This is a genomic window from Huintestinicola butyrica (genome assembly GCF_025567215.1).
Lineage (GTDB): Bacteria > Bacillota > Clostridia > Oscillospirales > Ruminococcaceae > Huintestinicola > Huintestinicola butyrica.
This window is the reverse complement of record NZ_JAOQKB010000008.1, coordinates 82476-128693: the sequence shown is the minus strand read 5'-3', so window position 1 is coordinate 128693 and position 46218 is coordinate 82476. Positions and strand designations below refer to the sequence as shown.

Genomic DNA, 46218 nt, shown 5'->3' with positions numbered 1-46218 from the left:
CTGTTTATGGTTGTGTGGTTACTCCCATTATAACACGAGTTGCTTTATGTGTCATTATTTTTTCCATGTGTTGCACTTATATTGTAAATCTATCATGATGATAATTCTCATATTAAGGAGGATTTTACTATGAGAAAAGATTTTGGTGCAAAGGCTATGCTTTATCCCATGCCCGTGCTTATTATCGGCACATATGACGAGAACGGCGTACCCGATGCAATGAATGCCGCTTGGGGCGGTATCAGCGACAGTACACAGATATCTATCTGCGTCAGCGCAGGCCATAAGACCACAAAGAATATCCTTGCAAGGGGCGCATTCACCGTAAGCCCTGCTGATGCGGCAAATGTTGTGGCTGCGGATTTTGTAGGTATAGTTTCCGCAAACAATGATCCCGACAAGATGAAAAAGTCAGGCTGGACTGCCGTAAAGAGCGAAAAGGTAGATGCTCCCGTTTTTGAGCAGCTGCCAATGACTCTCGAGTGCAAGCTTGTAAGCTACGACGAGGAAAGCTGCCGCCTGGTGGGCGAGATAGTAAACGTCAGCGCAGATGAGAACATTCTCACTGGCGGAAAGATCGATCTTTCCAAGTTCAGACCCATTACCTTTGACCCTGCAAATAATGACTATATTGCTCTGGGCGAAAAGGTGGGCAATGCGTTCAGCGACGGAGCAAAGCTCAAGTAATTTCGCAACATAAAAGCTCACCGCATTTTGGATAAGCTTCAAAATGCGGTGATTTTTTTATGTCTTGGTATGCAAGTTATACAATATATGGTGGGCACATCTGTCTTTTACTGTCATATCCTACAAATATATATTTGCCTTATTGACATATCATATTGCAAGTGATATAGTTAGTTACACAAGTAATTAACCGACACACTAACGGAGGTGAAGCGTATTGATAAGCTTTGACGGCGAAAAGCCCATTTATATCCAGATGGCGGAATGGGTGGAGGAAAATATTCTGACAGGCGTTTTCCCCGAGGAAACGCAGATCCCATCTACTACGGAAATATCCGCCATGTACAAAATAAACCCTGCCACCGCCCTTAAAGGGGTGAACATTCTGGTGGAAAAGGGCATCATCTACAAGAAAAGGGGACTTGGTATGTTCGTCAGCACAGGTGCGGAAAGCAAGATCCGCAGTGAACGAAAGCAGGAATTTTTCGACAAATACATCAGGGCGCTGGTCAGCGAGGCTGAAAAGCTGAAAATTTCCAGAGACGAGATAATCACCATGATAGAGAAAGGCTGTGACAATAATGAGCACCATTGAGATAAAAAACGTTTCAAAATCCTACGGAAAGAACAAGGCTCTTGACGATGTGAGCCTTACCCTTAAAGAAAACTGCATTTACGGTCTGCTGGGCAGGAACGGTGCAGGAAAATCCACGCTGCTGAACATTGTAAGCAACCGTATTTTTGCGGATTCGGGGGAGGTAACAGTTGACGGCGAGCCTCAGGCGGATAACGACAGCGCTGTGGGCAAGATACATATGATGAGCGAGCAGCTTTTGTATAATCCTGCCATTAAAGTAAAAGAGATGTTTAAGACCGCTTCATTTTTCTATCCCGATTATGATATGGACTATGCTATGAAGCTCTGCAACGAATATGGGCTTGACATAAAAAAGAGGCTCGGCAGGCTTTCCACAGGCTACCGCACCATTGCAAAGATAGTTAATGCCCTTGCCTGCAATGCGCCTGTAGTGTTCTTTGACGAGCCTGTGCTGGGACTGGACGCAAATCACCGTGATATGTTCTACAGGCAGGTGGTGAACCACTATAACGATCACCCTGCCACATATGTTATCTCCACTCATCTTATTGAGGAGGCTGCGGGGATAATCGAAAGGGCAGTGGTCATCAAGGACGGAAAGCTGCTGCTTGATGAGGATACGGACAATGTTCGTTCCATGGGCTACAGCGTATCGGGCAAGGCCTCCGATGTGGAAAGCTTCATTGCAGGAAAAGACGTTATGAGCGTTGACTCGATCGGCGGGCTAAAGACCGCATACGTAAAGGGAAACAGGGCAAAGGACAATGTTCCGCCTGAGCTTGAAGCAGAGCCGCTGAGCTTGCAGGCACTGTTTATCCAACTGACGAATTCTTGATAGGGGGAGATAATATGACAATAAGAAGCTTAACAGGCTGCGTAAAATATCAGCTTATGAGAATGAAAGGGACACTTGCATTCCTCCCTACTATGAGCATTGGCGGAATGTTTTTTGGGGCAACTCTGACATCTCTTATTGAGCGTACACCATTTACCTTTAAGGGCGCAGAGATGACAGCCCTTGACGCTTTTTCAATGATAATGATGTTTGTGTTTATGTGCTGCTATTCACAGGATTTTGTCAATACAGCCGCAGCAAACGGCGCATCACGAAAGACTGCTATCCTTTCACAGCTCATATCCGTTGCCATAATTTCACTGCTTGTTACCGCAGAATGTGCCGTGCTTTCACCGCTGACGGCTGCTATGGGCGGCGGACAGCCGTTCTGGGGTGCTGAGGTTTACGGCGGAGTGTCAGCGCTTTTGGAGAGCGGTATGAACATAGTTCTTGTTTATCTCAGATTATATCTGCTTTGCTTTATGTTCTGCCTTGCATCGGGTGCGGCGGGCATTATGTTCACTTCCATAGTTTATCGCCTGCCCGGCTGGATAGCTGCAGTTGTGATATGCCTTATTGCGTTCGGCCCCAACCTCGGCGTGCTGGCTGTTTTCGGCATAGAAAAGGTTCAGTGGCTGTACACAGGTCTGTTTAAGCTTGCGGGACTTTTTGCCAACGGCCCTACTGGCAATGCTGCACAGGGCGTGGCTTTCTTTGCGGTACTGACCGCTGTTGAAATAATAATATCCTTCCTGCTGGTGATGAGAGCGTCTGCCAAGCCTTTGCCTGTTAAGGGAGAATAAACCGCTTATTGACAGAAAACGGTCATATGTGTATAATTATATCAGACATAGTTATATATTGGATATTGTCAAATATCAGATATATTATCTGCCGAAAGGATTGATATGATTGAAGCTGTCAAAGCTTTTTGCCGTTCTCTGCGCTGCCGCACTTACAGGGTGCTCTTCCGTCAGCGAATCGGTGAACAATATAATTGAAAATGACGCAAACATCGGCAAGAACGCCCCTGCCGTGGGCATAACCCTTACCGAGATAACCGAGGCTGAGGTGACTGAGACGGAGACCTCCGTTTCTCAGAAGTCCAAGTCGGAGAAATATGCCGAAAGGGCAGATGAGCTGCTTTCGGAAATGTCCGCCGATGAAAAGATAGGTCAGCTGCTGCTGGCAAGAATGCCTGCCAATGCGGCGCAGGTCATATCGGAATACAATTTCGGCGGATATACCATGTACGCCGATGATTTCAAGAATGCAAGCCCCGAATCTGTGACCGCCCTTACGGCGGAAATAAGCTCGTCCGTGACTATTGCCCCGTTTATTGCAGTTGACGAGGAGGGCGGCACGGTGGTGAGAGTGAGCAAATACGCCGCTTTCCGTGATGAGCCGTTTTCTTCCCCGCAGGTGCTTTACGGCCGAGGGGGGGCGGAGCTGCTGGAGATAGATGCCAAGGAAAAGGCAGAGCTGCTCACATCGCTGGGCATAAACCTGAACCTTGCACCCGTGGCGGATATTTCCGAGGACGAAAACTCATACATCTATCCCCGAACCATGGGTCAGGATCCCGAGCATACTGCCGAGGCTGTGGCTGCCATTGTCAGTGCATCTGCCGACAGAAAGCTGGCTTCCTGCCTGAAGCATTTCCTCGGCTACGGCGAGAACACCGACACTCACAAGGGCATGGCTCATGACAGCAGGGAGCTTTACGAGTTCTATAACCGTGATTTTGTGCCGTTCTCCGCAGGCATCAACGCCGTGCAGGACAAAACCCCCGCAGTTATGGTGGGTCACACGATATATGACAATATTGACCCCGACTATCCCGCTTCCCTTTCGCCTGCAATACATGAGGTGCTGAGAGACAAGCTGGAGTTCGACGGCGTTGCTATCACCGACGACATGGGAATGGACGCAATAAAAGAATACGCAGGCGACGGCTCGGTCTATGTAAAAGCAATACTTGCGGATAATGACATGATATGCGTGACAGATTATGAGACGGCATATAATGACCTTAAAGCCGCATACGAAAGCGGCGAGCTTAGCGATGATATCATTGAAAGCCATGTGAGACGCATTTTGATGATGAAGCTGGGATATGGGATAATAAAATAACAGAAGAAAGGGCTGCTGCAATCATCTGCAACAGCCCTGCTTTTATATTTACTTACAGCACCTGAGCACCGCTCCCAGCGCTCCCGCATATGTGCCGCCTGCGGGCACATCAAAGGTCATTCCGTGAAGATTTCCCACGGCACGGAGCATCTCCCTGCCCTCGGGTATTTCGGTCATTGCGCCTACAAACACAACGTGTTCGTAGTCTGTGTTCTTGCAGGCAAGTGCTGCCATGACCCCTGCGGTCTGGAATACCATGTTTGCCAGACCTGCGGCAATGTCGTTTTTATCGGTGGACATCACCTTTTTGCCGAAGTTTGCGGCTGTGACATCGGGGGAAAGTCCGCCGACATCGCCTTTGCATATGTCGCCTATGGTGAGATCGACCCTTGCGGCGCTGCCTGCGGAGATCATCTTGTTTATCTCGCTGCTGCGGCGTACTCCCGTGATAAGCTCGGAAAGCCCCGAAAGAGCGCCTCCGCCTACTCCGCTGCCGCCCAGATGGATATATGTATCGCCGTCTGCTCTGACAAAGGCGGTGCCTGTGCCCATGCTTACCACCAGCGCCTTGTTATGCCCGCTGAGGTACTGTCCGCCTCTTCCGAAGCACTCAAACTCGCTGAAGCGTATGACGGGTGCGCCAAGGAAATTGTCTGCCACGTCAGATGCGCCAACGCCTGTAAGCGCCGCTCCAACAATATCCTTTTCGGAAAGTCCCAGCTCGCTTATAAGCTTTCTTGCTTCATTTTCAAGCCTTTCGGCAGACTCCCCCGAGGGGTATGATGTTCTGCCAAGAACATCAAGTGTGCCGTTATTTACCGAGGCGGCAATAAGCTTTACAGCCGAGCCGCCCATGTCTATACCAAGATAAAACTGCATGAGAATAGTGTTACTCCATTTCTTCCAGCAGCCTTTCAGCTGCTTCCTTGATGATGCGCTTTCCTGCCTTTGCGCCGCCGTTGCCGTCGTGTTCCATTTCAATTTCCATGAGAACGTCCTCCAGCAGGCAGGCAAGGTCGTCATCGGTGCGGGTGTCGTCAGCCACAGCTCTCAGAGTGTCATAAAATGATTCGGGAGATATTTTCCCCTGAACTGCCTTTTCGCATATGCCCTTAACTTTCTCAACCATTTTGATTCTCCTTATCGGCGGCAGTTTTGATTATCCTGCCGTCACATATTTTATATATAACAAGTCCGAAAATTATGCCCATCAGCGTGCCTGCCAGCACATCGGTGGGGAAATGCACGTAAAAATACAGCCTTGAAAATGCTATCAGTACAGCTGCGGGAATTGCTGCTGCGGCAAGCTTGCGGCTGTATTTTGCCATTATCACTGCCGATATGAATGACGAATATGAATGGCCCGAGGGGAATGAATATCCAGACGGCGGCGATATGGCAAGGATTATATCGGGGTTTACTATGAAAGGTCTGTCCCTTGCTATCAATAGCTTTAAAAACAGATTGCCCGTAAGCAGGCAGAAGGCAAGACCTATTGCCATAACGCAGCCCAGTCGGCGGTATTTTTTTGAGATGAGCAGCCCTACGGTAAGGGCTATCCACACTATGCCGCCGTTGCCGAGGGTGGTGAAAATGCCGAGAAAAATATCAAGAAATCGGCAGTTGAGATGTTCCCTTATAAAATCGAGAACGGAAAAATCTATTGACTGGATAAGCTCCATTTCGTCTCCTTAAAGTATAGTCTTTATAAATGCTGAAAGCTCCTGAGCCATTTCGGTGTGCTCGGGATATCTGGGGTGGCCGGGGGTGGCTGCGCCGTTTCGCCTGAACATGAAATGATGTGCGTCAAGACCATCTGCTTTAAGCTCGCTTACGACTTCATCTATTGCCTTGTCCCACTCGGGGTCGTGCATGAGCAGAGTGGTGAGGAAGATGTACTTTGTTTTTGCAGGGTAATGGGAATGAACAGCCTTTACTATCTTCTTGTAGCCCTCTTTCCACTTTGTGCGGGTGGCGTTATCGTAGATGTCGATATCATCGACATCGGTCAGACCGTTGTGCTTGTCGTTCTGACCAAGGGCAAATACTACTGCGTCGGGGGTGTAGCGTGAGAAATCCCATTCGGTTATCTCGCCGCCCTCGGGGAAGTAGCACATCTTGTCATATACCGACTCCATGCCTATCATCTTGGGAGCGTGGAAATAGCCTGTGTCATCAAACACTGCAATGCCGCCCTGGGAAACGTTCTGGATATCCGCACCCAACATACGGGCCGTCTGCCATGTGTAGCTGAGGTAGGAGTTATCGTATGAGCTGTCGTGGGAAGCAGGGTCGCATCTGCCCACAAAATCCACCGCCTCGGAAACTTCTCCTGCGGAAACGCTGTCGCCGTAAAATTCCAGCCTGAGGGCGGGCTTTTCGGGAGCGGAGAGAAATTCGCCGCTGCATGAAAGGCTCTTTACCGCAAAGCTGTGGTTTGCTGCATGACGCTTGTAGATGAGCAGGGTGTGCTCCTTATTTTCTTCAAGGCTGTTTGCTATCTGATAGGTGATATCCTTGCCGTTGTTTGCGGGGGAAAGGGGGATCTTGCCCATTCTGCCGTCGATAATGTATCCTATGCAGAGGGTTCCCCACACGCTGCTGTTATTTATCACCGCAGATATTTCAGTGCCCGTAAAGCGCACCTGCAAATATGAGGAAGCAAAGTAAAAATATGCTCCGTCATCTTTTATATCGACTCTTCCGCCGTAATTTATACAGCTGTCATTAAATTTTATCTCCATATAACCACTCCTGTAAAACTCTGAATTAACACCTGTCGGCAAGCTTGTGCATATCTCCGTTTATTATAACACGATGTGCCGATTTCCGCAAGTCCGTTCAAGCAAAATTAAAAAAATACAACAAATAATATTCCATATTTGTCATAGGTAACGATATAAATTTTCTTGGATTGTAGGGTATAATTATAGTAAATTAAAGTGCGGAGGTGACGGCTGTGAAAAAGAAAATACATATCAATCGACTGGGGTATATGACAGGTATGCCCAAATCGGCTGTGTGCAGCGTTACCGCAGGCATCTTTTACCTTGTAGATGCTGTCAGGGGCGTAAGCGTTTATGCAGGCCGCCTTTCCCACCCTTTTTATGACAGGGAGTCGGGGGATACCGTCCGTCTGGCGGATTTTTCCGATTATAACGTTAAGGGAAGATATTTTATCAGGGCAGGCTACAGGCGTTCGGACGAGTTTGAGATATCCGAAAACCCATACAAGAATATCCGCAGCACCATTCTTCACGGAATATATCTGAACCGCTGCGGCTTCAATTTTGAAAACGACAGCTTTTCCGAGCGTAAAGACGAAGACTTCATGCGCAGGGAATGCCATATGGATCCCATTGCTTTCAGGAGTGATTCCGATGCAACAAGGAATGTTTCGGGCGGCTGGCACAGCGCAGGCTGCTACTGCCGAAATACCGTATCTGCCTGCCTTACTGCGGCGGATATGCTCTATGCCCTGAAGCTTTTCAGAGGAAGCTTCCCCAAGCCTGAAAGAGTTCTTATCGAGGACGAATGCAGGTGGGGTCTTGACTGGCTCATGAAAATGCAGGACAGCGACGGCGGCGTGTATTCGGGCATTGACGCACGCCATTCAGACACATTTGTTGCCCCCGATGAGGATAACGACGAATATTTTATCGAGGATAAGACCTGCCGTGCGGCTCTCAGATTTACGGCAGTGACCGCACTTGCGGCGGACTGCTTCAGGGGCGTTGACATGAGCTATGCGAAAAAGCTCAGGAACGCAGCGGAAAAAAGCTGGCTGTGGATAGTCCAGTCAGATGAATATAACTATTACACGGGAAAAGACGGCAGCTGTTCCGAAAGCGGAGAGGGCGCATTCCGCCTTGAAAGTGACTTTATGTGGGCAATGTGCGAGATGTATTCCCTTACGGGGGACGACAGCTTTGCCGATATGATCTCCCGCAAATATGTGACCTCTGTTTTCACAGGCTTCGGCGGAACACAGTGCGGCGGCTTTGCGGCGCTGTCCTATCTGCTGAGCGAGCATAACCGTGACCGTGCAGTGGAAGCTTTCATCAGAAAGCGCCTTACCGACAGGGCGGAGAGAATGCTCATCGCCATAAAGGAAAGCGGCTACAGGACTGCAAGGAGCGCAGGCGGCGGATATTGCTACGGAAGCAACGCCGATGTGCTTTCCGACTGCATGGACTTTATCACCGCATATCTTATCAGCGGCGACCAGAGGTATCTTTCGGGAGCCACCGACCAGTTCTCGTACATTTTCGGACAGAACCCTATGGATATCATGTATATGACAGGAGCAGGCGAGGAATACTGTCGATTCCCGTCACATAAGCTGTCCATATCCTCAAATTCCGATTCACCTCTCCCGGGAATGATAGTCAGCGGAGCAAACGGCGAGCGTGGGGACGAATATTCCAAGTGGCACATTGAAAAGGGAATGCCCCCCGCAAAGTGCTATATCGATAACGAGTACAGCTTTTCAACTAATGAACCTGCGGTGCATTTCTCGGCACCGGTTATATTTGTTTCCGCCTTTTATGATAAGGTCGGAAGAAGCGCCCTTTCGGGGCTTAGGGAGCAGGGCTGATAAAAACATACGGACTTTCGGTTATTTTATCCGGAAGTCCGTTTTTGTTTGAGAGAATGGACAAATGAGAAAGACAGCACTTTTTATAATGAGTGCTGCATATGAAACTGTTTATTTTGTCCGTACCTGCGCCTTACGGCGGAAACTGAAACGCAATTTCTGCGAAATTGCTCTCAGTTTCAAGCCGCCTGCATTTTAATAGCCTTTTGTATATAATGATAGAAAATATTCATTTGCAGGACTTTGAACTCACTGTGCAGGCGGCTTTGAAAATTTTTTAGTCAGTCGGCTAATATTTTAATCATTTTAGCCGCAAGCAAACGGATTTCGCTGTCTGCGGACAGCGACCAGATGGCTCTGCCCTCTGGACACCCGCAAGCCTTTCGGGAAAAAGGCTTGACCTAAACCCTTTACCTTGATCTCATTTGTGCTGATGTTTTTATTTGTGCGCTTATCTCTTTCAGCAAAAAACGGACTTTTGTTTTTTCAAAAGTCCGTCAGTCCGCTTATTTTTATGCAATAACAAAATCAATCTTTCCGCCCGAAACATCTGTCTTGACACATTTTACACGCACATTCTGTCCCACGGAATATACTGCCTTGCCGTCTCTGGTAAGCGAGAAATGTCCGTCATACTCGTATGTGCCGTCGGGAAGCGTTTCTATCTTAACAAGTCCCTCAACGGTATTGGGCAGCTCCACGTACATTCCGTAATCGGTTATTCCGCTGATGTTGCCCTCAAACTCCTCGCCCAGATGCGATGACATATATTCCGCAATGTAGCAGTCCTCGCAGTCACGCTCAACTCTCATTGCCGTCAGCTCACATTCGGAGGACTGGAGTGATGCGTTTGCCGCAAATTTGCCGTATCTCTTTGCAATGACCGCAGGTGGCATTTTGTTGTAGCACAGGTCGGTGAGGATACGGTGTATCGCAAGGTCGGGATATCTTCTGATAGGCGATGTGAAGTGTGCATAGTCTTTCAGCACCAGTCCGAAGTGACCGAGAGGTTCATCGGAATACTTCGCCTTTGCCATTGACCTGAGCACCATGTTGTTTATCACAGGCGAAAGCTCCGTATCCCTGACGGAATCCAGTATCTGTGCCAGATGTGCAGGCTTTACGCTGGAGAAGTTGGGGTGGGGGATATTCAGCCTGTCTATTACTTCAAGCAGCTCGGTTATCTTTTCGGGTGCGGGATTTTCATGCACACGGTAAACAAAGGGGATATTGTTTTCCCTTGCGGTCTTTGCGGCAGCCTCGTTGGCGCTGAGCATAAATTCCTCGATGATAAGCTCCGCTCTGCCACGCTCACGCTTCTGAACGTCTGTGCAGACCTCGTTTTCGTCGATGGTCAGCTTGCATTCGGGAGTGTCGATCTGGGGAGCGCCTCTTTTCAGCTTGTTGGCTGTAAGTATCTCCGCCAGCTGCTGCATGAGGAAGATCGTGTCCGTAAGTCCCGCATACTTTTCCGCAATATCAGCGGGGATCTTTGAAACATCGTCACGGCAGTCCAGTATCTTGTTAACCTCGCTGTAAACGCCTTTTACACGGGAACGGATAACGGTCTTGCTGAACTTGTACTTTGTGAGCTTTCCGTCCTCGTCAAGCTCCATGAGACATGAGAATGCGAGCCTGTCCTCGTTGGGGTTAAGGGAGCATATGCCGTTGGAAAGCTCCTTGGGGAGCATTGGTATTACCTTGTTTGCGTAATATATGGAGGTTCCACGGAGAAAAGCGTCCTTATCCAGCTCTGAATTTGGCTTTACGTAGTGGGAAACGTCCGCAATGTGAACGCCCAGCTTCCAGCCATTCTCGGCCTTTTCAACGGAAACTGCGTCATCTATATCCTTTGTATCCGCACCGTCAATGGTGAAGATTATCTTGTCTCTCAGGTCAAGGCGGCCGTAGATGTCCTTGTCGGTTATCTTCATGCCTGAAATGTGGCGTGCCTCGTCCTGCACGGCAATGGGGAACTCGGTCTCCACATCGTTCATGTACAGCACAGCCAGAGCGCTGCTGTAAGCCTTGTCAGAGCTTCCGAAAACTGCGCTTATCTTGCATCTGTGGTCGGCATGGCGCTCACCTCTCTTGGTGATAGTTGCCAGCACCTTGTCGCCCTCTTTTATATCGGGGTACTTTTCGCTCACAGCGATAAGATCCTTGCAGAAGCTGTCGGGGCGGACATACCACTGACCCTCCGACTTTTCGGCAGTTCCCGTAAATTCGGAGAAGCCCTCCTTTGCAATGGCTGTTACCTCTGCCTCGGGTGAATCACCACGGGGAGGAATAAGTCGGCATACCACCGTATCTCCGGGCATTGCGCCTTTAAGGAATTTGCCGGGGACGAATATTTCCGTGCCGTCCTCGCACTTTATAAAGCCGAATGTTTTGTTGATACGTGCTACCTCGGCGGTGAACATTCCGTTTGCCTTGGTGAGAATGTAGCCCTGCTTTATCTCAACGATATCTCCACGCTCTTTGAGCCATGAAACGGCTTTTTTATAGTCGGGGAGAGTTACTTTTTTGCCTTTTACTTTGCCGTAAAGAGCCTTGTCGGATATAGCTTTCTTTCCGCACTGCTCCATTACATTAAGTATTCTTGCTATGCAAATCTGTGAAATATCTGCCATATTTATGACCTTTCCTTTTCAGTTAAAAATCTATAGACCACACGGTCAAACACCTTGGGCTTTTTTGCCGCTGTAAAGTGATCGCCCCAAATTATCGCCAGCTGCGAATTTGGCAGCGAAGAGGCGATAAGGCGTGTGTGGCTTCCTTTTATCATATCCTTGTTTCCTGCGATGACAAGGGCTTTTGACCGTATCGCCGAAAGCTCTTTCGGGCGGATATGGGGCTCGTTTGCCATAAGCCCCAGCAGCTCCGCCTGTTTTTTTGCCCGCTTGCTTATTTTTGAAAGCGCTTTGTTAAGCGCATATCCTGCTTCGATTGGCAGGCGCACCGACAATTTCATTCCCGAGGGAAATATGTTGCCGCTGTTGAGTATGAGCCTGTCCGTCATCTGCGGATATTTCAGCGCAAAAAGCATGGCGATGTTTGCGCCGTCGGAAAAGCCCAGAATGTGGGCTTTTTTTATCCCCATTTCAAGCATAAAGCACCTGAGATCCTCCGCAAACTGCGTCAGAGTAAACGGGGCATTCCCTCTTGGCGACCTGCCGTGACCCCTGGTGTCAACGGCTATGACCCGAAAATGCTTTGAGAAAAAGCGTATCTGCTCTTTGAAGTATCCACTGTCCTCGCCGTTTCCGTGGAGAAGTATCAGCGGCTCACCGCTGCCATGCTCCGAATAGTAAAGCTTTATATCCATATACCCTTACCTAATAAAAAAGCCCCCGCACGGCATTCGGTGCGGGAGCCAAAGCTTTTATCAGCCCTTAGTCGCTATAACAGCGATTATGTTTGCTGCAATGGTTACAACGAAGAAAACTACAGCAACAATCTTTGTCAGTCTTTCAAGAGCTTTTTCTCTTGTGTTCTGACCGTTCTTTCCGTAAAAGCTGTCATTGTTTGAGCCCTGAATTGCACTTGTCATGCCCTGCTGCTTCTGGGACTGCATAAGTGTGATGACCACAATGAAAATACTGCACAGAATCAGCACGATACCGCTGACAATTTCAATAACTCCCATTATATTTTTTCCTCCGAAATATATGTTTAAACGTTAGTCACAACTGTAACAAGTGTATTATATCATATTTTTTTCGGCTTGGCAAGGGCTTTTTATAAAAAAATCAGACAAATTTTACTATGCGTCTTTATTTATTCTTGAAGTATCAGTCAAAAATCGTCTCGATCACCCTGTCCGAAAGCTCTGAGGTATAGCGCCAGCGCTCGATCCGGCTCACGTTCTCGGGAATGAAATATCTGGGCGGCTCGGGGCGGTCATCGCTGTCAAACACATCTACGATGATGAGCTTCACTTTCATTTTCTCGGGAATCATCGCCTTGATATACACCCCTGCATGCTGACCTGCCCGCACTCCCGCCTTAGGCTCGGCAAGTCCCGCAAGGTTTGGGGCAAGCTCCACGAATATGCCGTAATCCTCCACGGAGCGGATAATGCCCGAAACGGTCTCGCCGCAGGAAAAGCAGGCGGCGTTCTCCTCCCATGTGCCCAGCAGCTCCTTGTGGGTGAGCCATATCCTGCTGCCGTTCACGCCCTTGACCGCCGCACGTATCATCTGCCCTGCGTAAAATCTGTCCGATGGGTGGGATATCCTTGACACGGATATTGCGTCGATCGGTATCAGCGAGGGCAGACCGCAGCCGATATCCACAAATGCGCCGAACTGTTCCAGATGAGTGACCCGAGCGGGAATGATATCGCCGGGAATCAGGCGGCTTATGTATCTGTCTATGCACTCCTGCTGGGCTGCACGGCGGGAGAGAAAAATGCCCCGTTCCGATATTTCCGTGACCTTAAAGCAGACTGGCTTGTTGACTTTGGTTATCAGTGCGATATCCCGTGTGGAGCCATCCTCGATGCCCACAGCGCCCTCATTTCGGGGAATGACCGCTCTTCCGCAGGGCAGCTCGGCGATAAGGTTATGTCCGCTGTCGCAGACCGAGGCTTTGGCTTCAAGTATCTTTCCGCTTATGCGTGCTTCCTCAAGGGCTTCCAGTGAACTGACTGAGGCTTTATTTTCGGGAGTATTTATCAGGCAGCCCTCAGGATAAAATTTCATCATTTTGTTACCATCCTTTCCGATTTGCATTTTGCTATGATTATATGTATGCGGAAGTGTGAGGTTTAAGTACATATGAAATGGCGATAAAAGTTATAATGGTATTATTTGCCGCTGCGCATGGTCAGAACGGTTATCACAGGCAGATTTATTATCATCAGCAGGCAGTTGAAAAGGTCGCTTATGCCGAAAACGCTTTCCGTGGCGATAAATCCCCCTGCGGCGCATGCAAGGCAGAACACCAGCCTGCACCATTTTCCGCAGTGCTTTCCCGTGATGTAGCACAGGCATTTTTCCCCGTAGCAGCTCCACCCCAGCACCGAGGCGAGGGCAAACATACATATGCACAGGCACACGAACCCGCCGCCCCACCTGCCGAAGCCGTATGAGAATGCTGCGGTGATGTCGTTGGTTTTGCAGCATATTATCACCAGTGCGGTAAGGGTACAGCAGACTATCGTGTCAAGAAATACCTCAAAGGCAGCCCATGCTCCCGCAGACTGCGGTTCGCCGAAATCTGCCTCGGAGTGAACGAGGACGGAGCTTCCCATGCCAGCCTCGTTGGAGAATATCCCCCTGCGCAGCCCGACGGAAACGGCTTTTTTCACCGTAATGCCAGCTGCTCCGCCTGCTGCCGCTTTCAGTGAAAATGCTTGGGAGAATATATCCGCAAATGCGCCTGAAACATCACACTTTGATATAATGAGCAGCCCAATGCAGCCGCCCACGTACAGCAGCCCCATAACAGGCACTATCCTTGCGGAAAATTTCATTACCCCTTCCGCCGCACGGTCGGAGGAAAAAAGCACCGCAGCCGTGACTACAGCCGCAGCCAATGAGCATATGTACCGTGGCAGGGGAGTTTGTGCCGAAAGTGCGTCGGACAGCGCCCCCGACTGGCTCATGCTGCCCATAAATATTGCCGCCCCAAGGCAGCATACAGCATAAGCCGACGCCAGCCACTTTGCCCCCATGCCCTTTTCAATGTACAGCATAGGCCCTCTGGCGGACTTGGGATATTTCTCCCCAAACTCAGCGCCTATGCGGTTTTCCGAGTATGCAAGCGCCATTCCCCCAAGGGCGGAGAGCCACATCCAGAACACCGCCCCTGCGCCTCCTGCGGCAATGGCGGCGGCGCAGCCCGTGATATTTCCCGTTCCCAGAGATGCGGCAAGAGCGCTCGTAACAGCTCCCAGCCTGTTCTTGCCGTCCGATGAGAAAAGGTGCTTCGGGAGCTTCAGCTGGATAAATCCGCTTTTTACCGTGTGATATATGCCGCAGCAGAGGATAAGCGCCACGGTGAACCTGCCCCACAGCAGGGAATTTGCGGTTTCGATGAGCGTATTCATAGGCATGACCGACTTTCTGTAAATATGGAAAATCATATGCCGTGAAAAGTAAAAATATGCGTCTTATTTTTAACCTGAAAACAGGTTAAATTAAGTTAAATCAAGGTTAGATAAAAAATATGTGTAAAAATTTGATGCTGAAAATAGTGCGATATCAACAAAAATGTTGGGCAAGTTCGGGAAAATTAACATCATCAGCCTCTTAAAATGCTCTGCACGGCTGAATTTGACCCGTGAAAAGCCGTTCTTAAACGGTTGAAATGGACTTTGTTGTGCAGTTTTAACAAAATTAAATGTGTCTAAATGTAAAATCAAACACTATTGACAATGAAATGAAATTTTGGTATAGTTAAATTACAGTAAAAAACGCAGTAATGCGAAACGAAAATAAATTTAAATATGAAAGGCGGATTTCGTAATGAAAACACAGGTTGTAAACGGCGTATCCATGCCCAATATCCCCTGGATGGAAAAGCCCGAGGGATGCAGAGACGTTGTATGGAGATACAGTGCTAACCCTATCATCAAGAGAGATCAGATCATGGTTAAGAAGGCTAACGGCTACAGAGAGCCTTCCAACTCCATCTTCAACAGCTCCGTTGTACCTTTCGAGAACGGCGACTACAAGTTCGCAGGCGTTTTCAGAGTTGACGACAGAGAGAGAAACATGGAGCTTCACGTTGGCTTCTCCAAGGACGGTATCAATTGGGACATCAACGAGGAGAGAATCCACTTTGAGTGCGATATCCCCGAGGTTGCTCAGTGGCAGTACGGCTACGATCCCAGAGTTTGCAAGCTCGAAGACAAGTACGTTGTAACATGGTGCAACGCTTACGGCTGGAAGCCTACCATCGGTATCGCTTACACCTACGATTTCAAGACCTTCACACAGCTTGAGAACGCATACCTCCCCTTCAACAGAAACGGCGTTATGTTCCCCAGAAAGATCAACGGCAAGTACATGATGATGAGCCGTCCTTCCGACAGCGGACACACTCCTTTCGGCGATATGTTCATCAGCCAGTCTCCCGACCTCACATTCTGGGGCCAGCACAGACACGTAATGGGTCCCTCCAAGGGCTGGGAATCCACTAAGATGGGCGCAGGTCCTATTCCTATAGAGACCGATCGCGGCTGGCTCATTTTCTACCACGGTGTACTTACTTCCTGCAACGGCTATGTATATAGCTTCTCCGCAGCTCTCCTCGATAAGGACGAGCCTTGGAAGGTTCTCAAGAGAGGTGCTTCCTACCTCCTCAGCCCTCAGGAGTACTATGAGCTCGTTGGTGATACCGACGCAGTTACATTCCCCTGCGCTAACCTCGTTGACGCTGACACCGGAAGAATCTGCATCTACTACGGCTGCGCAGATACCTGCACCGCACTTGCATTCACAACCGTTGATGATGTTATGGACTTCCTCGATAACAACAGCCAGGTTTGATCTGAGCGCATAAAATAGCATTATAAAAGGTCTGCTGCAGCATTTAGCTGTGACAGACCTTTTTCGTTTGCTAATGTGCGATAAAGAAGTAATAGAAGTGTAAAAAATTTTGCCGTTCCTATCCGGCACTTAGGGCTGTGTCGGATAGGTCAGGCGTTAGGCTTCCGGCAAGTCTATCTTGCCGACAAAGCTGTAATAAATCTCAATGTCCTGCCTGCGGGTGCCGTTCTCGTCATAGCTGCACTCATGCACGACGATTTTCTCAATCATTTCCCGCAAGAGGGTGGGGGTCAATTCTTCAAAAGCAAGGTGCTTTCTCACAATCCCCATGAATTTCTCGGCGTTGACGGTGGCGGCCTGCGACTTGGAAAGTTCCTCCTGCAAAGCGGCAGCCCGGTCTTTCAGTTCCCGCTGCTCCTGCTCATAGTCCGCCGACAGCTCCATGAAACGCTCGTCGCTGATTTTGCCGCTTACATTGTCCTCATACAGCCGCTTGATAATGCGGTTCACTTCGGCAATGCGTGTCTGGGCCTGTTCAAGCTGCTTCGTGGCTGCGGCGGTCTTTCTCTTGCCGCCGATTTCGTTCTGCTGGATGAGCAGCTTTACAAAGCGGCTCTCATGCCTGGCGGCGTATTCCGTCACTTGCCGGAGATTGGAAAGCACGCCCGCCGTCAAAAGGTCGGTGCGGATAAAGTGTGCCGTACAGTCACGGGTACGCTTCTTGTAGCTGCCGCAGATATAACAGTCCTGCTTGCGGTTCTTGTTCTGATACCGCTGCTGATACAGCACATGGCCGCAGTCGGCGCAGAACAGCATACCAGAGAACAGCCCCACTTCATCATAGCGGTTCGGGCGTTTTCGCTGCTTGCGTAACTCCTGCACACGCTCCCATGTTTCCGTGTCGATAATCGGCTCATGGTGATTTGGGAAGATAGCCTGCTTCTCGATGGGGTTCTCAACGCTGTGCTTGACCTTGTAAGAGGGCTTCTCCGTCTTGAAGTTTACCAGACAGCCAGTGTACTCCCGGTTTTCCAGCAGATGGACGACGGTGTTTGTCGCCCACTTGCACTCATAGCCGGGGTGGTAGCGTCGGGTGCTGCCCGTCCTGCGGTATTCCAGCGTCCCCGGCGTGGGGATTTGCTGCTCCGTCAGCATACGGGCAATCTTGGTCGGGCCATTTCCCGCAAGGCAAAGCTGGTAAATCTGCCGGACAACCGGGGCGGCTTCCTCGTCAACGATATAGTTCTCGTCCTTGTCCATGAGATAGCCATAGACTGGCTTGCTGGTTACAGGCTTGCCGCTCATGCCTTTTGCTTTCTTTACTGCCTTGATTTTCTTGCTCGTATCTCTCACCAGCCATTCGTTAAATAAGTTCCGCAGAGGGGTAAAATCATTGTCCATGCCGCCGTTTGCGCTGTCCACGTTGTCATTGACAGCGATAAAACGCACGCCCTTTTGAGGGAACAGCATTTCCGTGTAAAATCCCACCTGCAAGTAATTACGCCCCAGCCTGCTCATGTCCTTGACTATGACGGTGCCGACTTTCCCGGCTTCAATGTCTGCAAGCATGGCTTGAAATCCGGGCCGCTGGAAGTTCGCACCTGAGTAGCCGTCGTCGGTGTACCAGCGCAGATTGGTAAAGCCGTTCTGCTTGGCGTAGGCTTCCAAAATCCGTTTCTGGTTGGAAATGGAATTGCTCTCGCCTTGCAATTCGTCCTCATGGGACAATCTCGGATAAAGGGCGGTAATGAGGTTTTGGGTGGCTTGTCTTAACATAAAATCCTCCGTTTCCGACAGCCAGCCCCACTATTCCGTGGTTTCATTGTACCACGGAACAGGGGCGGCTGTACAGCGGTAAAAGTGATAAATCTGCTTCTTTACAGCTTGTCAAATCGCCTTTTTTTGTGTAGCAGCGGCTTCCGCTTCCAGTACCCTCGCCATCTTGTCGGCGGCGGTGCTGGTGGTGTCTTTCTTGAAAAAGCCGGACACGACAAGAACGGTATTCCCCATGCGGATTTCCGTCACGCAGTCGGGGCGGCGGGTGGTACGGTGGTCGTGCTGCTTGATATTCTCCATAGGCAATACTCCTTTCATTCAGCCAGCAGTTTCTTCATGGTTTCCATTTTCCGCTTTGCGGTTTCCTGCCGGAAGTTGACGCCAGTAAAGCGTATCGGGACGCACATGGACAGCAGTCGGTCATAAATCCGGGAATGGGCCGTGTCTGTCGGCTTTTTCAACTCGTCCAGCGGGCGGTTGGTGGTGGCGATCAGCGGCTTGTTGCTGCGGTATCGGGTATCAATCACATGGAATACCTGTTCCAGTCCATAGTCGGTGCCACGCTCCATGCCGAAGTCGTCAATGATAAGCAGCGGATAGCGGCAAAGGCGGGAAATATACTCATTCCGGCCTGTAAAGCCGGGAGAGAGGTCGCCCAGGATAACGGCGAAGTTCGTCATATATACGGGGACTTCTTTCTCCATGAGGGCGTTTGCGATACAGCCCGCAAGGTAGCTTTTCCCGTTGCCGACGTTCCCCCAGAACAGGCAGCCGATGTTTTCGGCCTGCATTTCTTCCCAATGCTCCGCATACCGCCGGGCAATCCCGGTCTGCGGGTTTCTGCCGTTGTCGTTCTCGAATGTCCATTGCTGCATGGCTGAGTCGGCAAAAGCCCTCTGTTTCAGATTTTCCACGGCTTCCACATGGCGGCGGTGTTCCTCGGCGGCCTGCCGCTGCTCACGGGCGGCTCTCTGGCAGTCGCACTCTGCCGGGTGGCGGTCACGGCCAAACAGCTCCTTACCCTCCGGGAAGTAGGCTTCTTTCGGCGTATGGCACTTTCCGCAGTAAAGCAGTCCGTCCTCGCCGATATAGTCCTCCATCTCCGGGGCGGCGGTTGTCATGTTCTCCAAAATATCTTTGATTTCACTTGTCATAAGCTTTCTCCCTCCATACAGGTATAGTCGGGGATGCCCTGTTTTACGGCTCCCTTTTTGTCATTGGCCGCCCATCTGTGCAAGGCGGCGGCATAATTCTGGTAGGCTTTCCCGCTGGCGGCAAGGTAATGGCTCATTTCCTCAATCAGCCGTTCCAGCCTGTCCGGGTATTCTGCCTGTAACTCGTCATATTCGTCCTTTGACAGAAAAATATTCTCATATCGGCCATAAGCTGTGGGCGGCTCCCCACTCGCTCTCATTGTTTGGTTCTCTATTAAGTTGTTTATATTAGTTTTGTTAGGGGTCGGTTTTCCGACCATCATAGGGTCGGTTTTCCGACCGTCATAAGGTCGCTTTTCCGACTGTATGAGGGTCGCTTTTCCGGCCATCAGTTGGTCGGAAAACCGTACCACTGGGACAGGCGGCACTTTCACATAAAGCCGATTGGGTGCGGAGAAGCCCCGCCGTTCCCGTTCTAAAAGCCCGGCTGCGTCCAGTTCTTTCAAGGCTCCCTTGATGGCGGTACAACCCTTGTCCAGCATTTCCGCTATCTCCGCAACGGGGTAGACAATGAATATCCTGCCCTCGCCGTCCTGCCAGCCGTTCTTCTGTGACAGGGTGGAGCGGTCTAATAAAAGCGCATACAGCAGCTTGGCGGTCTGTGAAATCTCCATTTTCAGCAGGAAACGGGGGTATGGAAGATAGGCGGGCAGCGTGGTGTCTGCCCTGATATAATCAGCGATAGTATCACCTCCCTCTGTGTTGTGTCGTTTTTGGGCTTTGTCACGCATTAGGACGGCATTTCCGGGGGGAAAGGATAAATGTATCGCATACCCTTTGACACCCACGAAAAAAGCCTTGATTTATGCGGGTTTGAAAGGCTCTAAAGCGTGACATTTCTGCCTTTGTTTCCGCTTTCTCTCGGCGGCTTTGCGTTTCTTCATGCACCCGGCGCAGCCGGGGCAGTATTTCCCCCGGTTGGATTTGGGGACAAAGGCCGCCCCGCAGACCGCGCAGCGTTTCCGGCTCCCCCGGTACAAGAGGGCTGCGGCCAGCTCCCCGTCAAGGGGCAGGACAGCCACACGGAACCAGCGGCACATGAGGGAATAGGAAATGCTCTGGACGCACACGCAAGGCTCCCCGTCGTCTAACAGCAGGCAGTTCCCCTCGTCGTAGTTACAGCACTCATGCACAAGGCGGCGGGCTGCCTGGTGCTGGCGGTAGTCCATGCGGGACGGCTTATCGTTCATGGCTCTGCTCCTTTCTGCGGTGCGGCTCTTCCCGGCGCAAAATCTGGTCGATGTTCCGCTTGACGGTCTGCAACTCCCTGAACCGCTGCTTCTGTTCGTGATAGGTGTTGTACAGGCCGTCTTTCTCGGAGATAAGCTGCTCGATCTCGGCCTGCAACGCTTTTCGGCCGGGCAGCTTGGTAAGCCCCTGTGCCTTGAAATACCGGGCGGCGGCTTCGGCTATGATAAAATCGCTCTCGTTTGCCTGGCGGTATGCGGCGCGGGCTTTCTCGGATTTCTGCGCTTTCAGCCCCTCGCGGATGGGCTTGGTCTTGGCATAGGCAAGTACCTGTTGCCGCAACTCCCTTTTCCCTTGCAGCTTCGTTTCCAGTGCTTTCAGTTCGCCGCTGGTCTGGCGCATTTCCTGATAGGCGGTAGCAACGGCGGCTTCAAGCTGTTCCGGGGAAGAAAAGCCGTACTGTTGGTAGATGGTCAGGGTCTTGGCGGCCTGTTTCAGATTGTGTATCTTCGCCCATCGTTCATAGCCTTTGCCCTTGCCCTCGGCCATCTTCTGCTCAATGTCCACAAGCCGCTGCACACTGTCCTGTCTGGGGTCGATTTTCCCTGTCTTTTCGCCCTGTAAGCGGCCTTTCCCGGCGTGTAGGTATTCGGGTATGGCTGCGGTCTGTTCGGCGGCTCTGGCGGCTTGGTGCTGCGGGGTGTAGCGAACCGTTACGCCCCTCTGGGCGTTCTGCTCCAAAACGGCAAGGACGGCGGTGCGGTCAAAGTCGCCGCCCAGCTTCCGGGCGGTGATAGGCTTCGTCCTGTCTGGCGTGAGGTAGGACAGCCGCCCCCGGCTCTCCTTGACGGTCACACCCTCCCGCAACAGCAGAGAGGAAAACTCGTCAAAGCTGGCAGCGGTGGCAAGGGCTTTCCGTAGGGTCTGCCGCAGCTTCTCCTTGTTCGTTTCAAACTTGGTCTGCCGGGGCGTGATACCGCCTGCAATCATGGGGGCGTTCTGCTTGTCCAGTGCGGCCTGTCCCTTTTTCTGCGCCCAATATTCCCGGTCTGTGACACGGTTCTTGCTGCCGTTCAAGAGGTCGATTTGGTAAAGTCCTTCCCGGTGGCACATCTCCATGACCTCGGACTTGAAGTAGCGTAGGGCTGCGTCGGTGCAGCGGTGCTTGCACCCGGCTTTCGTGTCCGCTGGCCTGTCCATGTAGGGCAGGAACGGCACTTCCTCTATCCGCAGGCTGTTAATGACGATATGCACATGGATGTTGCCGCTGTGGTTATGCCCGTCCGGGTGGGTGCAGACAAGGGCCTGATGGCCGGGGAAATGCTCTTTACAGAATTGCTCCCCCAACGCCTGCGCCCGGTCTACGGTCAGGCCGTTGTCCGGCCCGTCCCGTGGGTCAAAGCTGATGATATAGTGGTGGCTTTTCACATCCTCCCGCCGCTGATTTTTCTCATAGCGGAGATTGGAGCGCATACACGCAACGGCAAAATCCTCGCCGCCGCAGTTCAGCGTGGACAAGCGATAATCCTCACGGGGGATAAGCCTGCCGTTTTCATCAAGGACGGGCTTCATAGTAAATTCGTCATGCTCAAAGAGCAGGTATTGTTCGGCGGCTCCGTAGTCGGCGTTCTTAGAGCCTAAATGCTTGAGTGTTGCCAACGGCGTCACCTACTTTCTTTAGGACTTCATACTTGAGGGCGGCAAGGTCGGCGGCCGCTTCCCGCAATTCCTTTGCCATAGCCGGGTAGGGGCTATGCCACTCGTTGAGGGTGCGGGCAATCTGGTTGAGATTGCCGCCAATCCTGCCGTACTCGGCTGTGAGCTTCCCGACAGCGGAGAGCAGCTCGTCATTGACTGACGACACATGGAGTACGGGGCGTATGGTAGTGCGCCGGATGGCCTGCCGGAGAAATTCGGACTGACTGATACCATAGGGCGCAAGCCGTTCTGTGAAGTCGGCGTATTCTTCATCGGTCAGCCGGGTTTTCACAACATGGCTGCGGTGGGGGGTGTTGTATCGCTTCGGCATGGGCTGTAAACCTCCTTTCACTTATCACAAAAAATGGGCTGGTCTGTTAGCTATTTTCGGGGCATTTCCTGTCTGCCGGACAGAAATATTTTTGCGGCGTAAGCCGCATAGCAGGGTTTGGGGAAGGCACTCCCCAACAAGTTTCCCGCGAGGGGCAAAACCGCAGAATTGCGGATTTTGGCACCGTGGTAGAAACTTGCTCTAAGTAAGCCGTAGATTTCCCCTTGCACTTACTACTCGTATAGCTGCCGCCTGTTTTGGCCGGATTTCTGCAAAAATCTTACGGCGTGGGGCGATTTTTACCCGCAGTTCTTTCTTTCCGCTAAAGATACATTTCAAAGGCCGCCAGCTACCCGCTTGCCGGGAATTTTCTCAAATTTTCCTTTGCCTTAGAAATACAGAAAATGCAGATTTGGCTACCGCCGCAGAAAATTTTTTGTTTCCGGCTTCACCTACCTACTACGGATGACTTTGCGATTTTGCCAAACGGATAAAGAAAAAAGCAGCAAATCTTTTTCAGACTTACTGCTTTCGCTGGCCGCCGATGGGCGGTGGATATTCAGTTTTGAAAGTTCAGGTCAGGTTGGCCCGATGATGGATAGCACAATAAATTCCTGTTTTCCCTTTAAGGCATTGTGCATTTTTTCTATTTCTCTTGATGATTATTTTTTTCATAATCAATCAATGTACCTATAACAATTCCAATCAACATTCCGATACCTGCACAAATAGAAATAGCAAAAAGATTTTGCAAAAACGCCCATGCCAACACACCTATGCAACCACCGACAATAAATCCTGTTAATAAGCCAATAGTTAAGTATTTATTACTTTTCATATTGCTATATCTCCCCTAAAAGTATATTTGTCGTTGGTTCTATTATACTATGACCTGCTTCCTTTAGGAATAGATGAATTGTAAACTGGCTGGAGTGAAACCGCTAATGACAGCCAGTGTTTGTTCTTTGTTTATCGGTCAAAGCGAAATTTGAACAGGGCGGCAATGAGCTGTTGCTTTATATGTTCCTCAACTTCGGCGTTGACTTTCCCGTGTACTTTGGAACAGTAGCGGATATATCCGGCATAGTGGGAAAGAATGGTGTCGATTGCGTCCGGGTCGCCCTCATGGGCTTTGACGATTGTTTCATAGGGGAGAAGTTTACTCATAGTCATTTCCCTCCATGAGCCGCCTTAACCGCTGCAAGGCAAGCCGGATATGCCGCCCCGCTGTGCTGCGTGTCCGGCCAATATGTACGCCGATCACTCGCTGCGGCTGGCGCAGGAAATAGTAACGAAAAATTTCTTCCTGCGTCTGCTCCGGCAAAAGGGCAAGGGCGGCGGCAAGCTCCGCATGATACAGAACGGCGGTCTGGCCGCAGGCGGTAAAAAGATATTCTTCAAGCTACTCCGGCTCGGCAAGCTGGACAAACTTTTCACTCATCAGATAATCAAGGGAAACTTCCCGTTCCCACCTCCGGCGCAGCTTCAAGATTTTATCTATGGCTGCGTGACGAATGACTACCTTGCAAAAGGCATTGAATGTGTACTGGATATGCACCTTGTAGGCTTCATCTTCGGTCATGGAAATTCCCCCTCTCTGAATAATAGTGCGGGGCGGCAGTACTCCTTGCTGTCGCCCCTTGATTGCCTACCAGCAAAGACGGGCGGGGCTGTCAACGACGGCGCGAAGCGGCGTTCATTTTATCGTTGACTGGCTCGGCTGGGTTTGCTATTTACCCGACAAACTTGAATTTATTTTAAGCTATCACGTTTTACCTTCTTAAGCCTTACTATCATTACCATAGGAATTTCTTTGTTGGTTTTGAAACATTCTTCATAAAATCCATCAATGACAAATCCAGCTCTAAAACAAAGGTTAAAAATATCTTGTATGGAACGATGATAATAAATCTGCTCTTTCGGTTGCCCTTCAATCGCTATATCATAGTAACTGTGCGGTGTCATATATTTTTCAGTCAACGTGACAAAACAAGGGTGTTGCGTTGCAAAGACAAAAATTCCGCTTTCCTGCAACAGTTCATAAACAGCCATAAGAAGTGGTTCAATGTCCGTAATATCCATAATTGCCATATTAGAAACTGCTTTCGTAAAGGCTCGATTTCTTTTTAATTCTAATATACTTTTTCTATCGGTCGCATCCGCCACACAAAATTCAATTTGTTTTGCATATTGTGATTGCCGTCTTTTAGCCAATTCTATCATTTTTTTGCTGTAATCAAAAGCGACAACCGAAGCACCTCTTTGTGCAAGATACGAAGAATAATTTCCATTGCCACACGCAATATCCAAAATGTAATCCGCAGGATTAGGAGATAGAAGTTCCGTTACTTTGGGGCGCACTACCTCTCTGTGAAATTCATTAGATTCGTCACCCATTGCATTATCCCAAAATTGTGCGTTCTCCTCCCAGATTTTTTTACTTTCCTCTGTTCCCATGTTCTCTCCCACTCCCAAAATTTGCTTTTTTGCTTCCATTAAATCTTCCTTACTATATTCCATTGTTACCCTCCATAACTTCTGATTGTTGTCGTCTTGACTATTATGTATCTTTTCTTTCCAAAATGGTATAGGCTTTTATTTTTGTAATGCTGCAAAACTTTTCTTCTGTAAGGTATTCAAAGGATATTTCCCTTTGCCGCCGCTTGCATTAAGCCGCCGCTATTGGAAAGCCAAAAGCAGCGGCTTTTTTTACTCGGTATTACCGAAAAGTATAGAAAGCAGGATATGTCATCATTTGTCATTTCTTCTCAATGTAATAACTGCATGGCATATCAAGCCAAATACAAGAGAAAAACAGCCACCGCCAAATAGTGATGCTCCCCACCCTGCACCTGACATTGTCATAAAACCGCCAACAAAGAAAATACCAATGCCAAGAAATATACCAACACCATAAAAAAGTCCAATTGCCATATCGTACTTATTAAATTGTCGTTTCTCCTTTTTTTCATATGTTTCCATCTTTGTTATTACCTCCTTCGCAAAATCGTCCATGTTGACTCCAAAAAGAAAGCAAATTTTTTTCAACATATTTAAATCGGGTTCATTAACATCTCTCTCCCAATTCGATAGTGCCTGCCGGGTAACATTCAATTCCCCGGCTAGTTCTTCCTGTGTCATTCCCAATTGTGTTCGCAGATGACGTATTTGCTTTCCTGTTGTAATATTCGTCTGTTCCTGGTTCAAAATAGTTTCTCCTCTCTGATACTGATTTTATCAATGATATTTCGCAATAGCCAGCAATGAACGCTTGCATTGCGCAAGACGTTACATTATCTTCTGAAACATATAGCGCACCTTGTCCAGGCGGCTGTTTGGACGGCGGGGCTGGATGACTGGCTTGCCGACAGCGGCCTGATACCCTTTCAGTTCTGTAAGGCATACGCTCTGCCCGTTGGTGTAAAAGGCCAGATCAGTACGGTATGCCTGTATACAGCGGGCGGGAATCTCGCCAGTAAAGACAACTTCATCCTTTTTTTCCTGGACCGTTTCGATGGTGGCACAGTATTTCGGTGCATCATGATAAGCCCTGGAAAGATATTCCCGGGGCGCATAGAGGGTGAAGGAGAGATAAGGTTCCAGCAGTTGCGTCCCTGATTCCTTCAATGCCTGTTCCAATACAATCGGGGCCAATGAGCGGAAGTCCGCCGGCGTGCTGACCGGACTGTAATAAAGCCCGTATTCAAAGCAAATCTTACAGTCCGTTACGTTCCAGCCGAACAAGCCCTGCTCCAGCCCGTAACGGATACCATCCCTGACAGCGTTTTGAAAACTCTGGTTCAAGTATCCCAGCGAAACCCGGCTCTCGTATTGTACACCGGAGCCAAGCGGGAGTGGTGTAACAGACAGTCCGATGGATGCCCAAAACGGGTTGGGCGGCACCTCGATATGGATGGTGTGGCTGGCTGCTTTGAGCGGCCGCTCCATATAAATGACGGTGGGTTCCTTTACCACTGTTTCAAGCTTGTATTTTTCCGACAGCAAAGCGGAAACAACCTCCAACTGCACCCGGCCCAAAAAAGAAAGAATGATCTCATGGGTGATGGAATCCACCTCGCAGCGCAAAAGCGGGTCAGTATCCGCAAGTTGCGTAAGAGCGTCCAGCAGCCGTTCTCTTTGCGCTGCCGTTTTCGGCGCAATCGACGTCCGCAGCATGGGGAGGGGGTCCTCACGCCACCTTTTACGAGGGAGCCGGGTTGGGTCCCCTAATACATCGTTTAACCTCACGCTGTCGCTGGGAAGGATAACAATTTCACCCGGATAAGCGGTGTCTGTCCGAACAATTTCCCCTTTGGATGGAATACGCATCTCTGTGATTTTCAGCTTTTCTCTCCCGGCCAGGGCCACCGTATCCCGCAGGCGCAGCGTTCCGCTGTATAGCCGTAGATAGACACGCCGCTGGCCGCAATCTGTATACTCCACCTTGAAAACGCTGCCGCATAGGGCGGCGCTCCCCTGTTCCCCAATCGGTTGGAACAGCCCTGTCACCGCATCCATCAACGGTTGAATGCCAAGGCCCTTTTTGGCGCTGCCATAATAGACCGGGAACAGGGAGGCGTCTTGAACCCGCCGCTGTTCCTCCCGCACAAGTTTTTCCCGGCTGATTGGTTCTCCTGCGATATACTTTTCCAATAATTTATCGTTATTTTCGATGACCGCATCCCATGCTTCTATGTCGGTATTTTCCTCCAGGACTATTTCCGGGGACAGCGACACCGTCTGCTTGATGATAATATCGGCGGAGAGCTTATCCCGAACAGACTGAACCACGCTCTGCAAATCAACGCCAGCCTGGTCGATCTTGTTGATAAAGATAACGGTGGGAATGTTCATTTTCCGCAGGGCATGGAACAGAATACGGGTCTGGGCCTGCACGCCATCTTTAGCGGAGATCACCAAGATGGCCCCATCTAAAACAGCCAAAGAGCGGTACACCTCCGCCAAAAAATCCATGTGGCCGGGCGTATCCACAATGTTGACTTTACATCTGTGCCACTGGAAGGAAGTGACTGCCGCTTGAATGGTAATCCCACGCTGCCGCTCCAAAAACATGGTGTCCGTCCTCGTTGTCCCTTTTTCGACGCTCCCCGGTTCTGAAATGGCTCCGCTGGCATATAGCAGGCTCTCCGTCAAGGTCGTCTTTCCAGCGTCTACATGGGCAAGAATTCCAATATTGATTATTTTCATGTGATTGTCCTCCCTTTACTGCCCCGAAGGGCATAAAAATCCCCAGCAGTAAAATACTTTTACCACTGGGGATGATAATTTGCGGACATACACATATACAGCATACACCTGTTTGTGAGTGCTGTTTTTGGGGATATGTCAAAATTGATAAGGCAAAAGTATTCTTAAATTGGGTACAAAAAACTAAGCCCCTACAAAAGGGACTATCATAATCCTTTGTTCCCACTATTTGATTATAGTTTTATTTAAGAATACCTTGCCGCATATTTTTTACTCCTTTTCTGGAATTGAATTATTATATCACATCAGTTTTAATTATTATATCACATCAGTTTTAGGAAAACAAGTATCTAAAAGAAATTTTTCTTCCCCTTATATGTAACAATCATACCGGCTTCCTAACGTTCAGAATGGTTTCTACTGTCTGCTGCGGTGTTTGGTTGGAATTGTCCAGCCAAAAGCCGATCCGTGGTGTTGTCTGCATTTTACTAAATACAAATTCAATGTATACAGAAAGAAATATATAAGGAGTGGGAGGGATTCCGCCGTAGTCGGCATTGTAGGAAAATCCAAAAGTTTAGATTTTCTCAAAATGCTTATCTTTTGGTCTTTGGTTCGGAATAGTGTAGTGCTGGCGGTCTATCTATTGTTTTCGGTTGCTTGCTTCTTTACCGTACATGAGCATTATGAGCGGATTTATAGTGCTGTTTTTTTCGTTTGCCACACAACCAAAAAGGCTGCTGCATCTTGTGCAACAGCCTTTTCTCTGTATTCGTGATTAGTATTATATGCAGCAGCTTTTACGCTGTCACATTCATCTCTTCACTTGCGTCAAAAAGGGGAACATTATAAATACCCTTTCGGGTCATGTCCGCAAAGGCTTCCTTTATCTCTGGCATATCCTCAGTATGGGTCATGCCGTACCATTTGTCATAAGTGGGAATTACCTTTACGGATATTTCGCCGCTCTTGATGAGCTTGTCAAATGCAGTAGGCAGAGCCAGCTCGGCTTTAAGCTCATTTCTGCCAATGCCGCCCAGAAATTCGCCGAAGCAGCGCTCCAGCTGAGGGACTATCTCCTGTCCGCAGCCCCACATATTCATAGAGGCAATGCTGTCGGGTGACACAGTTACGATCTCGCCGTCCCGTGTGCCCTGGATTATGCCGTTTTCCTGCCTTGAAATGGTGTATGTCTCAGTGACGGAAACAAGCATACCATTTTCATCGGCATTGCATATGCCCCTTGTTACCGTGCCTGTGGTGCTGAGGGTGTTGCCGAGGATAAAGCCGCTCATGCAGTGCTGCCCCTGCTTCCTTTCGGGATTTGTAAGGAAGTTATATACATTTTTATATGCAGCCTGACCGTAATAATCGTCCGCATTGATGATAAGAAAAGGCTCGTTGATAAGTTCCCTTGCCGCAAGAACCGCATGAACAGTGCCCCATGGCTTTGTCCTGCCCTCGGGTACGGAAAATCCGTCGGGAAGGTCGTCCATATCCTGATAACAGCAGCATACCTTGACATATTTTCTCAGCCTGCTGCCAATAAGCTCCTCAAACTGTTCCTTTATATCACGGCGGATAATGAATATCACCTTGTCAAATCCTGCCCTTACAGCGTCTGCCACGGAATATTCCATCAGCAGTTCGCCGTCCGTTCCCACAGGGGTAAGCTGCTTAATGCCGCCTTTGAAACGGGTCCCCAGACCTGCGGCAAGTATCAATAGTGACGCTGACATAATAATGCACCTTCCTGTTTACATTCATATTTTTTCTCATTATAGCACGATTTAACATATATGTCAATAAATTTTCAAAATATGAAAACGATTTAAGAAATATTTTTTGACAGTGCATTGCTATTATCTTCCGTTCCCTTATTGACAAGTTTTAACAAATGATATATACTATATTAAGCATTGTTGTAAATAAAATTAAGGGGGATATATTTTGAGCAATACTTTAAAACTCAGATTATTCATCTGCGGGGTAATACTTATCATTGCGGGAATAGCCTGCGCAGGGGATTCCTTGGCACAAAAAAGAGAAATGGCCAAGGGAATGATGGACTTCAACGAGATGCAGTCGAGCGACTTCTACAAGGGTCAGTACGTTCAGGGCGAGCTGCTGGAGCTGTGGGACGAATTTGCATATATGGAGGAGTACACCGAAACAGCGCTGGGCAGAAAAACAAATTCAAGAGTGTCGGCACATTATTATATTATGCCGCTCCAGACCTCATATGAGAACGGCACTCCCGTTTTTGCGGCAGTGTGCCTTAAAAATGTGACCCAGATAAGCGCTGCTGAGCAGATGATAAACGAAATGAACGACTACTGGGACGAGGAAAGCGACGGGCTTTATACCTCTATCCCCATTACAGGCAAGGTAAGCGTCATGGACGACGAGCTGAAGCAGTATTTTTATGAGTGGCTCATGTACGGCGACGAGGAGTCAAGCACATCTGATTACGATCAGTTCGTTTGTCCCTATATTATCACAGCAGTTCAGCCCAACAGCAGCAGCTCTACCCTCAGCATGGGCGTTGTTATGACACTTATCGGCGCAGTCCTTGTAGGAGCAGTGGTGTTTGTTACCATTAAGAGCAAAAGAGTGGCAGGCACGGATATGTCTCCGCAAGCGGTGCAGTACGGAGATGTGCCCTATCCCGAGCAGGATTCCACACTTATGAACGATATGGCAAAGCTCCACCAGCCCGAGGACAATGCGGACGAGTTCTTTAACCGACCAATCAAGCCACATGAGAAATCAGACAGCGATAATGGTCTGGGCATAGGTATTGATGATAAGTAAATATAAAATGAGCGGCAGTCATTTGGCTGCCGCTTTATGTATTAAAAAGTACGATAATAAAGTGTTTTAAAACCCATGCAAGATTTAGAGTTAAGCTGACAGTATAACCGACCTCACCGCAGAGGTAAGCAAAACAAACAGCAGATACTTGATATCTAAACGCCAGACCGCAAATGGTAGGGCGGCGGTGAAAGCGGGCTTGGTGGAGGTGAGAGGGTAGGGAAGAGATGATTGCTTGCCTTTTGCAAGGCATGGAGAAACCGTAGGGGAGAATATATGCCGACGGGCGACACAAGGGAATGCCCGCTTTTGTAGGGCTTTGGTTTCCGATGTGTCGGAACGACACATATTCTCCCATTAGGTGTTTCCTTTGCTTACCCTCTGACAAATTATAATAATACTAATCCTCTCTCGGATAATAACCGTACATCATCCACAAGATGTAAAAATTGTCAAGTATATATAATATTCATATAAAAAATAAAGTATAATAAGCCAACGAGAATCAATGAAGAAACAAAAAGCAATATCTTTGCTATAACCCTAAGTTTTTTTATTCTTCTGTTATTTCTTTTCATAGTTTTGCCACCCAATTACTATGCCTGAGTATTCATGGACATCCGGTAAGCTGCATTTGAAGTAAATATTCAAGTTCTAAAAAATCCTTTTCAAAAATGATTTGGTCATTATAAATAAGTTCATTATTTATATTATACCACTTTTGGCTCGGCTTGGGAAGATTTAATCAGCGTGTCCTTAGAAATACAGCGCCTTGAAAAACTTTTTTACTGTTTAATTTTGGACAAAATAAAAAAGACGCCATAGGCGTCTTCCTTATTGTACGTACAATTCGGTTATTAAAGCTGTTTAAAATCAAACAGCACGTGTTACCTTACCGGAACGGAGGCATCTTGAGCACACGTAGATGTGCTTGGGAGTACCGTCAACGATAGCTTTTACACGCTTTACATTAGGCTTCCAAGTTCTGTTGGAACGATGATGAGAATGGGAAACCTTAATACCGAAAGTAACGCCCTTTCCGCAAATATCGCACTTTGCCATGGGGCCGCACCTCCTTAACAGTGAAAAATAGACCGGAATCCGAAGCAAAGTTCAGCCGGCGTAAAGCTTGTTTGATGCACGGAAAATACCGCACATTTTCAGAACATATTCTATTGTATCACAAAGAAAATAAAAAAGCAAGCCCTTTTTTGAATTTTATAGAATATTAACAATTTTCTCCGAATTTTCATCTGCTATTGTATTTTTTTGAGAAAAATCCCTTGTAATCAAGCCGAAAATATTGTATAATAAAAGTTGAATTTTTGATAAATAACGAAATTTAAAGGATAACCGATATGAATAACGATAAAATATTTGAGCTTTTCATAAATGCTCTGGTGCTGTTCACAGCCCTGCCCGTCCACGAGTGCGCCCACGCATGGGTGGCGCATAAAATGGGCGACGATACCGCAAAAAATCAGGGACGTATAACCCTCAACCCCTTCAAGCACCTGTCCCTCTGGGGTTCTATTATGATGGTGCTCATCGGCTTCGGCTGGGGCAAGCCCGTAAATGTAAATCCCAATAACTTCAAAAATCCCCGCAAGGGCATGGTGCTCACCTCGCTGGCAGGCCCTGCCTCCAACTTTATTATGGCGTTCCTTGCAATGATAGTGTGCAGGATAATGTACGGCTTGGGATATGTCCGCTTCGGCGAAACATTTATCATAATCGGCGATATTTTCCTGTACATCACTATGATAAACATATCTCTGGGCGTGTTCAACTTCCTGCCCATACCCCCTCTGGACGGCTCCAAGATATTCAACGCCGTTCTGCCCGAAAAGATCTACTTTAAGATAATGAAGTACGAGCAGTTCATCTTCATCGCCCTTATCGCCCTTGTTTATTCGGGACTGCTGGACAAACCTCTGGGCTTTTTGCAGGGAAAAGTCACCGATGTGATGATTTTCCTTACAAACTGGGTGGATATCATTTTCTCGGCGGTGCTTAATAAAGTATGAAGATGTCATTCAAGCTGGAGGTCTTTGAGGGGCCTCTTGACCTGCTTCTGCATCTGATAGCAAAGCATAAGCTGAATATTAACGATATCCCCATAATGATACTTGTGGAGCAGTATCTGAACTATATTTCGGATATGGCGGAGCAGGATATGGAGGTCGCAGGCGATTTCCTGGAAATGGCTGCAAGGCTCATTTATATCAAGACCGTTTCACTGCTGCCCCGCAAGGAAGAGGCGGAAGCACTTAAAAAGGAGCTGGAGGGCAGGCTCATAGAATACTCCCTCTGCAAGGCGGCTGCGGAGAAGATGCGTGCCGCTTATTCGGGGGATACCTATGCCGTCCGTGCGCCTATGAAGATAGAGACGGACAGCACCTACAGCCGCACCCATGACCCTATGGAGCTTGTCAAAGCGTACAAGGGCATGGAGATAAAAAAGAGTGCCAAGCCTGAAGAGCTGGTGCCAAACGTATTTTCAAAGCTTGTTTCACGGAAATTCGTTTCCGTATCATCAAAGATAGTATATGTGCTCAAAAAGCTGTATAAAGAGGGCAAATGCTCCGTTGAGGGGCTGTTTTCCGAGATGACCGACCGCTCCGAGCGTGTGGCGGCATTCCTTGCCGTGCTGGAGCTTACCAAGTCGGGCAGAATTATCCTTAACGAGGACAACACGGAAATGACCTTCAACAGCGCAGGCGCCGATACCGATTATGATGCGTCATCTGAATGGGAGGAGAGAGAAAATGAAGCTGACCGATAAGGCCGCCGTGCTTGAAGCGGTGCTGTTTGCCTGCGGCGACCCTGTGGACGTTGAGCGTATCTCTGCGGCTACGGGCATCGAAAAGGGGGCAATATCCCAGCTTGCGGACTCTCTCAACGAGGCGTATGCGGAAAACGGCAGTTCCCTTGTTGTGCTGCGGCTTTCGGGGCTGTATCAGCTGGCTGTGCGGCGGGAATATTACGAGTATGTAAAGCTTGCGGCGGAGACCAAGAAAAACGCCCCCCTTACACCTGCGGCTATGGAGGTGCTTACCATAATCGCCTATAACCAGCCTGTGACCAAAAGCTTTGTGGAGCATATCCGTGGTACTGACAGCTCCAGCGTGGTCAACTCCCTTGTGGAAAAGGGACTGCTGGAGGAAGCGGGACGGCTCGATGTCCCGGGACGGCCCATCGCCTACAGAACAACGCCCGTATTTCTGCGGTGCTTCGGCTTTGAAAGTCTGGACGACCTCCCCCCACTCCCCGGGCGTGTTCCCGATGAGGCAGAAGTCTCGGAGGACGAGCCTGAGATATGATCTGGATCATAATAATTGCGGTAATTTTGCTTATCGTTCTTGCCGTGAACATTCCCGTGACTGCCTATATCAGGTATCATGACGGTGAAGCCGATGTAAAGGTGAGCTTCCTTTTCAAGCAGCTTTACCCCCATGTTGAAAAGAAAAAGCGGCAGAAACGGAAGCGGAAAAAGCACAGGAAAAATATAAAAAAGGCAGAAACAAAGCCTGCTTCAGAGGAGATATCCTTTAATGAGCCTGATGCTCCCGAAGAACCCACTGCTCCAACCGATGAGGATAAGCAGGAGAAACCCCTTACGGAAGATACAACCCCAGAGGAAAATTCTGAGGTAAGCTCGGAAAACATCCCACAAAAGCATAAACCTAAGAAAAAAAGCCTGATCGAACGGCTCAACACCAAGCTTGACGAGCTTAACGAAAAGAAAAGCTCCGTCCAGCTGGCATTCGAGCTTTTAAAAGAACCTCTTAAAAAGCTGGGCGGAAAGGTCCGCATAGATGACCTTAAAATAGACTTTGCCGCCGCCGATGAGGACGCATACGAGGCTGCCATGCTGTACGGCAAGGTGAACGCCGCCGTTTATAACGCCCTTTCCGCCGTAAGATGCTTTGTGCCCGTGTCCGTCACGGGAATAAAGATAGACTGCCTGTTCAATACCCCTGCCGAAAAATGCAGGTGGGACGGGGAGTGCAAGATACGGCTCAGACCCGCAAGCCTGCTGAATGCCATAATTGCGGTGGTATTCGGCTATGCAAAGGATAAGGAAAAATACGCCCCTGTTATGGCGTTATTCAAATAATACGTATCAAACTTCACTGAAAGGATATTAAAGATGGATACAAAGGTAAAAGAGCTTATAACCGCTTCTATGGACAAAATTCACGAGATGGCAGATGCCAACACTATCATGGGAACACCCGTTCAGGTGGACGGCGGCGTTACCATTATCCCCGTATCAAAGGTATCATACGGCTTTGCAGGGGGCGGTTCCGACCTGCCCAGCAAGACCGATAAGGAGCTTTTCGGCGGAGCCAGCGGCGCAGGCGTGACCGTTACCCCTCTGGGCTTTCTGGTCATCTCAAACGGCGAAGTTCAGCTCATGCAGATGAATCTGGACGTTTCCACATCTTCCGCTATCGTAAATATGGTTCCCGAGGTGTTCAACAAGGTGGCAAACCTGTTCAAAAAGGATAAGCCCGCCGCTGCCGATAAAAGGGCTGTATCAGGCTCAGTAGCGTCCGATGCAGGCGCTGCGGGCGATACCGACGATATCGAGCTTCCCGAGGAAATGGTGGCAGATGACAACATGACCGACGGCATCAATTTCGATTTTGAGGACTGATATTATTTTCCCCTGCATAAAATAGTCTGTAAAGACTGTTTTTGGGGGAATGTTTATGAAAAAGTTATGCTGCCTTATAGCTGTGGCAGTGTTTGTTTTCACGCTTTCAGGCGGATGCTTTGCTGTGGAAAATGAACCGCAGGTGTCCGCAAAGGCGGCTGTGGTCATTGAAGCAGGCACGGGCAGAGTGGTGTTCGGCAAAAATGAGAACGCAAAGCTGCCAATGGCAAGCACCACAAAGATAATGTCAGTTCTGCTGACGCTTGAAAGCGGCGATCTTGACAGCGAGTTCGTTGTTGACAGCGAAGCTGTAAAAACCGAAGGCTCCTCCATGGGACTTATGGAGGGGGATATTGTTTCCAAGCGTGACCTGTGCATAGGAATGCTGCTGCCCTCGGGCAACGACGCAGCCAACTGCGCAGCGGTAAAGGTGGGCGGAAGCATGGCAGGCTTTGCCGACATGATGAACGCCAAAGCGTCACGGCTGGGGCTGAAAAATACCCACTTTGTCACTCCCTCGGGGCTTCATGATGATGAGCATTATTCCACAGCGTATGATATGGCGCAGCTGACCTCATTTGCCCTGAAAAACGAGGATTTCAGAGCCATATGCTCGCAAAAATCCATAAAGCTTGCTTTTGGTGATCCGCCCTATGACAGGTGGCTTGCCAATACAAACAAGCTGCTGACAAGATATGAGGGCTGCGTCGGCGTGAAAACGGGCTTTACCGATGAAGCGGGGCGCTGCCTTGCTTCGGCGGCGGAAAGAGACGGCGTTACCCTTATCTGTGTGACCCTGAACGCACCCGATGACTGGAACGACCACGAAAAAATGCTGAACTACGGCTTTTCACGGGTAAAGTGCGTTCCTCTGGAAGCCGATGATTATTACACCGCCTGCCTTGTGGGAAGCGAAAAGGACGAACTTCGGCTCGTACCCGAAAGAACTCCCATGTGCCCCGTGATAAACGGCATAACGCCAAGTATTTCGTGGAAGATGACCGTTCCCCGCATGATATATGCCCCCGTTGAAAAAGGGCATAATGTCGGCGAGCTGGTGCTTCTTGACGGCAGCAGGGAGATAGACAGGATACCCCTCATTGCGGCTGAGGACGCAGCTGTGAAAAAGGGCAAGCCTCATAAAAAGAGCTTTTCGGAGCTGATAACCGATAAAATAAAGGAATTGCTGTTCAGCTGAGCAGCTGACCCGTCGGGAGACGGAGAAATGGAGAATGATATGGAAAAGATACGTTTGCAGAAAATACTTTCCGACAGCGGAGTTTGTTCACGCAGAAAAGCGGAGGAGCTTATCAGCGCAGGCGAGGTATATGTCAACGGCAGAAAGGCAAAGCTGGGCGACAAGGCAAACGAGCGTGACGTTATCATGGTAGGCGGCGAGAGAGTCCGCTACACCAAGAAGCGCAGAAAGATATACATTATGCTCAACAAGCCCCGTGGATATGTTACCACCATGGCAGACGAGCTGGACAGAAAGTGCGTTACCGAGCTGCTTACAGGCGTTGACGAGCGTGTATATCCCGTGGGAAGGCTTGACCGCAACTCCGAGGGACTGCTTCTTTTCACCAATGACGGCAACTTTGCCAACGATATCATGCACCCTAGCCGCCATATAAGCAAGACCTACCGTGTCACCGTTCATTCCAAGATAACCGACGATCAGATAGTATCCCTTACCGACGGCGTTGAGCTGGACGGCAGAAAAACTCTCCCCGCCACCGTAAGCGTGGAGCTTGATACTCCCGAGAGAAGCGTTATGAGAATAACCATTCACGAGGGCAGAAACAGGCAGATAAGACGTATGTGCGAGGCTGTGGGACTGGAAGTAGTAAGACTTCGCCGCACTTCCATCGGCCCCGTAAAGCTGGGAATGCTCAAGCCCGGCGCATGGAGAGAGCTTACCGCAGAGGAGCTTCGTGCCCTCAGAAATGCTGTTGGCAAGGAATAATGTAATCTTTAGAAATATATTTGTAACAAATAATGCCTATCGGATAGAATTTCAGGGCAAATCAGCAAAAAAGCATTCACAGAATGGATTTATTGTGTTATAATATATTCAGACATCGGGATAAGACATTTGATAATGACATCATGGGCGACAGGTGCAGTGACAAAATTGCTGAACTGTAATGACAATATTTTTTTACCCACCACAAAATGGGCGGCCGCATATGCAGCCGCCCGTTTTGTTTTGCCGTTTTGTGCTGTTTTTACATTTTTAAGCGCCGTTTTCGTAAATAGTCTGTAAAATAAAATATATGGATTTCTATTGAAATAAAGCGGATTTAATGGTATAATAACCTTATATTTTGTCATATTCGGGCGGATGGCGTTACCGCCAAACATACCATTTTAATCGGAAAGGTCGGCTTACATATCATGATAAAGGACATTCAGGAAAAAATACTGAAACTTAAAAAAGAGAAAAATGCCTGTATTCTTGCTCATTGCTATCAGTCCCACGATATTCTGGAGATCGCAGACTTCACAGGCGATTCCTTCGGTCTGGCTGTAAAGGCAGCAAAAACCGACTGCGAAAATGTTATTATGTGCGGCGTCCGCTTCATGGCGGAGACCTGCAAGATACTTTCCCCCGAGAAAAAGGTATATCTTCCCAAGTCCGAGGCAGGCTGCCCCATGGCAGACCAGCTTGACCCCGATATGCTCATTCAGCTCAAGAAGAGATATCCCGATTATAAGGTAGTGGCTTACATCAACACCACAGCCCAGCTGAAAACTCTCTGCGACGTGTGCGTTACATCTTCCTCCGCTGTGAAGATAATCAAAAATATGGACGCCGACAAGATACTGTTCATTCCCGACTGCAATCTTGGCAGCTATATCCAGAAAATGGTCCCCGAAAAGCAGTTCAAGCTCATAAGCGGCGGCTGCCCCACTCATGCACGTCTTACTGTCCGTGATATCCAGCTTGCAAGAGCAGCTCACCCCGGCGCTCCCGTGCTTGTCCACCCCGAGTGCCAGCCTGCGGTAGTTGAGGCTGCCGATTTTGCGGGAAGCACCACCGAGATAATGAATTACGCTATCGACAGCAAGGAGAAGTCCTTTATCATCGGTACCGAGAACAGCATAGTTCAGCACCTGAGCATCGACTGCCCCGACAAGATGTTCTACGCCCTTTCCAAGGACTGCGTGTGCCACAATATGAAGATCACCAACATCACCGACGTTCTCCACTGCCTCGAGGGCACTGACGGCGAGGAGATAGTTCTTGACGATGATGTTATCACCAAGGCTAAGGTCTGCATAGACGAGATGCTCAGACTGGGCTGATAATAACGGCTGTTATCCCGCATATCTGTGATGTGCTTTTTGCATTTCATAGATATGCGGGAATTTATATATCAGTCCAAAAAGCTTAACACATATTAGAAAGATGTTATTGCAAAGTTTAAAAGAATATTATATAATATTATAAAGGGCGGGTGCTGTAAGTGGGTAAGAAGGAAAAGCTTTTACAGAGGCTTTTATCAATGCCGAAGGATTTTACATTTGAAGAGATGCAGTCATTACTTGAAGCATTGGGATATCAGAGAAATAATAAAGGAAAAACCAGCGGTTCAAGAGTAATGTTTATAAAAGATGGCAGTATAATAATGCTGCACAAGCCGCACCCAAGAAAAGAGCTTCTTGAATATCAGCTTAAACAAATAATAGATAAGCTAAGGGAGGATGAGCTTATATGACAAATGCAATGGAATATAAAGGCTATTACGGAACTGTTGAATACTCATCAGCCGATGATGTTCTTTTTGGCAAGGTAATTGGAATAAACAGCCTTATTTCTTATGAGGGAACAAGTATAGCTGAGCTGCGTGATGATTTTGAAGCAGCAGTAGATGATTACCTTGAAGCCTGCAAAGCCAATGGCATAGAGCCTGAAAAGGATTATAAGGGCAGCTTTAATGTAAGGATCTCACCTGAGCTTCATAAAAATCTTGCATTATATTCCGCTGCTCACAACCAGTCACTTAACACAACTGTTGAAGTGGCAATAGAAAAATTTTTTTCAACTCATACATTTTGAAATGTTAAATTTCTGTTAACCCCTTGACAAACGAAAATCATAGTGCTATACTGTGCTTAAAGTTAATAATAAATCCTGTGAACAAAAGCAAGTAACATTTATAACGGCGGCACAGAGAGCTGCACATTGGTGGAAGTGCGGTACGAACGGTAAATGCGAATGGATTTGTGAGGAGCAGGGTGAATTTGGGGCAGATGTGCTTCAATAGTAGCCTGAGCCGTATTTCCTGCGTAAAGGGAAAGGGTATTGATGCGTAAGCTGCGTACTTGTTATTTTATAAGCAAAGTGCAGCATTACCATATTGGTAGTGCTTTTTTATTGCAAACGCCCGTACCCGTTAAGGTCTTATCCGATGATAAGGCGAATTAGGGTGGCACCACGGTGGATATTATCCGTCGTCCCTTGAAGTTTTAATGCTTCAAGAGGCGGCGGATTTTTTGTTGCCGCCAATATCAGAAAGAGGGTCGTTTTTATGTTCTATCCGTCAGTCAGTGAAACAAAGGAATATCTGAAAAGCTACGGCACAGTTCCCATGTTCTATGAGCTTCTTACCGACAGCTTCACACCCGTAAGAATGTTTTCTATTTTAAAGGAAAACTACGAAAACTGCTTTATCCTTGAATCAGTCGATAACTCCAACCGCTGGGGCAGATATTCATTCATCGGTCTTAACCCCAAGGCAGAGATAAGGGTAAAGGACAAAAAGGCTGAGTTTATTTACACAGACGGAAGAAAAGAATCGACAGACGCTTCCGACCCCATCAAGCTTTTCTCTGGACTTATGGAAAAATACAAGTCACCTAAGTTCGTGGGTCGTCCCAAGCTCACAGGCGGACTTATCGGATACTTCGGCTACGATATGGCGAGATATTATGAAAAGCGCCTTACAAATGTCCCCGACGATGATCTGGAAATGCCGGATGCAAATATGTTCATCTATAACGAGATAGTGGCTTATGACCACCTTTCCAACAGAGCAGTGATAATCCTCAACATGGATAAGGAAGAGATAACAGCTCTGGCAGAAAAATCAGGAGAAAGCTTTGATAAGGCAGCTGACAGCTACTATGAGCTGCTTGAAAAGCGTGCCGATAAGCTTGGCAAGCTCCTTTGCAGATACACTCCCGAGCCTGCTCCCAAGATACTCAATCCCGCAAAGCTCAAAGTAAATTCCAACTACACAAAGGAAGAGTTCTGCGAGATGGTGGAAAAGTGCAGAGAGCACATCATCGGCGGCGATATCAGCCAGATAGTTATTTCCCAGCGCTTTGAGGCAGAAAATCCCCCCGAGCCGTTTGACGTTTACAGAATGCTCCGCTCCACAAATCCTTCCCCTTATCTTTACTACTTTGACCACAAGGATTACTGCATTGCGGGAGCTTCCCCCGAGATGCTGGTGAGCGTTACCGACGGCGTGGTGCTCAACAAGCCCATTGCAGGCACATATCCCAGAGGAGCAACAGCCGAAAAGGATATCGAGAACGAAAAGCTCCTCACCACCGACCCCAAGGAAAGGGCAGAGCATACAATGCTTGTTGACCTTGGCAGAAATGACGTGGGCAGGGTATGTAAGCCCGGAACGGTAAAAGTCACCGACTTTATGAGAGTTGAGCGCTATTCCAAGGTAATGCACCTTGTTTCCGATGTTGAGGGTCAGCTTGAAGATGGCAAGACCGCCGTTGATGCGCTGATGTCCGTTCTCCCCGCAGGCACCCTTTCGGGAGCGCCCAAGGTAAAGGCAATGGAGATAATCGACAGCCTTGAAAACGTAAAGCGTGGACTTTACGGCGGAACAGTCGGCTACATGGCATGGAACGGAGATATCGACACCTGCATCGCCATAAGAACAGTGCTTTTCAGAAACGGCAAGGCTTATGTTCAGGCAGGCGCAGGAATAGTATATGACAGCAACCCCGAAAGTGAATTTGAAGAGACCAAGCGCAAGGCTGCGGCGGTAATAAACGCACTTGAACAGGCAGCCCAGATGTAATTGAAAGAGGTGTTTGATATGATCGTTATGATAGATAATTACGACAGCTTTACTTACAACGTTTACCAGGCAATGGCAAGCCTTTACAACAACATTAAGGTTTACCGAAATGACGAGATTACTGTTGACGAGATAGAGAAGATGAACCCCGAAGCACTGGTCATCTCTCCAGGCCCCTCTTATCCCAAGGACGCAGGCATTTCCGTTGAGGCTATAAAGCATTTTGCCGGAAAGCTCCCCATTCTGGGCATCTGCCTCGGTCATCAGTCCATCGGAGAGGCATTCGGCGGAAAGGTAGTAAGAGCCGAAAAGCCTATGCACGGCAAGGCTTCGCTTATCAAGCTTGACAATACCTGCCCCATTTTCGAGGGACTTCCCGAAAAAATCTCCTGCGCAAGATATCATTCCCTTATCATTGAAAGAAGCTCGCTTCCCGACTGCCTTAAAATAACAGCCGAGACCGACAATGGCGAGATAATGGCAGTGGCTCATAAGGAATATCCCATTTACGGCGTTCAGTTCCACCCCGAGTCTATTCTTGCGGAGATGGGCGTGAACATTCTCTCCAACTTTCTTACAAACGTTGTGGGCGTAAAGGTTGAGGGCGCAGTTCCTGCAATTCCCATGGATAAGAGAACTTCCCTTAAAAAGTACATCGCCATGGCAGTTGACCGCAAGGATCTCACTGAGGACGAGGCTTACAGCGCCATGAACATCATCATGGGCGACGCTGCCACACCCGCTCAGACAGCCGCATTCCTGGTTGCCATGAGAATGAAGGGCGAGACCATTGACGAGATAACAGGCTTTGCCAAGGGCATGAGAAGCAAGGCTTCCGTTATCGAGGGCTTCCGCTCCGCTATCGACATCGTAGGCACAGGCGGAGATATGGCAGGAACCTTCAACATCTCCACCACCTCCTCCTTTGTTATCGCAGCCGCAGGCATTCCCGTTGCAAAGCACGGCAACAGAGCCGCTTCCAGCAAGAGCGGAGCAGCCGACTGCCTTGACGCTCTGGGCGTGAGTATCAAGACCTCTCCCGAAAAGGCATCAAAGTGCCTTGAGACCACAGGCATCGCATTCCTGTTCGCTCAGGTGTTCCACGGCGCAATGAGATTTGTGGCTCCCGTAAGAAAGGAAATAGGCTGCCGCACATTCTTCAATATCTTAGGTCCTCTCACAAACCCCGCTCTTGCAGATTATATAGTGCTGGGCGTTTATGATGAAAGCCTCCTGACCCTTATGGCAAACGTGCTCATAAAGCTCGGAATCAAGGGCGCAATGGTAGTCAACGGCAGCGACGGACTGGACGAGATAACCATGACAGGCAAGACCCATGTCTGCGAGGTAAAGGACGGAAAGATATCCACCTATGATATTGACCCCCACGACTACGGCTTTGAATACTGCACAGCCGATGTTTTAAAGGGCGGCACACCCGAGGAAAACGCCAAGATGACCCTTGATATCCTTACAGGCAAGGATAAGGGCACAAGAAGAAATACCGTTCTGCTTAACGCAGGCTGCGCTATCTACTGCGCAGGCAAGGCAGCCACCATAGCTGACGGCGTAAAGCTTGCCGCAGAGATGATAGACAGCGGCAAGGCATATGATAAGCTCAACGAAATGAAGGATTTTACCAATTCTTAAAAGGATAAATTATGATACTTGATGAAATAATCGAAAAAAGAAAAATTCAGCTTGCTGCCGAAAAGAGCCGCATATCCCTTGAAGAGCAGAAAAAGCTTGCGGATATAGCTCCCGCTCCAAAGGGCTTCGGCAGGGCGCTAAGGGCAAACGGACTTTCGGTCATATCCGAGGTGAAAAAAGCTTCCCCCTCAAAGGGACTTATCCAGCCTGATTTTGACCCCGTTAAGATCGCAGCTGCATATGAAAAGGCAGGCGCTGCGGCAATATCATGCCTTACCGAGGAGCATTACTTCCAAGGCTCCTCCGAATATCTGCGGAAAATAGTTGAAAATGTCAAGCTCCCCGTTCTGCGCAAGGATTTCATCTTTGATGAGTACCAGATATATGAGGCACGTGCGCTGGGAGCGGACGCAGTTCTGCTCATAGCGGCAGTCCTTGACGATAACAGGCTCAAAACGCTTTTTAACCTTGCAAAGTCCTTGGGACTGGACGTTCTGGGCGAAGCGCATGATGAAAACGAGGTCAGGCGCCTTGTAAGTGCAGGCTTTGGCATCATAGGCGTGAACAACCGCAATCTCAAGACCTTTGAGGTGTCCCTCGAAAACACAAGGAGACTTTCGGCGCTTGTGCCCGAAAATGCAGTCTTTGTCTGCGAAAGCGGCATAAAGGACAACGCCGATATGAGGTTTGCCAAGAGCTGCGGAGCAGACGCTGTGCTTATCGGCGAGACGCTTATGAGAAGCGGACTTTCAGGCATTCCCGACTGCATGGCAGCTCTCAGGGAGGGCGTATGATAAAGCTTTGCGGAATGAGGCGTGAGGAGGATATCGCCTACGCTAACGAATTTCTCCCCGATTTTGTGGGCTTTATCCTTGCAGAGGGCTTCAGGCGTACAGTCGATATCGGCTTTGCCGCACGGATATCCCGAAACCTTGACAGCCGCATAAAAAAGGTGGGAGTTTTTGTTGATACTCCCGTTGATACCGTAAAAAGGGCGGCTGAAAGCATAGGGCTGGACGTTATCCAGCTCCATGGCAGCGAGGACAGTGCTTACATAAAGGCTCTGGGGCATGATACTGATTTGTGGAAAGCCGTCCGTGTGCAGAGCCCGGAGGATATCTACCGTGCCGAAGAGCTGGACTGCAAATATCTCCTGCTGGACAGCTTTGTAAAGGGTCAGGCAGGAGGCACGGGAAAGCTGTGCAACATAGATGTGATAAAAAATGCGGAGATACATCTTCCCTATTTTCTGGCAGGGGGCATAAACGAAAGAAATCTGGCGGATATGCTCACCGTTTCGCAGAATATCGACATCTCGGGCGGAATCGAGACCGACGGTGTCAAGGACAGGGGAAAAATAAAGCGCATTATGGAAATATACAACGAAAGGAAATTATGATATGAGCAAGATCGGAAGATTCGGCGAGTTCGGAGGACAGTACGTTCCCGAAACTGTTATGAACGCCGTACATGAGCTGGAAGAGGCTTATGACAAGTACAAGAATGACCCCCAGTTCCGGAAAGAGCTGGCTGACCTTTACCGTGACTATGCAAACCGCCCTTCAATGCTGTACTATGCCCAGCATATGACCGAGGATCTGGGCGGCGCAAAAATATACATCAAGCGTGAGGACCTTAACCATACAGGCGCTCACAAGATAAATAACGTTCTTGGTCAGATACTCCTTGCAAAGCGCATGGGCAAGAAGCGTATCATTGCCGAAACAGGCGCAGGTCAGCACGGCGTTGCCACCGCTACCGTATGCGCCCTTATGGGCCTTGAATGCTGCGTGTATATGGGCAGAGAGGATACCGAAAGACAGTCCCTGAACGTTTACCGCATGGAGCTGCTGGGCGCAAAGGTCGTTCCCGTTGAAAGCGGCACAGCTACCCTTAAAGACGCTATCAACGAGGCTATGCGTGACTGGTGCACCAATATCGAGACCACATTCTACTGCATCGGCTCCGTAATGGGTCCCCACCCTTACCCCGAAATGGTAAGAGACTTCCAGAAGATAATCGGCGAGGAAATAAAGCGCCAGATGATGGAAAAGGAAGGCAGACTTCCCGACTGCGTGGTTGCCTGCGTAGGCGGCGGCTCCAATGCAATGGGCGCTTTCTATGACTTTATCCCCGATACCTCCGTAAGACTTGTGGGCGCAGAAGCCGCAGGCAGAGGAATAAACACAGCCGATACCGCAGCTACGCTTTCCTGCGGCAGCGTGGGCATATTCCACGGAATGAAGTCCATCTTCCTCCAGAATGAATATGGTCAGATAGCTCCCGTTTACTCCATTTCCGCAGGTCTTGACTACCCCGGAATAGGCCCCGAGCACGCAAACCTCTGGAAAACAGGCAGAGCGGATTATGTCGCAATAACCGATGAAGAGGCAGTTACCGCCTTTGAATATCTCTCAAAGACCGAGGGCATTATCCCCGCAATAGAGTCAGCCCACGCCGTAGCCGCAGCTATGAAGATCGCTCCCGAAATGGGCAAGGATAAGATAATCGTTATCAACCTTTCAGGCAGAGGCGACAAGGACGTTTACTCCGTAGCCCGCTACAGAGGCCATGATATCAAGAACTCATAATGGAGGTCAGGAAATATGAACCGTATAGACAAATGCTTTGAAGAGCTTAAAAAGAGCGGCTCCAAGGCTCTTATAACCTTTATCACCGCAGGCGACCCCGATATGGATACCACCGTAAGCACCGCCCTTTCCATGTTTGAAAACGGCGCAGATATCATCGAGCTGGGCGTGCCTTTTTCAGACCCTATCGCCGAGGGCGTTACCATTCAGAAGTCCTCACTGCGCTCGCTGAACGGCGGCACCACACTTGACAAGATATTCGGCGCAGTGGATAGAATAAGAGAAAAGACCGACAAGCCACTTATCCTTATGATGTACCTTAACACCATTTTCGTTTACGGCACAGAGAAGTTTTTCTCACTCTGCAAGGAAAAGGGTGTTGACGGCGTTATCGTCCCCGATATGCCCTATGAGGAGCGTGAGGAGATACTTCCCTATGCAGAGCAGTACGGCGTACACAACATCAATCTTGTTTCACCCGCTTCCCACGAGCGCATAAAGAGAATAGCTTCCGATTCAACGGGATTTCTTTACTGCGTGTCCTCCAACGGCGTAACGGGAGTTAGATCGGAATTTCAGACCGATTTTGATAAGTTCTTCGGCATAATCCGAGAGAATGCGTCCTGCCCCTGCTGTGTAGGATTTGGAATATCCTCAACTGAGCAGGCGAAGAAAATGGCTTC

The 46218-nt window shown here is 49.0% G+C and carries 49 protein-coding genes; 25 read left to right on the top strand and 24 right to left on the bottom strand.

Annotation, left to right across the window (positions count from 1 at the left end):
- Positions 1-129: 129 nt before the first annotated feature.
- The 5 genes from OCV68_RS09940 (at position 130) to OCV68_RS09920 (ending at position 4253) form a co-directional block, all read left to right on the top strand.
- Positions 130-687 (top strand): flavin reductase family protein, encoded by a 558-nt coding sequence (locus tag OCV68_RS09940; protein ID WP_262572325.1) that lies wholly within the window; start codon positions 130-132, stop codon positions 685-687.
- A 256-nt stretch (positions 688-943) separates the two neighbouring features.
- Entirely contained in the window at positions 944-1282 is a 339-nt protein-coding gene (locus OCV68_RS09935; protein ID WP_147622164.1) for a GntR family transcriptional regulator, read from the top strand.
- Positions 1269-2120 carry an ATP-binding cassette domain-containing protein gene (locus OCV68_RS09930; protein ID WP_262572323.1) on the top strand — a complete coding sequence of 284 codons (852 nt, stop codon included), beginning with the start codon at positions 1269-1271 and terminating at the stop codon, positions 2118-2120. The genes OCV68_RS09935 and OCV68_RS09930 overlap by 14 nt, the downstream gene beginning before the upstream one ends.
- A 14-nt stretch (positions 2121-2134) precedes the next feature.
- Entirely contained in the window at positions 2135-2923 is a 789-nt protein-coding gene (locus tag OCV68_RS09925; RefSeq protein WP_262572322.1) for a hypothetical protein, read from the top strand.
- 109 nt (positions 2924-3032) lie between these two features.
- Entirely contained in the window at positions 3033-4253 is a 1221-nt protein-coding gene (locus OCV68_RS09920) for a glycoside hydrolase family 3 N-terminal domain-containing protein (RefSeq protein WP_262572320.1), read from the top strand.
- Between the two features lie 48 nt (positions 4254-4301).
- Here OCV68_RS09920 and OCV68_RS09915 read toward each other — a convergent pair whose 3' ends face one another.
- From OCV68_RS09915 to OCV68_RS09900, 4 genes are read right to left on the bottom strand one after another with little or no spacing between them, the layout of a single operon-like run.
- Positions 4302-5132, bottom strand: a complete 831-nt coding sequence (locus OCV68_RS09915; RefSeq protein ID WP_262572318.1) for an acetate and sugar kinases/Hsc70/actin family protein — start codon at positions 5130-5132, stop codon at positions 4302-4304.
- Between the two features lie 10 nt (positions 5133-5142).
- Positions 5143-5382: a hypothetical protein gene (locus tag OCV68_RS09910; protein WP_178086084.1), complete on the bottom strand. Its 240-nt coding sequence runs from the start codon at positions 5380-5382 to the stop codon at positions 5143-5145.
- A complete protein-coding gene (locus OCV68_RS09905) occupies positions 5375-5935 on the bottom strand; it encodes a phosphatase PAP2 family protein (RefSeq protein WP_147622133.1) in 561 nt (186 codons plus the stop codon). Before OCV68_RS09905 ends, OCV68_RS09910 begins: the two co-directional genes overlap by 8 nt.
- A gap of 9 nt (positions 5936-5944) precedes the next feature.
- The gene (locus OCV68_RS09900) at positions 5945-6997 is read right to left on the bottom strand and encodes an SGNH/GDSL hydrolase family protein (RefSeq protein ID WP_262572315.1); all 1053 of its coding nucleotides are present in this window, start codon (positions 6995-6997) and stop codon (positions 5945-5947) included.
- Positions 6998-7212: 215 nt separating this feature from the next.
- Here OCV68_RS09900 and OCV68_RS09895 point away from each other — a divergent pair, with 215 nt between their 5' ends.
- Positions 7213-8850 carry a glycoside hydrolase family 9 protein gene (locus OCV68_RS09895; RefSeq protein WP_262572313.1) on the top strand — a complete coding sequence of 546 codons (1638 nt, stop codon included), beginning with the start codon at positions 7213-7215 and terminating at the stop codon, positions 8848-8850.
- Positions 8851-9362: 512 nt separating this feature from the next.
- On the opposite strand, the gene rnr is transcribed toward OCV68_RS09895, so the two are convergent.
- From rnr to OCV68_RS09870, 5 genes are all read right to left on the bottom strand, one after another.
- Positions 9363-11483, bottom strand: a complete 2121-nt coding sequence (gene rnr, locus OCV68_RS09890) for a ribonuclease R (RefSeq protein ID WP_262572311.1) — start codon at positions 11481-11483, stop codon at positions 9363-9365.
- A gap of 2 nt (positions 11484-11485) precedes the next feature.
- On the bottom strand, positions 11486-12178 hold the full coding sequence (locus OCV68_RS09885; protein WP_262572309.1) for an alpha/beta fold hydrolase: 693 nt from the start codon (positions 12176-12178) through the stop codon (positions 11486-11488).
- A gap of 60 nt (positions 12179-12238) precedes the next feature.
- On the bottom strand, positions 12239-12499 hold the full coding sequence (gene secG, locus OCV68_RS09880) for a preprotein translocase subunit SecG (protein WP_022475861.1): 261 nt from the start codon (positions 12497-12499) through the stop codon (positions 12239-12241).
- Positions 12500-12644: 145 nt separating this feature from the next.
- Complete coding sequence (locus tag OCV68_RS09875) at positions 12645-13559, bottom strand: S1 RNA-binding domain-containing protein (protein WP_262572308.1); 915 nt, start codon at positions 13557-13559, stop codon at positions 12645-12647.
- Positions 13560-13660: 101 nt separating this feature from the next.
- A complete protein-coding gene (locus OCV68_RS09870) occupies positions 13661-14905 on the bottom strand; it encodes an alanine/glycine:cation symporter family protein (protein WP_262572306.1) in 1245 nt (414 codons plus the stop codon).
- Positions 14906-15323: 418 nt separating this feature from the next.
- Here OCV68_RS09870 and OCV68_RS09865 point away from each other — a divergent pair, with 418 nt between their 5' ends.
- Positions 15324-16349, top strand: coding sequence for a glycoside hydrolase family 130 protein (locus tag OCV68_RS09865; protein ID WP_022473971.1), 1026 nt, complete (start codon positions 15324-15326; stop codon positions 16347-16349).
- 156 nt (positions 16350-16505) lie between these two features.
- Here OCV68_RS09865 and OCV68_RS09860 read toward each other — a convergent pair whose 3' ends face one another.
- The 9 genes from OCV68_RS09860 to OCV68_RS09820 all read right to left on the bottom strand — a co-directional run bounded on the left by OCV68_RS09860 (position 16506) and on the right by OCV68_RS09820 (position 23723).
- The gene (locus tag OCV68_RS09860; protein WP_000945966.1) at positions 16506-18125 is read right to left on the bottom strand and encodes a recombinase family protein; all 1620 of its coding nucleotides are present in this window, start codon (positions 18123-18125) and stop codon (positions 16506-16508) included.
- Positions 18126-18236: 111 nt separating this feature from the next.
- Positions 18237-18425, bottom strand: a complete 189-nt coding sequence (locus tag OCV68_RS09855; protein ID WP_000427739.1) for a transposon-encoded TnpW family protein — start codon at positions 18423-18425, stop codon at positions 18237-18239.
- A 14-nt stretch (positions 18426-18439) separates the two neighbouring features.
- A complete protein-coding gene (locus OCV68_RS09850) occupies positions 18440-19279 on the bottom strand; it encodes an ATP-binding protein (protein ID WP_000200031.1) in 840 nt (279 codons plus the stop codon).
- Complete coding sequence (locus OCV68_RS09845) at positions 19276-20070, bottom strand: replication initiator protein A (protein WP_001205019.1); 795 nt, start codon at positions 20068-20070, stop codon at positions 19276-19278. The genes OCV68_RS09850 and OCV68_RS09845 overlap by 4 nt, the downstream gene beginning before the upstream one ends.
- A 72-nt stretch (positions 20071-20142) precedes the next feature.
- A complete protein-coding gene (locus OCV68_RS09840; RefSeq protein WP_000998386.1) occupies positions 20143-20529 on the bottom strand; it encodes a cysteine-rich VLP domain-containing protein in 387 nt (128 codons plus the stop codon).
- On the bottom strand, positions 20519-22186 hold the full coding sequence (locus tag OCV68_RS09835; protein ID WP_009249723.1) for a relaxase/mobilization nuclease domain-containing protein: 1668 nt from the start codon (positions 22184-22186) through the stop codon (positions 20519-20521). The genes OCV68_RS09840 and OCV68_RS09835 overlap by 11 nt, the downstream gene beginning before the upstream one ends.
- Positions 22158-22556 carry a plasmid mobilization protein gene (locus tag OCV68_RS09830; RefSeq protein ID WP_001126628.1) on the bottom strand — a complete coding sequence of 133 codons (399 nt, stop codon included), beginning with the start codon at positions 22554-22556 and terminating at the stop codon, positions 22158-22160. The genes OCV68_RS09835 and OCV68_RS09830 overlap by 29 nt, the downstream gene beginning before the upstream one ends.
- 646 nt (positions 22557-23202) lie before the next feature.
- Positions 23203-23394: a hypothetical protein gene (locus tag OCV68_RS09825; RefSeq protein ID WP_000841357.1), complete on the bottom strand. Its 192-nt coding sequence runs from the start codon at positions 23392-23394 to the stop codon at positions 23203-23205.
- 131 nt (positions 23395-23525) lie between these two features.
- On the bottom strand, positions 23526-23723 hold the full coding sequence (locus tag OCV68_RS09820) for a helix-turn-helix domain-containing protein (protein WP_001909500.1): 198 nt from the start codon (positions 23721-23723) through the stop codon (positions 23526-23528).
- Positions 23724-23772: 49 nt separating this feature from the next.
- Here OCV68_RS09820 and OCV68_RS14795 point away from each other — a divergent pair, with 49 nt between their 5' ends.
- Positions 23773-24267, top strand: a complete 495-nt coding sequence (locus OCV68_RS14795) for a hypothetical protein (protein ID WP_001135090.1) — start codon at positions 23773-23775, stop codon at positions 24265-24267.
- A 41-nt stretch (positions 24268-24308) separates the two neighbouring features.
- On the opposite strand, the gene OCV68_RS09810 is transcribed toward OCV68_RS14795, so the two are convergent.
- The 4 genes from OCV68_RS09810 to OCV68_RS09795 form a co-directional block, all read right to left on the bottom strand.
- Positions 24309-25076 carry a class I SAM-dependent methyltransferase gene (locus tag OCV68_RS09810; protein WP_000456787.1) on the bottom strand — a complete coding sequence of 256 codons (768 nt, stop codon included), beginning with the start codon at positions 25074-25076 and terminating at the stop codon, positions 24309-24311.
- Between the two features lie 231 nt (positions 25077-25307).
- Positions 25308-25763, bottom strand: a complete 456-nt coding sequence (locus OCV68_RS09805) for an XRE family transcriptional regulator (RefSeq protein WP_001071126.1) — start codon at positions 25761-25763, stop codon at positions 25308-25310.
- Positions 25764-25844: 81 nt separating this feature from the next.
- Entirely contained in the window at positions 25845-27764 is a 1920-nt protein-coding gene (gene tet(W) / locus OCV68_RS09800; protein WP_066860834.1) for a tetracycline resistance ribosomal protection protein Tet(W), read from the bottom strand.
- A gap of 800 nt (positions 27765-28564) precedes the next feature.
- Positions 28565-29503, bottom strand: coding sequence for a sugar phosphate nucleotidyltransferase (locus OCV68_RS09795; RefSeq protein WP_262572284.1), 939 nt, complete (start codon positions 29501-29503; stop codon positions 28565-28567).
- 211 nt (positions 29504-29714) lie between these two features.
- On the opposite strand from OCV68_RS09795, the gene OCV68_RS09790 reads away from it, so the two are divergent.
- Positions 29715-30578, top strand: coding sequence for a DUF6709 family protein (locus OCV68_RS09790; protein WP_262572283.1), 864 nt, complete (start codon positions 29715-29717; stop codon positions 30576-30578).
- 873 nt (positions 30579-31451) lie between these two features.
- On the opposite strand, the gene rpmB is transcribed toward OCV68_RS09790, so the two are convergent.
- On the bottom strand, positions 31452-31640 hold the full coding sequence (rpmB, locus tag OCV68_RS09785) for a 50S ribosomal protein L28 (RefSeq protein WP_022475339.1): 189 nt from the start codon (positions 31638-31640) through the stop codon (positions 31452-31454).
- Positions 31641-31936: 296 nt separating this feature from the next.
- Between rpmB and OCV68_RS09780 the strand changes: the two genes are divergently transcribed.
- The 7 genes from OCV68_RS09780 to OCV68_RS09750 are packed head-to-tail and all read left to right on the top strand — an operon-like array spanning position 31937 to position 37207.
- The gene (locus OCV68_RS09780) at positions 31937-32605 is read left to right on the top strand and encodes a site-2 protease family protein (RefSeq protein ID WP_262572282.1); all 669 of its coding nucleotides are present in this window, start codon (positions 31937-31939) and stop codon (positions 32603-32605) included.
- Positions 32602-33363 carry a segregation and condensation protein A gene (locus OCV68_RS09775; protein ID WP_022475337.1) on the top strand — a complete coding sequence of 254 codons (762 nt, stop codon included), beginning with the start codon at positions 32602-32604 and terminating at the stop codon, positions 33361-33363. Before OCV68_RS09780 ends, OCV68_RS09775 begins: the two co-directional genes overlap by 4 nt.
- A complete protein-coding gene (scpB, locus tag OCV68_RS09770; protein ID WP_147622124.1) occupies positions 33347-33901 on the top strand; it encodes an SMC-Scp complex subunit ScpB in 555 nt (184 codons plus the stop codon). Before OCV68_RS09775 ends, scpB begins: the two co-directional genes overlap by 17 nt.
- A complete protein-coding gene (locus OCV68_RS09765) occupies positions 33898-34698 on the top strand; it encodes a hypothetical protein (protein WP_262572279.1) in 801 nt (266 codons plus the stop codon). Before scpB ends, OCV68_RS09765 begins: the two co-directional genes overlap by 4 nt.
- A 33-nt stretch (positions 34699-34731) precedes the next feature.
- Positions 34732-35241 carry a GerW family sporulation protein gene (locus tag OCV68_RS09760; protein WP_147622122.1) on the top strand — a complete coding sequence of 170 codons (510 nt, stop codon included), beginning with the start codon at positions 34732-34734 and terminating at the stop codon, positions 35239-35241.
- A gap of 55 nt (positions 35242-35296) precedes the next feature.
- Positions 35297-36439: a D-alanyl-D-alanine carboxypeptidase family protein gene (locus tag OCV68_RS09755; protein WP_262572277.1), complete on the top strand. Its 1143-nt coding sequence runs from the start codon at positions 35297-35299 to the stop codon at positions 36437-36439.
- A gap of 39 nt (positions 36440-36478) precedes the next feature.
- Complete coding sequence (locus OCV68_RS09750) at positions 36479-37207, top strand: pseudouridine synthase (protein ID WP_262572330.1); 729 nt, start codon at positions 36479-36481, stop codon at positions 37205-37207.
- Between the two features lie 89 nt (positions 37208-37296).
- Here OCV68_RS09750 and OCV68_RS09745 read toward each other — a convergent pair whose 3' ends face one another.
- Positions 37297-37605 (bottom strand): hypothetical protein, encoded by a 309-nt coding sequence (locus OCV68_RS09745; protein WP_262572275.1) that lies wholly within the window; start codon positions 37603-37605, stop codon positions 37297-37299.
- Positions 37606-37638: 33 nt separating this feature from the next.
- On the opposite strand from OCV68_RS09745, the gene nadA reads away from it, so the two are divergent.
- From nadA to trpA, 9 genes are all read left to right on the top strand, one after another.
- Complete coding sequence (gene nadA / locus OCV68_RS09740) at positions 37639-38550, top strand: quinolinate synthase NadA (protein ID WP_262572273.1); 912 nt, start codon at positions 37639-37641, stop codon at positions 38548-38550.
- Between the two features lie 161 nt (positions 38551-38711).
- Entirely contained in the window at positions 38712-38963 is a 252-nt protein-coding gene (locus tag OCV68_RS09735; RefSeq protein ID WP_262572271.1) for a type II toxin-antitoxin system HicA family toxin, read from the top strand.
- Entirely contained in the window at positions 38960-39304 is a 345-nt protein-coding gene (locus tag OCV68_RS09730) for a type II toxin-antitoxin system HicB family antitoxin (RefSeq protein ID WP_262572269.1), read from the top strand. Before OCV68_RS09735 ends, OCV68_RS09730 begins: the two co-directional genes overlap by 4 nt.
- A gap of 472 nt (positions 39305-39776) precedes the next feature.
- On the top strand, positions 39777-41294 hold the full coding sequence (gene trpE / locus OCV68_RS09725) for an anthranilate synthase component I (RefSeq protein ID WP_262572266.1): 1518 nt from the start codon (positions 39777-39779) through the stop codon (positions 41292-41294).
- 18 nt (positions 41295-41312) lie between these two features.
- Complete coding sequence (locus tag OCV68_RS09720) at positions 41313-42944, top strand: bifunctional anthranilate synthase component II/anthranilate phosphoribosyltransferase (protein WP_262572265.1); 1632 nt, start codon at positions 41313-41315, stop codon at positions 42942-42944.
- Positions 42945-42955: 11 nt separating this feature from the next.
- A complete protein-coding gene (gene trpC / locus OCV68_RS09715; RefSeq protein WP_022475328.1) occupies positions 42956-43738 on the top strand; it encodes an indole-3-glycerol phosphate synthase TrpC in 783 nt (260 codons plus the stop codon).
- Positions 43735-44343, top strand: a complete 609-nt coding sequence (locus OCV68_RS09710; RefSeq protein WP_022475327.1) for a phosphoribosylanthranilate isomerase — start codon at positions 43735-43737, stop codon at positions 44341-44343. The genes trpC and OCV68_RS09710 overlap by 4 nt, the downstream gene beginning before the upstream one ends.
- Position 44344: 1 nt before the next feature.
- A complete protein-coding gene (gene trpB / locus OCV68_RS09705) occupies positions 44345-45535 on the top strand; it encodes a tryptophan synthase subunit beta (RefSeq protein ID WP_022475326.1) in 1191 nt (396 codons plus the stop codon).
- A gap of 15 nt (positions 45536-45550) precedes the next feature.
- On the top strand, positions 45551-46218 hold a 668-nt coding region (trpA, locus tag OCV68_RS09700; RefSeq protein WP_262572260.1), incomplete at its 3' end, for a tryptophan synthase subunit alpha.

Excerpts from the sequence above, each read along its gene's own strand:
- OCV68_RS09940 (WP_262572325.1), top strand. The coding sequence starts at position 130 with ATGAGAAAAGATTTTGGTGCAAAGGCTATGCTTTATCCCATGCCCGTG.
- OCV68_RS09935 (WP_147622164.1), top strand. The coding sequence starts at position 944 with ATGGCGGAATGGGTGGAGGAAAATATTCTGACAGGCGTTTTCCCCGAG.
- OCV68_RS09930 (WP_262572323.1), top strand. The coding sequence starts at position 1,269 with ATGAGCACCATTGAGATAAAAAACGTTTCAAAATCCTACGGAAAGAAC.
- OCV68_RS09925 (WP_262572322.1), top strand. The coding sequence starts at position 2,135 with ATGACAATAAGAAGCTTAACAGGCTGCGTAAAATATCAGCTTATGAGA.
- OCV68_RS09915 (WP_262572318.1), bottom strand. The coding sequence starts at position 5,132 with ATGCAGTTTTATCTTGGTATAGACATGGGCGGCTCGGCTGTAAAGCTT.
- OCV68_RS09910 (WP_178086084.1), bottom strand. The coding sequence starts at position 5,382 with ATGGTTGAGAAAGTTAAGGGCATATGCGAAAAGGCAGTTCAGGGGAAA.
- OCV68_RS09905 (WP_147622133.1), bottom strand. The coding sequence starts at position 5,935 with ATGGAGCTTATCCAGTCAATAGATTTTTCCGTTCTCGATTTTATAAGG.
- OCV68_RS09900 (WP_262572315.1), bottom strand. The coding sequence starts at position 6,997 with ATGGAGATAAAATTTAATGACAGCTGTATAAATTACGGCGGAAGAGTC.
- rnr (WP_262572311.1), bottom strand. The coding sequence starts at position 11,483 with ATGGCAGATATTTCACAGATTTGCATAGCAAGAATACTTAATGTAATG.
- OCV68_RS09885 (WP_262572309.1), bottom strand. The coding sequence starts at position 12,178 with ATGGATATAAAGCTTTACTATTCGGAGCATGGCAGCGGTGAGCCGCTG.
- secG (WP_022475861.1), bottom strand. The coding sequence starts at position 12,499 with ATGGGAGTTATTGAAATTGTCAGCGGTATCGTGCTGATTCTGTGCAGT.
- OCV68_RS09875 (WP_262572308.1), bottom strand. The coding sequence starts at position 13,559 with ATGATGAAATTTTATCCTGAGGGCTGCCTGATAAATACTCCCGAAAAT.
- OCV68_RS09870 (WP_262572306.1), bottom strand. The coding sequence starts at position 14,905 with ATGAATACGCTCATCGAAACCGCAAATTCCCTGCTGTGGGGCAGGTTC.
- OCV68_RS09865 (WP_022473971.1), top strand. The coding sequence starts at position 15,324 with ATGAAAACACAGGTTGTAAACGGCGTATCCATGCCCAATATCCCCTGG.
- OCV68_RS09860 (WP_000945966.1), bottom strand. The coding sequence starts at position 18,125 with ATGTTAAGACAAGCCACCCAAAACCTCATTACCGCCCTTTATCCGAGA.
- OCV68_RS09855 (WP_000427739.1), bottom strand. The coding sequence starts at position 18,425 with ATGGAGAATATCAAGCAGCACGACCACCGTACCACCCGCCGCCCCGAC.
- OCV68_RS09850 (WP_000200031.1), bottom strand. The coding sequence starts at position 19,279 with ATGACAAGTGAAATCAAAGATATTTTGGAGAACATGACAACCGCCGCC.
- OCV68_RS09845 (WP_001205019.1), bottom strand. The coding sequence starts at position 20,070 with ATGCGTGACAAAGCCCAAAAACGACACAACACAGAGGGAGGTGATACT.
- OCV68_RS09840 (WP_000998386.1), bottom strand. The coding sequence starts at position 20,529 with ATGAACGATAAGCCGTCCCGCATGGACTACCGCCAGCACCAGGCAGCC.
- OCV68_RS09830 (WP_001126628.1), bottom strand. The coding sequence starts at position 22,556 with ATGCCGAAGCGATACAACACCCCCCACCGCAGCCATGTTGTGAAAACC.
- OCV68_RS09825 (WP_000841357.1), bottom strand. The coding sequence starts at position 23,394 with ATGAAAAGTAATAAATACTTAACTATTGGCTTATTAACAGGATTTATT.
- OCV68_RS09820 (WP_001909500.1), bottom strand. The coding sequence starts at position 23,723 with ATGAGTAAACTTCTCCCCTATGAAACAATCGTCAAAGCCCATGAGGGC.
- OCV68_RS14795 (WP_001135090.1), top strand. The coding sequence starts at position 23,773 with ATGCCGCCCCGCTGTGCTGCGTGTCCGGCCAATATGTACGCCGATCAC.
- OCV68_RS09810 (WP_000456787.1), bottom strand. The coding sequence starts at position 25,076 with ATGGAATATAGTAAGGAAGATTTAATGGAAGCAAAAAAGCAAATTTTG.
- OCV68_RS09795 (WP_262572284.1), bottom strand. The coding sequence starts at position 29,503 with ATGTCAGCGTCACTATTGATACTTGCCGCAGGTCTGGGGACCCGTTTC.
- rpmB (WP_022475339.1), bottom strand. The coding sequence starts at position 31,640 with ATGGCAAAGTGCGATATTTGCGGAAAGGGCGTTACTTTCGGTATTAAG.
- OCV68_RS09780 (WP_262572282.1), top strand. The coding sequence starts at position 31,937 with ATGAATAACGATAAAATATTTGAGCTTTTCATAAATGCTCTGGTGCTG.
- OCV68_RS09775 (WP_022475337.1), top strand. The coding sequence starts at position 32,602 with ATGAAGATGTCATTCAAGCTGGAGGTCTTTGAGGGGCCTCTTGACCTG.
- scpB (WP_147622124.1), top strand. The coding sequence starts at position 33,347 with ATGAAGCTGACCGATAAGGCCGCCGTGCTTGAAGCGGTGCTGTTTGCC.
- OCV68_RS09765 (WP_262572279.1), top strand. The coding sequence starts at position 33,898 with ATGATCTGGATCATAATAATTGCGGTAATTTTGCTTATCGTTCTTGCC.
- OCV68_RS09760 (WP_147622122.1), top strand. The coding sequence starts at position 34,732 with ATGGATACAAAGGTAAAAGAGCTTATAACCGCTTCTATGGACAAAATT.
- OCV68_RS09755 (WP_262572277.1), top strand. The coding sequence starts at position 35,297 with ATGAAAAAGTTATGCTGCCTTATAGCTGTGGCAGTGTTTGTTTTCACG.
- OCV68_RS09750 (WP_262572330.1), top strand. The coding sequence starts at position 36,479 with ATGGAAAAGATACGTTTGCAGAAAATACTTTCCGACAGCGGAGTTTGT.
- OCV68_RS09745 (WP_262572275.1), bottom strand. The coding sequence starts at position 37,605 with ATGTTTGGCGGTAACGCCATCCGCCCGAATATGACAAAATATAAGGTT.
- nadA (WP_262572273.1), top strand. The coding sequence starts at position 37,639 with ATGATAAAGGACATTCAGGAAAAAATACTGAAACTTAAAAAAGAGAAA.
- OCV68_RS09730 (WP_262572269.1), top strand. The coding sequence starts at position 38,960 with ATGACAAATGCAATGGAATATAAAGGCTATTACGGAACTGTTGAATAC.
- trpE (WP_262572266.1), top strand. The coding sequence starts at position 39,777 with ATGTTCTATCCGTCAGTCAGTGAAACAAAGGAATATCTGAAAAGCTAC.
- OCV68_RS09720 (WP_262572265.1), top strand. The coding sequence starts at position 41,313 with ATGATCGTTATGATAGATAATTACGACAGCTTTACTTACAACGTTTAC.
- trpC (WP_022475328.1), top strand. The coding sequence starts at position 42,956 with ATGATACTTGATGAAATAATCGAAAAAAGAAAAATTCAGCTTGCTGCC.
- OCV68_RS09710 (WP_022475327.1), top strand. The coding sequence starts at position 43,735 with ATGATAAAGCTTTGCGGAATGAGGCGTGAGGAGGATATCGCCTACGCT.
- trpB (WP_022475326.1), top strand. The coding sequence starts at position 44,345 with ATGAGCAAGATCGGAAGATTCGGCGAGTTCGGAGGACAGTACGTTCCC.